We start from the raw sequence: 57671 nt of genomic DNA, 5'->3' as shown, positions 1-57671 counted from the left end.
ATCAGGATTACAAGAAAAAAAGAAAGTTGAGAGAAAAAGAATCAGAAAAACATATAAAATAGACTTCATAGAGTAGATAGAATAGATTAGCTTTTAAAATTCAACTTTTTGTTTCCAAAATGGTTTTATGTAGTGTAAATTTTGGTGGTTGTAAAAGAACAAAAAAATTAATTTGAGATTAATTTCAAAAAAATTCTTCAAATAAAATCAAAATATCGACCTTTGTAAAAATACACAAACTATTGAAAAATAATATGAGATTGTGAGAATGTAGAGGGAATAATGTGGAGAGATTTCTCGTTTATTAAATAGCTATCTATCCATGCCAAAACTAAAATCAACAAAAAAAACGAATATAAGTAAGGGAAAGAAAAATAATATCGTACTTTTGCAACCCTTTTCGTTTCACAGTTTGTTGTTACACTATTCATTTACTTTTTAAAGACCAAAAGTCTAATTAAAATCTGATAAACGTTTTTTAAACAAATACAGGGCTGTTTTTTGCGCCCTTTTATATAAATATCAAAATCATTTTCTATGTCAAATACACCATCTAAAGAACTTTTACACGAACCTTTACTTGCAGAAAATCCAAATCGTTTTGTCCTCTTTCCTATCAAACACGACGATATTTGGCAAATGTACAAACAAGCTGAGGCAAGTTTCTGGACTGCTGAAGAAATAGATCTTTCCAACGACATGAAAGATTGGGAAAATATGAGCGACAACGAACGTCATTTTGTAAAACATGTCCTTGCATTTTTTGCTGCTTCTGACGGAATTGTAAATGAAAACTTAGTAGTTAATTTTATGAAGGAAGTACAGCTTCCAGAAGCTCGTTGTTTTTATGGTTTCCAAGTAATGATGGAAAATATCCATGCTGAAACCTATTCACTTCTTATTGATACCTATATAAAAGGTACAAAAGAAAAAGATTATTTATTCAATGCACTAGAAAACTTAGATTGTGTTGCCAAAAAAGGAGACTGGGCATTGAAATGGATTGAAAGCGATAATTTTGCAGAGCGTTTGGTTGCTTTTGCTGCTGTGGAAGGTATCTTTTTTAGTGGTTCTTTTTGCTCTATTTTTTGGCTCAAAAAGCGTGGCTTAATGCCTGGATTGAGTTTTTCGAATGAGCTTATTTCTCGTGATGAAGGTTTGCACTGTGATTTTGCGTGTCTGCTTTACAACAATTACATTGAAAATAAACTTCCAAAAGAACGTATCATCGAAATTATTACAGATGCTGTAAAAATTGAACAAGAGTTTGTAACAGATGCCATTCCTGTAAGTTTAATCGGAATGAATGCCGATTTGATGAATCAGTATATTGAGTTTGTAGCAGATAGATTATTAGGCGAACTAAATTGTGAAAAACAATATGGCAGCCATAACCCATTCCCTTTTATGGAAATGATTAGTTTGCAAGGAAAGACAAATTTCTTTGAAAAACGTGTTGCAGAATATCAAAAAGCAGGTGTCATGAACTCAAATGACGATTCTCCTAAGTTCTCTTTAGATGAAGATTTTTAATAGCTATCAGTTATCTAAAAACAGATAAAAGTATAAAAAAAGCCTTTCAAAAAATAAATTTTGAAAGGCTTTTTGTTTTATATAAATTCAGAATTAACCTACTGTTTCAGTAGTTTCTTCATCTTTTTCTAAGGCTTCTAAACGCATACGGTTTATTTGTGCTTCAGTACGAGTAGACTGTACATTCTCATCAGCTAACGAATTTTCAAGTTTGTCATACGTTTTCTCATCATAAACAATAAGATCTTCGTATTTACGCAAACCTGTACCTGCAGGAATAAGGTGTCCTACAATTACATTTTCTTTCAAGCCCATCAAATCATCAGATTTACCACGTATAGAGGCTTCACTCAATACTTTTGTAGTCTCTTGGAAAGAGGCTGCTGACATGAAGCTCTTCGTACCCAAAGATGCCTGTGTAATACCACGTAATGTAGGTTTAGAAACTGCTGGCTGTGCTTCACGCACTTTAGCAACTTTCATATCTCTACGACGCAGACTAGAATTTTCATCTCTAAGTTCACGAGCTGTCAGAATCATTCCTACTTTAAGTTTGGTAGATTCTCCTACATCAGTAACGATTTTCTTGTCCATAAATGAATCATTTTCTGCACGAACTTCAAATTTATCTACAATTTGGTTCGGTAAGAAATATGTATCACCTGGATCGATAATCTCTACTTTTTGCATCATTTGGCGAACGATTACCTCAATATGCTTATCATTGATTTTTACACCTTGTAAGCGATATACATCTTGGATTTCATTAGTCAAATACTCTTGAACAGCCGTAGGGCCTTTGATAGCTAAAATATCTGCTGGAGTAATTGCACCATCTGAAAGTGGCATACCTGCTTTTACAAAGTCATTTTCCTGCACAAGAATGTGCTTAGAAAGCTGAACCATGTATTTTTTAATAATACCGTCTTTCTTAGATTCTACAAAAATCTCTCTGTTACCACGCTTGATTCCACCATAACTTACAATACCATCAATTTCTGATACTACTGCTGGGTTAGAAGGATTACGTGCTTCAAAAAGTTCGGTTACACGTGGAAGACCACCCGTAATATCTCTACTCTTAGAAACTGAACGAGGAATTTTTACCAAAATCTGACCAGCTCTAACTTGCTGACCTTCTTCAATAGAGAGATAAGCACCAGCAGGAACGTTACTACTTGCTCCTTCTCCTTTTGCATTTACAACAGTAAGAGTTGGATTTCGTGTTTTGTCTCTACTTTCAATAATTACTTTCTGACGGTAACCCGTTTGCTCATCTGACTCTTCTTTATAAGTAATACCTTCTTCAATACCTTCAAATTGAACTGTTCCATCTTGTTGAGAAAGGATAACAGCATTAAAAGGATCAAAGCTATATAAAGCATCGTCTTTTTTGACTAATTGTCCATCTTTTACAGTCAAGAATGAACCGTAAGGAACATTGATAGAAGCTAAAGTTTTAGAAGGATTATCAACATCGATGATACGAAGTTCACCAGTACGTGACATAACTACTTTTGCTTTCTTGCCATCTTCATCAAGTGTATCTATTGTTTTTATTTCTTCTAAAACAACTTTACCGTCTTTTTTCGCCTTAATAACTGGTTCTGCTGCAATGTTAGAAGCAGTACCACCTACGTGGAAAGTACGAAGAGTAAGCTGTGTACCTGGTTCTCCAATAGATTGTGCAGCAATTACACCAACTGATTCTCCCTGCTGTACTAATTTTCCAGAAGCAAGATTTCGTCCGTAACACTTAGCACAAACACCAATGCGAGTTTCACAAGTAAGTACAGAGCGTATTTCTACAGCTTCTACACCTGCTTCTTCAGCACGCTTGGCAGAAACTTCATCTATAAGTTCGCCAGATTCAATAAGAATTTGTTCTTCATTTTCAGGATGGAAAACATCATGCAATGATATTCTACCCAAAATACGGTCAGAAATTGATTCGATAATCTCTTCTTGTTCTTTGAGAGCTGTTACTGTCAATCCACGTAAAGTTCCACAATCAGTTTCGTTTACAATAATATCTTGAGCAACATCTACCAAACGACGAGTAAGGTAACCAGCATCGGCAGTTTTAAGTGCTGTATCTGCAAGACCTTTACGAGCACCGTGAGTAGAGATAAAGTATTCCAAAACGTCTAGTCCTTCTTTAAAGTTAGAAAGAATAGGGTTTTCAATGATTTCACCTACTGAACCTTGTAAGTTCTTTTGAGGTTTCGCCATCAGACCACGCATACCACCTAACTGACGGATTTGCTCACGAGAACCACGTGCGCCTGAGTGCATCATCATGTAGATAGAGTTGAATCCTTGTTCGTCAGTTTCTAACTGCAACATCAATTCATCTGTAATTCTACGGTTTACTTTTGTCCAAATATCAATTACTTGATTGTAACGTTCGTTATCAGTAATCAGACCCATGTAGTAGTTTTGCGTAATTGCTGCTACTTCATCTTTAGCTTCTGCTACTAAACGCTCTTTATTTTCTGGAACTGGAATATTATTGATACCAATAGAAAGACCACCTCGGTAAGCTTGATCAAAACCTAAGAATTTAATCTCGTCTAAGAATTCGGCAGTACGAGCCATACCGACTTGCTTAACAATTTTAGAGATTACCTTTTGAAGTGTTTTTTTACTTAATAATTCATCAATATAACCAGATTCTTCAGGAACACATTTGTTAAATAAAACACGTCCTGCTACTGTTTCAATAGTTTTATATTCTAACTCTCCTGTATCCTCATTCAATACTTTTGTACGAACGAAAATATAGGCATGTTTAGATATAGCTTTATGATTGAGAGCCATTACAACTTCCTCTTCTGAGTAAAAGCGCATGCCTTCTCCTTCAATTTTCAATTCTGGAATACTTCTTCTTCCTTTTGTCAAGAAATATAGACCCAAAACCATATCTTGTGAAGGTACAGTAATCGGACTACCACTTGCAGGAGAAAGAATATTATGAGAAGCAAGCATTAGTAGAGAGGCTTCCAAAACAGCTTCTTGTCCCAAAGGAACGTGAACAGCCATTTGGTCACCGTCAAAATCGGCGTTAAATGCCGTACAAACTAACGGGTGCAACTGAATTGCTTTTCCTTCAATAAGTTTTGGTTGGAATGCTTGAATACCCAAACGGTGCAATGTAGGAGCACGGTTAAGGAGCACTGGATGTCCTTTCAATACATTTTCCAAAATATCCCAAATAACTGGGTCTTTTCTATCAACAATTTTCTTAGCTGATTTTACTGTCTTTACAATACCACGCTCAATAAGTTTGCGAATTACAAACGGCTTAAATAGCTCGGCAGCCATATTTTTAGGAAGACCACACTCATGAAGTTTGAGTTCTGGACCTACCACGATTACCGAACGACCCGAGTAATCAACACGCTTACCCAAAAGGTTTTGACGGAAACGTCCTTGTTTACCTTTGAGCATGTCTGAAAGTGATTTTAACGCACGGTTTCCATCACCACGAACAGCATTAACTTTACGAGAGTTATCGAAAAGAGAATCTACTGCTTCTTGAAGCATACGTTTTTCATTACGTAAAATTACTTCAGGAGCTTTTATATCTATCAATCTTTTCAGACGATTGTTACGAATAATAACACGACGATACAAGTCATTCAAATCCGAAGTTGCGAAACGTCCACCATCAAGTGGAACTAAAGGACGCAATTCAGGTGGAATAACAGGTACCATTTTGATAACCATCCAAGATGGCTCATTCGGAACATTTCTAGATTTGGCATCACGGAATGCTTCCACTACACGCAAACGCTTCAAGGCTTCAGCCTTACGTTGTTGTGAAGTTTCGTTCATTGCAGCAGCACGCAAATCATACGAAAGTTGATCTAAATCTAAACGGATTGGGTCAAGAAGCATAACAATTGCTTCTGCTCCCATTCTTGCGATGAATTTTGTTGGATCACTATCATCTTTTTGCTGATTTTCACGAGGTAATTTGTCCATAATGTCCAAATATTCGTCTTCAGTCAAGAAGTCTAAACGTTGCAATCCTTCATCTTCTAATGGACCAGGTTGTACTACAGCATAACGCTCATAGTAAATAATTTGGTCTAATTTTTTGGTTGGCAGACCGAGCAAGTAACCTATTTTATTAGGCAATGAACGGAAATACCAGATATGCGCCACAGGAACAACAAGTTGAATGTGTCCCATGCGCTCACGACGGACTTTCTTTTCCGTTACTTCTACGCCACAACGGTCGCAGATAATTCCTTTATAGCGAATTCGCTTGTACTTTCCACAATGACACTCCCAATCTTTAACAGGTCCGAAGATACGCTCACAGAAAAGACCTCCCATTTCGGGTTTGTAGGTACGATAATTAATCGTTTCTGGTTGAGTAACTTCTCCGAACGAACTATTAAGAATAGATTCTGGAGATGCCAAGCTGATAGTAATTCGCTTGAAATCGTTTTTTAACTTTCTGTTCTTTTGGAACGACATGGGCGATGCAGGTTTGGATTTGGAGTAACAATCAACAAAGGTAGGAAAATATTTTGAAAAATCCTTTTTTTATAAGAAATATTTTTGTAGTTAGGATGATTTTTGGATTCCTTGAGAAGAATTTAGTTTTTTTTTAGAAAATCAATTCTACTTATTGCTTTCTAATTGGAAATAAGAGGGTTAGCTTTGAACTAGATGTGGGGAATAATAGAAAACTAAGTTTTAAATTTTATGCGATGACATTAACAACAAAAGTCACGAATATCTACTATACCACATTTATTTTGTAAAAAAATACAGATTACTTTTTATTTAAACATAACCATTTCACAAAAGATATTTAGAATGGACAAAAAACTATTTCGTTTTTTGTTCGTAAATTTGCAAAATATTATTCTCACTTCAGATTTTATTTGGTTTTACTTCTAACTTCTGAAATCTAAAATCTAACTTTATTATTATGGCAGTTATAGACATAGACGACTCAAACGTAAAAGAAAATTTGAACCAAAACGAAAAAGTAATTGTAAAATATTATGCAGGTTGGTGTGGTTCGTGCAGACTTATTAAACCTAAGTACAAACGTCTTTCTAATGATGAGCGTTTTGAAGGTATTGCTTTTTTAGATACTGATGCAGAACACAATCCAGAAGCTAGAGGTTTAGCAGGAGTTCAGAGCCTTCCTTATTTTGCTATTTTCAAAAATGGAGAATTGGTAGAAGGTCTTTCTACAAGTAAAGAAGAGAGTATAATTGAGCTTTTGGAGAAATTATAATATTTTGTATAATTATGAATATTACAAAAAACTTAGAAAAAGCTAATGCAACTCTTCCTTCTGTTTCAACTCCTGGTGGTTCTTATGTTTCTGTAAATGTAAGAGCGAATATTGCCTACATTGCTATTCAATTTCCAATCTTAGATGGAGAATATAAGTTTCAAGGTAGATTAGGAGATGAAATTTCCACAGAACAAGGATATGAAGCAATGAAGTTATGTGCTTTAAATGTTTTAGCTCAAATCAATTCGAAAATAGGTTTTGAAAATAGTATAGGTCTAAATCATATAGATGCTTACTTTCAATCCAATGAAACATGGGATGATTCTCCGAAAGTTGTAAATGGAGCTTCTGATTTATTTTTAGAAATATTAGAAGATAAAGGCATTCATTCAAGAGCTATTTTTGGAGTTCATAAATTACCTAGAAATTTCTCTGTTGGATTAACAGCTACTTTTACTATCAAATAAAATTATTGAACTAATATTATGAAATTACCAGTTATAAAACAATTAGTCGAAAATCACTCATTAGAAGAACTCAAAAAAGCTGAAGCTGTAATGGAAGAAGGCGAAATGCCAGCCTTCGAAGTAAAAGGGGAAGACGAAGGCGAACAATTTACACACGTAATTGCAGCCGTTTGGGTAAAAGAAAAAATGGCAACAGATGGCATTGATGCTCGTTCTGCTATGCGTGAATATACGCAGAAAGTAAGAAATTCAATTTCTTAATTGTACGACAGGCTTCTAGCCTGTTTAGTTTTAACTATTTTTTCACAGACTAGGAAGTCTGTGATACATGTTTTTAGTGGACTTTGAATCCACTTCAAAAAACAATACTATGAATATAACTACAAAAAATCCAGACAATCCAAATTCGAAAGGAAGAGTTTTGGTCGCCATGAGTGGTGGAATTGATAGTTCGCTCGCAGCCGTTTTGTTGCACGAACAAGGCTATGAAGTCATCGGAATGACGATGAAAACATGGGATTATGCTGCTTCAGGTGGCAATATGAAAAAAGAAACAGGCTGTTGTAGCTTGGATTCTATCAATGATGCACGTTCTATTTCGGTTGATTTGGGATTCCCTCATTATATTTTGGATATTCGTTCCGAATTTGGCGATTACGTCATCGATTATTTTACAGAAGAATATATGGAAGGCAGAACGCCAAATCCGTGTGTGCTTTGCAATACGCATATCAAATGGGATGCACTTTTAAGGCGTGCCGACAATTTGGGTTGTCAGTATATTGCGACAGGTCATTATGCCAATATTAGAGAAGAAAACGGACGTTTTGTAGTTTCGAAAGGTGTCGACACCAAAAAAGACCAATCCTATGTTTTGTGGGGCGTTTCTCAAGAAAGTTTGAGTAGAACGATGCTTCCTTTGGGTAATCTTACAAAAGCACAAATTCGTCAAATGGCATTGGATAGAGGTTTTGATGAGCTTGTCAAAAAATCAGAATCGTATGAAATCTGTTTTATTCCAGATAATGATTACCGTAGTTTCTTGAAAAGAAGAGTTCCTAATTTGGAGGAAACAGTCGGACAAGGAAATTTTGTCATGACGACTGGAGAAATAGTTGGACAACATGAAGGTTATCCGTTTTATACCGTCGGACAACGCAAAGGATTAGGAATTGCACTTGGCGAACCTGCTTATGTAGTTGAGATTAAAAAAGATACCAATGAGGTTATTTTAGGTTTCAAAGATAATTTGTATAGAGATGGAATGATTGTCAAAAAATTAAATCTTCAAAAATATGCAAACATTGAAGGCGATTTGCTGACTACTACAAAAGTTCGTGTACACCACGCAGGCGCACCAGCAACCATCACACAAAGCGAAGACGGACAAGAACTTACCGTTCTTTTTCACGAACCTGTCGATGCCATTGCCCCTGGACAATCTGCCGTTTTTTATGATGGCGACGATGTAATCGGTGGAGGTTGGATAGTTTCTTCCTTCCAACAAATTGGAAACGAACGTATAGAGAAAAATTTGTTTCCTACGGAGGTTTATAAGCCTAAGACGGTTTAGTTTTAAATTACCGAACGGTTTGCTTTGAGTGAACTGTTCGGTATTTTTTCGTATTTTAGATTAAAGCAATTTTATAATTTAAAAAAAGAGCTAATTATGGCGAAAATAGACTTGCTATTAAAAGACCTTGAAAACCTAAATCGTGATGAACTTTGGGTGGTTTGGGAGTTTTTACAACAAAAAATAAAATCTTTTATTCTAAATCCTGCTCAATCCGTAGAAAAAGAAGAAACAAAAACACTAAATTTTAATGATTTTTCATTTGGACGAACTAGAGAAATTTTGAAAGGAAAAAATCTGAATTTGAGTGATGCTGTTATTGAAGAAAGGAGAGTGTAATTAAAGTCATTTTTTATTCCAACAAATCGGAAACAAACGAATAAAGAAAAATTTGTTTCCTACGGAGGTTTATAAGCCGAAGACAGTTTAATTTTAAATTACCGAACGGTTTGCTTTGAGTGAACTGTTCGGTATTTTTTTGTATTTTGTTGAAAATATTTTCAACTAAAATACTGTTATGAAAAAATTAGGAATTATTCTCTTATTGCTTTTTTACTCAAATGTTGTTTTGGGACAAATAGATAGTTTAAAGTTATCCAATGTGGAAAAGTTAGCTAATGATTTGGAAGCTAAAATAGAGAAATTAGAATCTAGCAAAGTAGATAAAGAGATTTTGGAAAAAGTCTATGATAAGGAAAAAGAACTGCTGAAAAAATCTTATGATGCAGAAAATAATACTTTAAAAGAAACTTATTCCAGTAATTATTCATATATACAAATTATAATAACACTAATATTTGGACTATTTACTGTACTTAGTTATTTTGGATTTAGAAGTGTAAGTAATTTAAAAAAAGAGTATAAAGATAAACTAAAGGATTTAGAAACTCAGAAAAATAGTTTTGAAAATGACTATAAAGCTAAATTAGATGAACTTAAAGCCCTAAAAACGAACTTTGATAATGACTATGATGATTTTAATACAAAGAGAATAGAAATCGATGAAAGAATAGAAAAAGTTGAGTTGGAGAGTTCAGAAAGAAATAAGAAACTTGAAATACTAGAATTGACAGAAAAAGTTCTTCACTTTGAACAAATACCAAACTATTATTTAGCTATAAGTTATGCTGAAATTGGATTAGAACTTGAACCTAACGATTTCTTATTATTGCATTATCATTCAAAGTTAAATATTCTTCTTAGAGAATATAAAAAAGCAAAAGAAAGCCTAAATAATATCTTAAACTATTACCCAAAAAAGAACAACGTAGCTACAATATACAACCTTGCAGAAATATATTTACTTACTGATGATATTGAAGGCTATGAAAAACATAGAGATAAGTACCGAGATGCAATACTACATAAAGCAGACTTGAGAGCAATATTTATTAGAAGCTTTTATTTTTATACTCAAGACAACGAAAAAGGATTAATTATGCAAATAGGCAACTTTTTTAAATTTGGAGGAGAAAGTAGAAGACATAATCTAAAAGGTATTCAATGGGAATTTCCAGAAGTGAAAGGATATATTTACGAAAAGGGTAGAAAAAATCAAACTGAGAAAATATTTGAAACATTTGTAAAATATTTAGATATGGATTCAAGTGTTGATAAACAAACATTGATAGATTTGACTAAAGATACACCTGCATAAAACAAATTGACATTTTTTGATATATTAAAAATATTTCGCTGTTTGAGCATAACAACACCAATAAAAAAACTTCATTAAAAATGAGAAAAGTAGCAAACCTACCAAACCCCACAAATGATATTGTTCGTTTAATGATTTATGAGAGTGAAGACGGAATTTATCTTTTTGGTTATAAAAAAGTAGAAGATTGTGGAGGAGAATGGGACGAAATGTATCGTTCAGTAGAAGATTGTATATACTCTTGTGAATCTCAATACGGTGTCAAAGCAGAAGATTGGTTTAACATATCAGACCCAAAACCATATTGTCAGCATGATTGGATAAATCCTGTACGAGTAAAAGGTCGTGAGATTGGAAAACCTCAATTTGGAACGTTAGAAAAATTAATCAATGGTAAGTGGGTTGAATTTAACCCTAAAAATTAAAATTATGGATTCAGACTACGAAGAAAAGCTAGTAAACATAGAAAATAATGTTCAAGATGAAACCTCTTTAGCTTGGAAAAAATTATGTGAGTATGTTGAAAAAGTAGCAGAAGAAGAAAGTGAAGAATTTTCTCCTTATGAATACTTGGGAAAAGAATTATATTCTCAAATTTATACGCTACCAAAAACGATTGCCAAACTCAAAAAGGTAAAGAAAATTATGTTGTATGGCAGTAAGTTAAAACGCATTCCACCAGAAATAGGAGAAATGGAATCTCTTGAAGATTTTGATCCTTATACTTCTTATGATTTGCATTGGTTTCCCTATGAAATTACAAATTGTAAAAATCTAAAAGATAGCCGAGTGAGTACAAGAGCTTTGTATGGAAACTATAAGCATAGAAAACCTTTTCCAGATTTAACTCATAATCCTGTTTGTTATACTCAAAACGAAATAAAATGTAGTGTCTGTAAAAAGGAAGTTACCCAAGAGCAAACGAATCAATTATGGATTACTCTGAAAGTTGGAACTGATTTTTTGCCTTTGTTAGTTAATTCTTGTTCAGAAGAATGTGAAAGAAAATTACCTCAACCTCCTAAAGCTTTTGTACCATTTCCACACAAAGGAGGAGAAAATTTAGAACAGCCAACGACAGAAGAATATGAAGATGAATATATAACTACAATATATTGGGAAGAAGTAAAAGAACAAATGACACAGGGAGGAAAAAATGAAATAAACCCAACACATAAAGATTCACCTATTATAAAGATAAAATTTGGAAGAAAGAAATAATATGAAACTAAGCCATTCATTCAGCAGCACATTAAGAACATTTGCTTATTTTATGGCGAGTGGAACGCATCACAATTTAAAAGGAATAAATTATTTGAGTTTGTATGGAGAAGAACCTAGCACAATAGAAAAAGTATTTGCTATTTTTGCTAATGTAATTGAAATGGATGAAGAAGGAACTGTTTTGAATGCAAAATATGCAGAAAAAAGAGCTACTGATTATATTCGTTCTTATTGTGATTCTAGCTTTGAGGTTGTCCCTCCTTATGAAGACTGGGAAACTGATTTGTATTAATTTTTAAAAAAACACAACTATGCCACTAACAAGAAAAGAAATTAAAGAAATTATTGAAAATGAAATCATTGTAGATTGTTATACTGACGAAGAAGCAGAAACAGGTTGGGCAACTTATATGGAGGATAATCTCAACTTTCCATTTGAAGCCGAATATTTGGTAAGAAAAGCATCTAAACCAAATGAATGGAAAAAAGTCAAGATTATAGAGAATTATACAAATTCTTCAAATTATGAAGGAGGAGATTTTTATTTATCAGCTTTGCTTGAAGATGTGGATATGATTATTCCAGTAGAAATTGGTGAACTAAGAAATGTAGAAGCAGATGAACAAACACTGGATACTTTACAAATATGGAAAAGCAAGGATAAATATTAATTCAAAAACTATCACTTAAAAACAAAAAAAACAATGTTTTCAGAAAAATATCCAAATTTAGAATATTGGGTCGATGCACAAGGTTGGATTGAACTCGGTTCAGATGAAAATAGTGATTCTTGGATTAGAATTATGGACACAGGAGGATTATGTTATGAAGATGAAGATTCAAGCTCGTTAGATGAAGCCTTAGAAAAGGCTGAAACTTGGGCTGCTGAAGAGAACGAAAATTAGTTTTGAAATATTCCACCTAAAAATATAACGAAGAATAAACGAAATCAACACCCTATGAACAACTACACAAAAACCCTACTTTCATTATCCTTCTTTATCTTTTTTACTAATTCAGTTTTTGCTCAAACAAAAACCACAATGTTTTATGATTCTTGTTTAGTAGGAAAGGAGATAAAAGAGCTTAGAGGTGTGATGGACACTACAAAAGTAGCTATTTTATATTTTGGTAGAAACCCTCAAAATCGCAAAGAGAAACGAGAAATAAAAAAACTATCTAGAAAAGGAATAAATTCTATGGATATAGCAAACTTGGCTACCAAAAATAAACGTTTGAACATGTTATATATCAAAAATTTATATGTACTTAATGAAAAAGAAAAAAATAAACTTTATAGTATAATTACAAGCAAAACAGGAGATAAAGAAAGTGTAACGACTACTGCTTTTTGTTATGTACCTAACCATGCAATCGTTTTTTTAGATAAAAATGAAGAAATAAAATTTGAAATAGAGATATGTTTTAAATGTTTAAAAGCAGAAGTTTTATCTGATTTTCCACTAGAAAACTTTTGTAGAGAAAGCTGGGACAACTTAGAAAAATTTATTTTAGAAAGAAGTCCAGTAGCTAAATAAAAAAACGAACAGCTCACTAAAAGCAAACCATTCGTAATTTTTAATCCGTAATCCGTAATTTGCCATTGTCGGTGTTTTAGCGTAGCGATACCGACAACAAAATACTTTTTATTCTCTCAATAAAGAAACCCAACCTTTCAAAATCAAAACTTCATCAGTTGGGTTTAAGCGATTGAAAGTTACTTTTACTTGGAAATAATACATTCCAGAAGGCATTTCTTTTCCGTTGTTATTTTCTCCATTCCAATCAATAAAGACATTATTATCTTCATCACTTGTAGTTTCAAAAACCAAATCTTCCCAACGGCTATAAATTTTGGTTTCTACATTTTTGACAAAAGCAGGACAATCTAAAGCTCTAAATGTATCATTTATTCCGTCGCCATTTGGTGTAAATACATTTGGTAGCGCATAATTTGGACAATTATCATTACAAACTTGATTGCTAAACGTACTCTCATTTCCAGAAGCGTCCACAGCCGTAACTACATAACAACCAGCCACAGAACGGACTTGCTCATGTGTATAAGTCGTGTCAGTAGTATTAATCAAAAGCTGCAACGAATCATTAATTTGAGCTTTGAAGTATAAATTATAGCTACTCACTTCCAAATCACAATCAGGCGAATAATCATTTTGCCATCTCAAATTATTTCTAAAAAGAGAATCACTACAATAAATTGGATCTTCAAAATTAATGGTTTCACAAATCAAAGAGTCTAAAAACAAGGTTGTAGGCGAACAAGGAGGCGTTTCGTCAAGAGGGACAATACATACTTTTTGAGACTTGTTCAAAAGTGGTTCTGGCAAACCTTCTTTATTGTAACTTCCTTGTGTCGTAACAAAATAACAATATTCTACCTTGTCTAAAAGCTCTGTATCAGTATAAGAAAACGAGCCACTAAAGACATTTATACTATCCAAAAGAACAAAATCAGTTCCATCAGCAGCCGTTTGACGATAAATATAATGTTGTGGAAAACGTGAATCAGTATTGTTCCAAGGCACTTCTGCACGCCAACTTAAAGTCGCTGCATTTACTAAAGGAGTTGCATTCAAACGAACAGAACTTGCCACAGCCGAAGAATCTACCAAATTATCATTTGAATAAAAAAGAACTCTATAATTATAAACTTCTTCTTCAGTATTCAGATTTGTATCTCTAAAAGTAGTGTCATTTTCAGCAAAACGTTCTCCTAATTGCGTATAATTCTGAGTTCCAGAGAAACCATCTGCACGGAAAAGTTCGTATTCATAAGGTCTTGGAAAGTCTTCTTCTATGAGGTCTTGGGGTTTTGTCCATTCCACTTGCATTTCTCCATTTTCGGTGTCTGTTTCTTCTACACTTACTTTTGTGATATAAGGCGCATTTGTAGGGATAATTACACAAACTTCTTCAGAAACATAACTTTCTCCTCCTCCTGGATTTGGGAATCTTGCAAAAATACGGTAGCAATACGTTTTTCCTCGTTCTAATCCTTCTCCATTATTATCATCTAAATAGAAAAGATTACCTATTTCATTTGTTCCAATTTGTGTATAACCTGTATAAGCAGGCAAACCCGTTTCACATGTATCAGGGTTAAACTCAAAAGAACCAACTCTCCTCCAAATGGTCATTTCACTAGCATTCGGACACTGATAAGAAAACCAACTCAATGAAATACTATTATCAACTGTATTGACATCAGCAATGAGCGTATCAGGTTTTGGACCTACGACTCGGATTTGCCACGTTTTTAAATCTACTAATTTGTTGCTGCTGGGTTGAGGTTGGTCTTCTGCTTTAAAAGTCACAGCATAAGGTTGCAAACGTACATCTTCACAGACTGTTTGCCAATCAAAAACCCCCTTTTCTTCTCCATTTGGAGGCTGAATATTTAAAACATTAAAATTCGCATAATTTCTTGGTGGAACAGATTGTAATACATTTGCCTCTCTAAATAATGCACTATATCCAAAAAGTTTTACAAAATCATTATCTGGGTCTGTTCCTGTAATTGTATCTCTCAAAAAAGCTCCTGCTGTAACACATGTATCTCTAGGAATTTCTAAAATTGGACGCTTATTTGGATTATCTCTTACAATAATTTGCATATCACGGTTTACTTGTCCAATCAAAACACCTTCACGCCATTCTTGAACAATAAAAGCAACATTAAATTGTCCTGTACGCCCAGGAGTATTCCAAATTAAATCTCCTGTAATTGGATCAAGAGTTGCTGTAGCTATTCCTCCATCTTCACTTTCGCCTCCAAAAGCAGGGTCATCTAAAAGTCTGAAACCTTCAACAGGAGTATTTACAGCACGCTTAGGGGTAACAAAAATATAAGCCAAACTATCTCCATCAGCATCATACGCACCTGGATTATGAATAAACTTTTCACCAACACGAGCAAAATCAATTGGTGGAACAAGCAAAACAGGTGAGCGATTCAGACCCAAAAATGGATTTATCAAAAATGTAGATTGGATATGAAAAGCTGTATTAACAGAATTTGGAATATTGACTATATTATCATTTCTGTTTCGAATAGCCACCCCCACGTTATATTCTCCAGCTCCAGGAAAAGTATAAGTAGTGGTATATGTATTACGAGTAGTTGCATTTCCAATACTAACTCCTGAAAGGCGAGTTACCATACGAGTTTCGCCAGTTCCAAAATTAAATTCAATTTCTGCGTCTGGTTGTACTCCTCCATCATCTGTATAAATGATAGCAGTAATTCGATAAGTAAGACTAATATCCGAAATACGTTCGGCTGTCAAATCTCCTGCTCTTACGTGAGTAGCGTAGGAATTTTGAGTAAGAAAAGATAAAAAGAAAAAACAGAAAAAAACACTATAAATCAATTTAGAAGACATAAAAAAATTTGATTTAATAGGTTTTATATTTTTAAAAAAATAGAAAAAATCCTTATTCATTGGTTTATATTTATTTTATCGAAGTAATATCGAAATAACTGTATTTTTAAAGGAGGGTTTTATAAGTCTCCAATTAATTTATTAGAAGGGAATTTTATGTTCAATATAATTTCTGATTTATAATTGCACTTTTCAGAAGGTAAATATAAAGATAAGGCAGTCAATTGCAAATACAAAATTTTGTGTTGCATTAAAATAGTATTACTTACTCTAGCAAAATTATATCTAAATTCTTCACACAACTTTGATTATAAAATCATAAATGAAAAATTTATTACTGTTATTCTGAAAGAATTATATTATTTTTGAAAAATGAATACTTCAAATACACCTTCTACTCGCTCTATTCCAAAAATTGATTCTTCCAAAGGTACTCGTTATGCCATTTCGGACATACACGGTTGCCTTCAAACATTTAAAGCTCTCATCAAGAAAATAAATCTTTCTACCGATGACCAACTTTTTTTGTTGGGAGATTATATCAATAAAGGACCTGATAGCAAAGGTGTTTTAGATTATATTATAGAACTTCAAAAAACGTATTCTGTTTTCTGCTTGCGAGGAAATCATGAAGAACTTCTCATTAGAGCGCACCAACGAGCAGGAGGAGATAAATCTATTCGTTTAGTACCTGTTTTGCATCGTGGCAGAGGATTAGTAGATGAAAATCGCCGTATTTTACCTGAATATTTACCTTTTTTGGAAAGTTTATGTTATTATTTTGAATTAGAAGATTATTATTTAGTTCATGCAGGTTTTGATTTTGAAGCTCCAGACCCTTTTTCTGAAGTTGAAAAAATGCTTTGGTTACGTCATTTTGAAGTGGATACAAGTGTAGTAGGAGAAAAAAGAATTATTCATGGACATGTTCCAGAGTATTTACAGTTTATTCAAGAAGAGATTGATTATGGTTGTCCTTCTATTTGTATCGATAATGGCTGTGTATATAAAACACGCAGAAAAGCAGGTTTGGGGCAGCTTTTAGCCCTGAATTTGGATAGTTTAGAAATAATTTTACAAGAAAATATAGAAACAGAACGCTCTTCTTCAAGAAGTCATTTTTTATAAAAAATCAATGCTTTTAATATCATTACATTTTCAATTATCCATTCTCAATACAGGGTAACATAATAAACGTTATCAAGGTTATTTACAGGTTTGATAATCAACTTAATTATAAAAACTATACCTTTGCTTATTTTTCCTTAGTGGTAGGTTTGCAAACCTACCACTAAGGAAAAATGAACTTTACAAAATTAACCGTGATAACGTTTAAGTTTTGCGATTTTTTAAAAATATTTTTGATGAGAAGTTTTATCAATAAAACTAACTGTCAGACACTTCTGAACGGCTTTAACCCTCAACGAAGTTAAAGTGTCTGATAGGAATAAAACAATCTCAAAATATAAATAAACTTTTGAAACAGTATACTCAACTATCAATTAATACGCTGCTCTTCTCAAACGGTCATTGATTGCTCTTCCTAATTCTTTTTCAGGTAGAAGTTCTGCTAATATAATTTTGATATTGAGTTTGTCTAATTCCCTCATATAAGAAAAAAGATTTTGAGCTGCTTCTGAAAAACTTCCTTCTTCTGATAAAATAAATTGATTTTTTAGAGGAATTTGCTTATATTTTTTATTGAATGATAAAATCCCCACTTCATTAATTTCATATTCTTTCAACATTTGCTCAATATTTCCCAAACGCATTTTTATTTTAGGTGCATAATGACTCAAAAGCATTCCAGAAGAAGCTACTTTTGTGATTTCTTCTTTTTTATTTTTGTCTTGAGCTTTATCAGAATGAGGATTTGAATTTGAATGTTCTTTCACAATCAGTTTTCCCACTACTTTCTCTAGTTCTTCTATTGCTATTCCTCCTTTTCTAAAAACTGTCAGTTGTCCATTTTCTTCGCCTACAATAGTAGATTCTACACCTATTTTACAGTTTCCTCCATCTAAAATGTAACTTACTTTTTTGCCTAATTGCTCAAAAACATGATTTGCAGTTGTGGGACTGATATAACCAAACGGATTTGCACTAGGTGCAGCTAGTGGAAAATCAAGACTTTTGAGAAGCTCTAAAGTAAGACTATGGTTTGGAATACGAACAGCAACATGTGGAAGTCCACTCGTTACAAGGTCTGGAATAATTGATTTTCTAGGTAAAAGAAGCGTCAAAGCACCTGCCCAAAAATGTTTTCCTAGTTCTTCTGCCCAACTTGGAAAATCAGTTGTCCAGCTTTTAATTTTATCGATATTGTCTGTATGGACAATCAGAGGGTCAAAAGTAGGACGGTTTTTGGCTTCAAAAATTTTGGCAACAGCCTTTATATCAAAAGCATTGGCTGCCAAACCATAAACTGTTTCAGTAGGAATAGCAACTAAATTTCCTTTTTCTAAATTTTCTTTCGCAATTTTTATATTGCTTCCAATAATTGATTTTTGATTCAAAATGTAATCTAGTTTTTCTAAAATGAATGAAAGATTATGTATTAATGTTATGTGTCGTTGGTGAGACACCAACAACAGCAAAAATTATATTACTTGTCTTGTAGAGGATGTCCTATACTAAAAAAAAATGTTCGTAATTTATCAAATATTGTACAATCTGTTTTTATGTTATCTTGAGAATCATTTTCTATTCTATCACAAGACAAACAAACATTTAATAAAGATATTATATTATGATTACTATCATAAAATACAATCATTTCTCTAAAAACTGGCGCACACATCCAATCATATTGTTGCCTAAAATCTGTACTTAAAATTTGCTGTAAAACTTCATATTCGGTACTATTTTTTATAAAAACACCAGTTTCTTTTGCTGTTGGATGAGGAAGACCTGTTTTTACTAACAGTTCTTTTGTTCCCCTAATCATTAGGCTTAATACTTTACTTCTTTCTATTTCATCTATTATATTTTTTAGTTTGACATTCAACTCCTCATTATAACTTCTACTTTCTTCTAATCTAAGAAGAGAATAGGTTTTGAAATATGAAAAGTTTAAATTTTCAATAAATTCTTTTGTAGTCATAATTATTTTTATACCCTAAGATTCTTCAAAGACTCTTAGGGTTTGAGTTTAATCTATTTTCCTTCCAAATAATCTCTCAAATACTCAAATTCTGCTGTCAAATCTTTGTCTTTGGTAAGATTTGCTCTAGCAATTCGGTTTCCATCTGTAAAATTATGCTCTTTCAAATAAGAAGGATTATCTTCAAATAATAAATACGGCAAAACTTGATCTATAAGTTCTCTACCAAAATCTCTTGAGGCATCTCTAGGAAGTTCACAAGGCAAATTATCAACTGCCATAACTGTTATATTTTTTTCATCAGAAAATGGTTTTTCTTCACTTTCTGTTTCTACATTATAATCATAAAATGGCTCTGCAATAGTAGAAGGACGACTTGTAGAAGGAATAGAACCTTCAATATCACACGTAATATCTGCTATCACTTTGATTTTAAAATCATTTTGTTTCATTTCTTCTTTAGTAAACAAAACAGGCGATTTTGGATTCCAATAGGCAGCAGCAATCAGTAAATCAGTCTTTTTAGTAAAGTCTGAAAAATGACTATTGTAGTCTGTGGCATTATTATAAAAATCTTTCAAGTCAAAATCTTTATTTTCTTTTGTTTGTCCTTTTTTGAAATGATAATCCTGTGAGCGAAGACGAGTAAAAACAGCTTCATCAAATTCTTTATTCAAATAATCTTCTGGACTGACTTCCTTTATTTTCATTCCTTCCAAAACTTCTACCGAACCTTTTGCAACTCTTCCACCTCCTGTAACGGCAATTTTGATAGTTGGAAGTTTTACTTTCTCAAATTCGCTCCACATTTCATCCATATCAAAACATTCATTGGCAGGTTTCAAATCAAACAAATCAAAACGCTTTCCATACGTTAGGATTCCATTATATGCTCCTACAATTCCTGCATAACGACCAAAAGCAATCACTCTTTGTCCTGCTGCATTTGTCAGAACCTCATAATCTATAAGACGAATATTTTTTTCTATAATTTTTTCTAATAAATCTCTATTATATGGCTGTTTTTTGATGGTATGAGAAAAAAACAAATAGGTTTTATTCGGAATAAGCTGAGGTTTTGGAACTTCTTTTACACCTAAGAGAATACTGGCTTCGTTTATATCTTCTGTAATTCTGCAACCTGCTTCTTTGTATTCTTCATCCGAAAAACAACGAATAGGACTAGGCTGAACCAAAATTTCGAAATCTTTATCCGTTAATTTATATTTATCTAAAACTTCTTTGCATTGAGTAGGAGTAAGGGCGACACGACGGTCAGGTGGCGTTTTGCCTTCACGAATAAGAGCTATTTTTTGCATAAAAAAGAAAAGGTGTTTTTGTGTGTTAAATTCAATTTTGATGCAAATTACAAAAAAATATTCCTTCTTTTACTCCTCTGTTTACTCATCGTCTAAAGTTTGTAAAAAAGCAATTACATCTTTAATTTCTTGTTGTGAAATGTTTTTACCTTTCTTTGTCATTTAAAAGATAGAGATTTATAGCTCCAATAGGTTCAGTAATTTTAAAGTTTCTATCATTTATTTGTACCAAAAGTAATAATTTTTTTCCGTGAGCAAATTTTTGTCTGCCTTGCTCTGCAAAAACATCCAAAAGCATTGTTATACTCCATTTATCTAAGTGGTTCAAGTGTCTGAAAACTATTAATGTACCTTCATCACTTACCTCATAATCACGTAAGAGCCTGTTCGAGTTTAGATACATAAAAAAGAACATCAGATTTTTTTATTAGTTAAGTTATTGATTTTCAGTTACTAATTAAAATATCAATGACTATGTTTACTAATGAATATTTATCTGATGCTCTTTGGCAATATATGAAAAAATTTATACCTTTTTCGTACTTGGAAAGAAAACGCAAACACAGTTTGTATAATATCTTTTCAGGACTATTTTACATCACTCGTTCTGGCAGTAGTTGGCGTTTACTTCCCAGTAGTTATGGTATTCCTTGGAGTAGTTTGTATGACTACTTTAGCAAATGGCAGAAGATGGGTTGGTACAAAAAACTTTTGGACAAGTTGGTCACAAGAGAACGGTTGGCTCAAGGTAGAAATGCTAAACCCTCTTTGGGTTCTATAGACTCTCAAAGTGTACAAAGTGTATATGGAGGGGAAGCTATAGGTGTAGATGGTTACAAGCTCAAAAAAGGACGTAAACGGCATATACTGGTAGATACGCAAGGAAATTTACTAGAATTAGAGATTAGTCCAGCCAATGAAGCTGACGTGAATCAACTTGCTTATCTAGCTTATTTAGCTCAATTTAGAGGAAGAAAATTCTTTAAAATTCTTGCTGATGCAGGCTATAGAAGTGCTAGTTTGGCTGCTGAAATATTTAGTCAAACAGGAGTACAAATTGAGATTGTCAATAGTCCAAGAAGAGAAAAAAAAGAGGATAAAGCATTTGTACCTCAACCCAAAAGGTGGGTAGTAGAAAGAACTTTTGCTTGGCTTAATCAAAACAGAAGACTAAAAGTAGATTATGAGAAAACTGTAGATTCTGCTAAAGCATTTGTGTATTTAGCTATGATTTTAAACCTCATAAATAAAGGGGCTAGAAGAAAGAAAAAATAAAAACTCGAACAGGCTCTAAACAATCATTGAGAGCATCAAAGTTTTTACCATAATAATCTGGGAAGTTTAATTTATGTTGAAGGTCATAGTGCAACTCTGCTTTATTTGATAAAAAATCTCCTTCAAACTCTATTATCTCATAATTTTTATCTTTCAATAATTCAATATCATAGTCCATGATACTTTCTTTATGGTATAATCTTACACAACCATTACTTATTATGTTTAAATCTATATTCTTATCTCGTATCTGTTGCCATTTTTTGGCTTTTTCTTCGTAGGTTTCCATTTAAAAAAATTAAAAAGTATACAACTTAAGTTTATGCAAATTACAAAAAAATATTCCTTCTTTTACTCCTCTGTTTACTCATCGTCTAAAGTTTGTAAAAAAGCAATTACATCTTTGATTTCTTGTTCTGATAGATTCAAAGGTTCGGCTGGTAGAGTTTGATATTCTAAATCAATTCCGATTCCTGCGCCTCCACCACGGTTATAAAAATCCATTACTTGTTCTAGTGTTTGATAAACACCATTGTGCATATAAGGAGCTGTTTTTGAGATATTTCGAAGTGTTGGCGTTTTGAAAAAATGCTTTCTTTCTTCCGTTTTGAAAATGGCATATCTTCCAAAATCAGTATCAATTTTTGCATTGAGAGTATCGTTTTTTGAAGGGACTCCAATAAGCTCAATTTCAGATTCTCTAAACGAAGGAGGAACAGTTCCATTGAAAAGAGGTGCAAAATGACAGGTCGCACAGGCAGCTTTTCCCATAAAAAGATTGAAACCATTGATTTCATTTTGTGTAAAAGAATTTTCTGTTCCTTTCATATTTCTGTCTAATTTAGAAGAAAACGGTGAAAGACTTCGGATATAATCTGCCATTGCTGTTCTGATATTTTGTTCTGTCAAACTATCTGAATAAAGTTTTGAAAACTGCTGAACATAAATAGGATTTTCTTTGACAGCTTTTAATAAAATTTCTGCATTTGTATGAAATTCTGTTTCATTGTTGATAACTGATACAATTTGCCCTTCCAAGCTTCCTGCTCTATTATCATAAAAAAAACCTTTTTGAAGTGCTGCATAAGTTAGTGTTGGACTATTTCTTTTTTGTCCTTCAGGAATTTTCTTTCCATCTGTAAATGCTCGGCTTTGCTGATGACAGGTTGCACAACTCATTTTTTTGTTGCTAGAAAGATTTACATCATTAAAAAGCTGTTTTCCCAAAACGATTTTGTCTTTGGAAATTTGTCCTAATTTTTGGTCAGAAAAGAAATTTAGATTGAATGTAGAATCTGAAAAAAGCGAAGTTGCATCGTTTTGAAAAGCAAGTTCTAAAGGAAAATCTATTTTCCAATCTTTTACTGTTTTGTTCCAAAGCCTAATTTGTGCTTCTGTGTGATTTTTTATGAATGAATATCTATCAAAATTTTCAAAATTGGTTTTGTCATCTTCATTCAGAAACTGAACACTTTTCTTTAATGATTCTTTCCATTTTTGATAGAGTTGCTGGTCTTCAAATTGAGTTTTAAAAAAAGACAAATAGTTTTCTAACTCTTGATAAACGATTTTATTGTCATAAAGAGAAATTCCAGAAGGCGAGTCAAAACCTGTAACTCCTGTCAAGGCAACTCTAAAAATAGCATCTCTAAAAAGCCACAAAAAATGATAATTTTTATACACAGAAAGATTTGTATTCCTTTCAATCAATCGAAGACGTTGAAGCGTTTTGTCAGCATTTTTTTGAATTTTTTTGACTATTTCTTTTTCTATATTTCCAGTTGGATTGATTTCTAAAAACAAAAGCTCTTCCAATACTTGAAAACCAAAAGGCTCATTTATTTTGATATTGGTAGCATCTTCTTCTTCTACTTTCAAAAGATTTGGAGAGATAAGTGTTTTGTAATTATTTGCATCCACAAAAGATAAAATCGGTTCTATTTTCTTAAAATTATTTCTAGCTTCTCTATAATGTTCTTGACTTTTTTGGATATGAATTTTATTATAAGCTGTGTCTTTATCGATAAAATTGAGTGCTTTTTTGGTAGCTTCTAAATTATTGATACAGTTTTCTATATTGGATAAATAGACTGTTTCTATTTCTTTGAATGGATTTTTAGTTTCTTGAAGATTATTTTTTTGAGAAGTTTCTTTTTGAGAATCTGTACAAGAAACGGCTATAAAGAAAACAATAGAAATTAAAGTGAGGAGAGAAATTGGGAATTTCATTTGAGGTAATTAAAAAATCCTCGTTGACGGTTCAGACCTCAACGACGGTTAGTATTTGTAATATAAATTATCAAAAACCCTAAGAAAAAATTGAATAATTCAATAGTTTCTTAGGGCTGTTTTAGTAAATAAGAATAGAAAAATTATCTTCCTAAACCATTTACAATAAATAACATACTTCCTTCTTTTGTACTTGCATCCACATCTGAAACAGCATTTGGATCTGTAAAAGGAGTTCCGTCAGCACTTTCCCAACCGTGATTTTGAGTAATTACTAAGAATGTTTCATCAACTCCTACAATATCAGAAACATCAATCATTCCTGTAATTTCCCAAACTCCATTTTCTGTTCCATACCCTTGTGCTGCTGCTGTAACTTGGTCACATTCCAAAACTACTTTTAATGCTCCTGTTCTCAAATCATATTGATATAAACGTGCGTAATGTGTTTTGTCTTCTGTATCAAAGTAGCCATTTGGATCTTCTTGAATATAAGCATAATTTTCAGTTACTAGGATATTATCTGGGCTATGAAATGCTTTTGCTTTTCCATCTAATTTGTCACCATCTAATACACAAGTGATTTTACCTGCCTTAGTTGGATCTTCTGGATTCATTTCTAGTTTATAAACACGTCCATAAAAAGTTCCTTTTCCTTCTAAACCATCTTTTTTACGACCTGTAACACAAAAATAAACTTCTCTGTTGTTGTTTGCAGAACCTCTTCTCCAGTCAATATCTTCTACTCTTGAGAATCCCATTGTACCTTTTTGTTTGGCTTCTGCATCTAACAAATCAATATTTGTTTCATTGAGTTCTACGAATTCCATGTCATAAGAAGTCCCTTCTTTCATATCCATTTCATAATTGATACCATTTGAAGTTACTTTTAGTCCGTAAAGCTTTCCACCTTCTAAATCACCTCTATCACCAACATACATTCCTAATTGTCCTGATGGTATAGCATCATCTGAATGATCATCACCAATAAAAACAACTGTTTTGTTAGCATAAGCATCTTTTCCAATTGGAACAGCATTTTCTGTCGACCATTGTCCCATTGCAGTAAGCATACGAGGCGAAGAAGCCGAAGTTGCACTTTTGAAAGGGTCAGTAGCAAAAACACCTTTAGATGCGCCTCCCCATTCTCCACCAGACAAATACAAAGGACCAAAACCATGTTCTTGAGGAGTAATAAGAGTTCCCGAACATTGAGCTGTTGAAGCTGTTGCTTGTGCGTTGAGGATATACTCGCCTTTTACAGGTTTGAATGTTTTATCAAGCGTAATTCTAGCAATAGAATAATCAGATTCAATATTATTGATGAGTGTAAAAGTTCCATCAGCATTTTTCAACAAGCCAGCACCATCAGCCATTGAGCCATAAACGAAATTAGGACTTTCGCTTAATTTGTCTTCTGAAGTAAGCAAAGGCATCACTTTTACACTAGAAAATTCAGAAGAAAGTTTTAAAAATGAAGGTGTAATAGAATGAGCAGCCAATTCTACATCTGTAGTGATTACATCAGGTGTATCATTATCGTCGTCTTTACAAGCTGTTGTTAGATTTAAACCTACAAAAGCAAGGGTCAATAAAGTAAATTTTGAAGTTTTCATTTTGATAATATTGAAATAGTAAATTTTTGAATGAGCATTTAGTGTTTTTTTTGATGCTGCAAACTTACTACTCGTGCCTTACCTACTGATTAACTCCTTACTAAGAAATTGCACTTTTTTGATATACTTTGTTTGGTTTTACTTAACAAAAAATTTATCCTTTACATAAAAAGAATTCATTAAAATCGGGTTCTTCGCTGATTTCTAGCTTAATATCTCCTACTTGAATAAGTTCTAAGATTGCCAAAAAGTTAAAAACGACCAAAACACGGTTTCCACTTTCTTTCAAGACTTCCAAAAAATTTACTCTTTCATTATTCAAAACCTTCTGAATCAAATAGGCTCTTTGATTATTTACGCTATATGGATAAGGTTTTATATTACTCAGTTTTGGCTGTGAAAGCTCATGCAATTCCATTACATTTTGGAAGGCTTTCAATAATTTATACAAATCTACATCTTCCAAATCTACATCTTCTGGACGTACTTTTGAAAGGGTTTTGAGTTCTGAAATAATATTTCCTCTCGTTTCTCTAGCCAAAGAATCATCTTCTAAATTAGAAAGCTGCTGAATAACAGGGCGATAACGCTTGTATTCTAAAAGCTGTTGGATAAGTTCTTTTCTTGGGTCAATGACATTTCCTTCTTCATCTACCTGCTCACGAGGAAGTAACATTTTTGCTTTTATCTGCATCAGCGTTGCAGCTACTACAATAAATTCGCTTGCCAGTTCAATATTCATTTTTTCTAGCGCACGAATGTACTCCAAAAAATCAGTCGTTACTTTGGTAATCGGAATATCATAAATATCTAATTCGTCCCTCTCAATAAAGAAAAGTAACAAATCAAATGCGCCTTCAAAAACGGGTATTTTTATTTCGTACATGGATGCAAAGTTAGAAGTATGAAGTTAAATTTTAGAAGTTATTTGATAGGTGTAATAAAAAAATAAGTCTAATTAAATTTCTGTTATGTAGATTTTACTTCATAATATCGATTAATTGCCTTATTAATTACTAATAATAGATCATTTCCATGGTATTGAATTGTGCCTTCTATAGATTTTACCCTACTAATTACAACTGTAATTGTATCTTTTTCTCTCGCTCCATCAAGTTTAACCAGAACAATATTACTCTCTTCTTTTATTTTTTCTAATTGCTCAAAGGCTTCTTCTAGGTTATACTTCATTGTTTTTTAGTTAAAAAAAGTAATTAAATTTATGACTTCTTTCTATTCTCAATAAATAATTTTTCTCGTTCTAATTCTGCTTTTAGTTCTTCTTCGGTAGGGAGATAAAGCATGTATTTTAGAATTCGTGACGCAGTGTGTCACAAATTGACAAAAGAGAATAGAATCAGAATTTATCTAATTTCTACTCTCTCTTTTTTCAATCTTTAAAGAAATATTAAAACTCCAAATCGTCATCATCAAATTCTAATTTTTCGTCGCATTCAAAACAAAAGAGTTCGATTGCACTGTCATCTTCTACCAACATCGATTCTTGAAAGATAAGTTTTCCATCTTCTGCCGAAAACACATCAAAATGATTGGGTTTGGTTACAAACTCGTTGCTACCACAAGATTCACAAATATATTTTTCTGTTGCCATATTTTTTAATAAACTGGTTTTTTAGTTCTTTTTCCAAACGCTAAAGTGTATGGTACATTTTTGCACATTAAAAATGTACGCTACATATCGATACATTTTTTTTCAAATTTACACACAAAAAAGCGTATTATAGTAAAATACAATATGCTTTTTTTATAAAAATCTGTGTTATGTAATTTTTTAATTTTCAATAACAAGTTTGCGTTCGATAATCTGATTTCCAACTCTAATTTTGAGTGTATAAATTCCATTTTTTAAGAAATCAGTTTGGTATTTGATTGTTTGTTTTCCTGCTTCGTATTCTCCTTTTACAACTTCATAACTCTCTAAAGTTTGAAGGTTATATATTTGGATTTCTACTTCTGATTTTTCTTTTATATCTAAAGCAATATTTACAAAATCTGATGTAGGATTAGGAAAAATATTTATTGCAATTTCTTCTACTAATTTTTCTATTTTCTCTTCTTTGATTTCTTTCTTTCTCAGTGTAATTAAAATTACGCCATTTGCTCCTCTAGAACCCCAAATAGCCGTTGCTGCTGCGCCTTTTAAAACTGTAATTGATTCAATATTATTTGGAGAAAGATTTTTAAAAGTAGAATCATTTTCAGAAAGTGGAATACCATCTATCACATATAAAGGTTGGGTATTACCAGTAAGAGATGGGGAACAACCTCTTATTCTGATTATTTTTTGATTTGTACTATCTGTCTTAACAGAACAGAGGGAAATATTACCAAAAAGAGACTTTATATTTTCTAGTTGTGATTGTGTTTCAATCTGTCCAAAAACTAAATTTTCCTGTTCTCCAATAAAAAATAAAACAAAAATTATAAAAATGATTTGATAGATTTTTTTCATAGCAGTAGATTAATTTTAAGATAATTTGTATTTCATTCTTAAATCATACGCACAAAAAAAGCGAATTGCAGCAAGGCAATTCGCTTTTTTTGTGATTTATAAATTAATCGGCTAATAAATGATTATTAAATTCGTAATTTTTAATTCGTAATTCGTAATTGTTCCTTATCTTCTAGTTTTGATATTTGCAATTGAATCAATTCTTTCTTGAGCAATCTGAATGGCTACATCTTGAGCATTTTTGTTTTCAGAAACAGAAGTATTGATTACTTCCAAACACATATCGTATAAACGCTCTGTTTTCTGAACAACCCACTCACGAGGAAGAGAAGCAAATTCAGAATAAACATTGATTACGCCACCTGAATTAATCAAAAAGTCGGGAACATAAATAATTCCACGCTCTAAACACGCATTTCCGTGAATCGTTTCGTCTTTAAGCTGATTGTTTGCACAACCTGCAATAATTTGACATTTCAAACGGCTCAAAGTCTCATCATTTACAGTTGCTCCCAATGCACATGGAGAATAAATATCAACATCTAAATCATAAATTTCTTCTAGACCTACAATTTCTACTTTGTATTTTTTTGCAATATCCATTAATCGGTCTTCATAAACATCAGTAACATAAATTTTTGCACCTTCTTTTGATAAATGTTCGATGATATATTCGCCTACGTGTCCTGCACCTTGAATAGACACTTTTTTGCCTTCTAAGCTATCACTTCCATACATTTTTTTGGCTGCTGCTTTCATTCCCATATACGTTCCAAGAGCAGTAAATGGAGAAGGGTCGCCCGAACCACCACGATTTTCGTCTAAACCAGTTACATGTTTGGTTTCCATAGCAATATAACTCATATCAACTGTTGTCATTCCTACATCTTCGGCTGTGATGTATTTTCCGTTAAGGCTTTCTACGAATTTACCAAAACGACGCAATAAAGCTTCATTTTTTTGAGTACGTGCATCGCCAATAATAACAGCTTTTCCACCACCTAGATTAAGTCCAGCGATAGAATTTTTATAAGACATACCACGAGAAAGACGAAGTGCATCAGTTACAGCTTCATTGCTAGTAGCATAATTCCACATTCTAGTTCCACCCAAGGCAGGTCCTAAAACGGTAGAGTGAATACCAATAATTGCACGAAGACCAGAATGCTCATCTTGACAAAAAACGAGATTTTCGTGTCCCATTTTTTGCATGATTTCCATTACAGAATCATTTGTCGGAGTTGTGAGTGTTTGTACCATAATATAAGAGGAAAAAGTAGGTGTGTGTTTAGCTTCGCTGAGGGCTAAAGCCGTTGAGTATTTTTTATTGGAAAAGATTAAGTTTTATTTTTTCTATTATTTTGATAAAGTAATTTCAGAAATTAATCACTATCAGTACACCTTTAAGGGGTCAGATAGTTTTTGTTAGAACTGTACTGACACTTTTGATGTGTCTGACAGCTTACTTTACGATAGTTGTCTATACAACTAGTGATTAAAAGAATTAAATAACGTGGTTTATATAATTTATTACACCAAACCAAATATAATTTTGAAGTCTGTTTTTTAATAGAATTTTATTTGTAAAGACACGTTTAGTAACTCTTAGTTCACAAAAATATAATAATTATTGAATAAATCGCTATTTCATTGATAATCAGTTAGTAATAAAAGCATTTTTTACAAAAACTCTATTCTGCAAAATCTATTTATCACAAAATAATAATCTATTAACAAGGAACATAACATTGTTAATAAATTGTTAATTAAACCGAACACAATAATAAATTTTTTTTTGATTTTTTATAAAAAATTTCGTTTTTTTTGTGCAGATTAATCTTTATGATGAATTTTGCGTTAGTTTGTCTTTATTATCCACTCAAAAATGCTATGAAATATATTCAGAAATTATTGAATCCACTAAACCCTATCTTACCAGCTTTCCTTTTGTTGATTGCTTTTCTGTGGTTTGGATATTCTAATTTTGTAAAAGAAAAATACACCGAAGAGGAGAAAATAATTTTTGAGGAGGGAATTAAATTTACTGACGAGCTTTCTGACTTATATAAAAAGGAAACAAGGCTTCCAAGAAATTACCTAAAAGAATATATTATTGAAGAAGATTATACAAGTGAGTTTTGTTTGGAACAGCATTATTTAGAATTATATGTAACAGATAAAAAATTAGATAGCCTAACTCAAGTTCTGATTAAAAATAACTTTGATAAAATAGATTTTTCGACAGGAAAAGATATTTCAATTACCTCAACTTTTGAAAAGTATATTAGTGAAGCCCAAAATATAGCTCCACTTCTCCAAAAACGCTATGAGAATTTTGATTTAGAAAATGACTTGAATAATTTTCAACTTAATCAACTTTATTTTTCTAGGGATAGTTTGGAGAGTAAGTATCATCTTGTTCGTTTTAAAACCCAACTACTAGAAATGTATCATAATGACATTCAATTTTTGAGAAAAGAAACTATTACGAATAAAGTTGAGGTAATACTTTCAAATTATGCTATACAGCCATTTATTTGTAGTGATGGATGTGGTTATCCAAATCAATATTCATTAGAACTTACTCTTTTTATTCCATTTGATACAGCAAATACAAGAATTATTACTCCCAAAAACGTAGAAACTCATTTTAATAAAAAAGGATTTTTAATTATTCCTCCTTCTCTTCGAAATGATAAGAAAGAAAAACTAGCTGTTGGTAGAATTTGTGGTTCAGATACCACCACAATGATAAAATTATGAAACAAGTCAAAAAATATATAGCCATATCACTTTGGGCAATTCTATGTCTATTTTTGATACATCAATATCGTTCAAACTCTTTGGTAAAATCAGAAGAACAAAAAGCTATTTTTATCACAAATCAGAAAATCAAAGAAAGTACTCAAAAAATACATCAAAGTAAACTAAAAAAGGCAAATTTTGATATTGAAGAACGAGGAAATAATTATAGAGATAGAGCATTTTTTAATAAAATAAAAAATGCTTATTTTGATATTGAAAACCTTTATGAAACAGATAAGATTAATCTTCAAAGTTTAAAATCTTCTCTTACAGATAGTGCTTCCAAATATATTACTACACACCCTCCTAACCCTGTAAATAATAACTCTAAAACTCTGAAAGAAATTTATAAAACTAACTTATATCAAAATGCTTATAATTTGCTAAATCAAGAGTATAGTATGCTTTATGGAATATATTGTGGTTTTAACAAAAGTGTTATACTAAATTCTAGTGATACAACTTTAGGTTTATATTCTACTTATAACATAAATAGATATATTGAAATTCCAAAGACAACTATTCAATTCATTAATCAAACAGATAATACAAAGTCAGATTGGAAATTACAATTTGACAAAAATTTCACAGAACCTATCATTTTTCAAGTCAATACGCATACAAAAACAGGAATTATTGCAAAACGCTATCAAATCAAACCTAAAAAAAATCAAAAATTACAGCCTTTTGATTATGAAGAAATAAAATAAAAATTTATGTCAGAATATATTGTATCAAAATCATATCAAAACGAGGATTTTACAGAAAATGAGTTGCCAAAAGGAGAATATGAAGAATGTACTTTTCTGAATTGTATCTTTTCTCATAGCAATTTATCACATAATACATTTATTAATTGTAGCTTTGAAAACTGTGATTTGAGTAGTGCAAAACTAGGAAATACCTCTTTTCAAGAAACAAAGTTCAAAAACTCTAAACTCTTAGGTCTTCAATTTTCAGATTGCAATCCTTTTTTATTGGTTTTACATTTTGAAAACTGTTTGATTGATTTTTCTTCCTTTTATCAACTCAACCTCAAAGATGCTACGTTCAAAAACTCAACACTAAAAGAAGTAGATTTTACAGAATGTAATCTCAAAAATATAGCTTTTCAAGACTGTGAACTAGCAGGAGCAGTTTTCGAAAATACAATTTTAGAAGGAACAGACTTTAGAAACGCAACTAATTATTCTATTAACCTAGCCAAAAATAAAGTCAAAAAAGCTAAGTTTTCAAGTTATGGAATAAAAGGACTTTTGGATAGCTATGATATTTTGATTGAATAATTGATGTTACGCAAGAATAAAACTTTTATAAATTACTTTCATAAATAAACGAAACGCACGATTTTAATCGTGATAAAACAGGTAGAGAAAGGTAGAAAACAGCACGCTTTGTTTTGTTTTACCATAACTAAAGTTATGGGTTTCATTTTGGCTGCGTAATATCATTGAATAGTTTTTAAAACTAAAAAAGTCCTTTCCCATTTTAAAAACAGAAAAGGACTTTATCTTTTTATAAAAATAGCTCTGTTTACTTTACCAAATGAGGATCTACCATTGAGCGAAGACCTGCAAGAGGCATCATACCCGACTGACGAGCCACTGCTTCTCCGTTCTTGAAAACGATAAAAGTAGGAATTCCACGCACATTAAATGTAGAAGCAACAGCAGGATTGGTATCTACATTTATCTTAATTACTTTTACTTTTTCTCCCATCTCAGAAGAAAAGTCAGTAATCACAGGTGTCATTGCCTGACAAGGACCACACCAGTCTGCATAAAAATCTACTAAAACAGGTGTTTCTGATTGAATAATATCTTGAAATGATGGTTTAACGTCCATAATATTGAATTTTTTGATGTTTTATAATTGAGTTGAAAAAATGAGTTGAGAAATTTGATGCTCCTAACTTAATTCAAATTAAGTTATACAAACATATCAACATTCTTTCATATATACGTTTTTTATCATAAAAGGTTTTATTGGGCTAAACTATTTCTCTCTTCAGATTATTAAAGTAATATAAAAAATCTACTCCTGAACTGATAAGCTCTATTTATTCAAAATCCGTTAAATCTTATTAAAAGCCTTCAAAAATTGTTTTTATTCTATTTGCTTGAGTGAAATATGAGTTATCTTAGGAAGAATTACGAATTAAAAATCACGAATTGTGAATTTAAATCTCTGTTTATCAACAAATTAAAAATAGCAATTTACTTAATTTCTATTGCTCAGTAACATCATCAGATTTTTTATTAAAATAATTTTCTATATAAAATTGTTTTTCAACAACTTTACTTAATTTTGTTTGATTAAGAAGAAGTTAACTTATAAAGATAAATCAGTAAATCAATTTAAGAATCAATCATTATCTAATTTATAGTATAGTTTTATGTCAGAAAGTAATTCAGAGTCTTCTAATGAGCGTCTTATCTACACACGTAGTACGCCTAAAGAAAATAAAGCAAAAACAAAGTCAGATACTTCTATTTCAGCAGCTCAAATCAAATTACCAATTTTTACAGCCATTGCTTTAGGAGTAGGATTAATTTTTGGCGCACGTTTTTTTGGTAGTCAAGACAACTCATTTACAACTTCCTTAATTGGTCTACAAACAGAAGAAAGTGCATCTGACCAAGCCAAAAAAATGCGTCAAGTGCTTTCTTATATTGAAGATTATTATGTAGATACTGTCAATTTAACAGATATTACAGACCACGGAATAAAAGAAATGCTATCCAAACTTGATCCTCATACCAGTTATATTCCTGCAAAAGATGTAGAAATAATGAACTCTCAATTAGAAGGAGATTTTGAAGGAATAGGTGTTGAGTTTGTGCTTTTTGAAGATACAATTCAAGTGATTATGCCAATTCCGAATAGTCCATCTTCACGAGCAGGAATAGAAGCAGGAGACAGAATTATAAAGGTAGATGATACGCCAGTTGCCAATGTAAAGATTGATAATAGAAAAGTTTTTGATTTGCTACGTGGAAAGAAGAATTCAAAAGTAAACTTGACTGTTTTTCGTCCTTATCAAAATAAAGAACTTGTTCTGACTGTTGAGCGTGGCACAATTCCTACCCATACAGTAGAAGTAGGTTATATGCTTACTCCAAAAACAGGTTATATAAAAGTTTCTCGTTTTGGCATGAATACTTTTAAGGAATTTGAAACACAACTAAACAAGCTTCTTCGTGAAGGAATGAAAGATTTAGTTTTAGATTTGCGTGGAAATCCAGGTGGTTATATGGATCAAGCTGTCAGAATGGTTGATGAGCTTTTGGCAGGAACAGAAATGATTGTTTATACTGATGGAAAAAAAGACCGTTTTGATAGTGAAGAAAAAGCACATCGAAAAGGAAATTTTGAAGAAAATGCTGTGATAGTTTTATTAGATGAAGGAAGTGCTTCTGCTTCTGAAATTGTAGCTGGTGCTTTACAAGACAATGATAGAGCTTTGATTGTTGGAAGGCGTTCGTTTGGCAAAGGGTTGGTTCAGAAACCAATTACACTTCGTGATGGCTCAGAACTTCGTCTTACTATTTCAAGATATTATACACCAAGTGGTCGTAGCATTCAAAAGCCATATAGCGACACAACAGATTATAGTTTGGAGATTATGGAACGTTATACCAATGGCGAATTATATCAAGCTGATAGTTCAAAAATGAATACAGAGAAAAAATATAAGACGCTTCATGGAAGAACTGTTTATGGAAGTGGTGGAATAATGCCTGATATTTTTGTGTCAAGAGATACTTCTTATTTTACGCCTTATGTCGATTCACTTTACTCTAAAAGTGTGGTAAGAAACTGGACAAGTACCTACTATAATCTCAATAAAGAGAAATTTAAAGCGATGAAAGTAGATGAATTTATTTCTAACTTTACTATTGATAAAAAACTAGAAAACGACTTTTTAAATTTTGCCAAAAATCAAAAAGTAATTTTTAATGATGCTCAATATCAAATTTCAAGAAGTTTTATTTTGAATCAAATAAAAGCAAGTTTAGCAAAACTAAATTGGCAATATGAAGGATATTATCCTGTTTTAAATCAAGAAGACAAAGAAATTAAAGTTGCTTTGGAAAATCTTAAAAAAGCAGAAGAGCTCAAAAAATATTATTTGATAAAGGAATAAAGGTTCTCTGACAATTTTTGTACTATGTCGTTGGGGGGACACCAACAACGGCAGGTTATAGCCGTTGTCGGTGCCCCCACCGACGACTATCAATATTCAAAATTCGAATAAAATCAATAAGGTGCAAAAATTGTCAAACAACTGGAATAAATATGGTTTTAGAAAATAGTTTGAATTTTCTTTTTTAACAAAAAACCTTCTTAATTATAAAATTGAGAAGGTTTTTTGTTTTTTAGTATGCTCTTTTTAGTGGAAATTAATCTTAAATGCTATTTATTTTAAAAAGGAGGTTCATCATCAAAATCTACTGATTTTTTATTCTTCAAATCATCAGCAATTGGATTCATATTATTTCCTTTGCTTTGAAGTGTTGTAAATCCGTCGTCTATTGGAGGCATATTTGAAAGATTGTCATTTGCATTCGGAAAGCCACTATCATAGCCCGTATTTCCTGCTGAAAAACTTCCCTCATCCAAATCTTGAAATTTTGTATATTTTCCTACAAACTGTAAAGTAACCGTTTCCAAACTACCATGACGATTTTTTGCAATTATTACTTCGGCTGTTCCCTGTGTAGGATTTCCCATTTCATCTTGTGTAATTTCATAATATTCTGGACGGTAAAGGAAAATTACCATATCTGCATCTTGCTCAATAGAATTATGAACGATTATATCATTTGCTACAAAATTATGAACTTCTGGTACGGTTGCATCAAAAACATGTTCCTCTTGCAAAGGAATAATTTGAGTTATTTCGTCCCAAAAAATATCAGAATTACTTAACAAATCCAATTCTTCACACTCTAAAGCAACAGCGACACAATTCAATTTCTCTCTTGAAATTGCTTTTGAATACATATTAGACCCTGAATAACTAATTCCTACTTTTGCAGCTACATTTCGCCAAGATAAGCCTAGCTTTTCTTTGCTGTTTTTTATGTTATTTTGCCAAATTTCTACAGGAACTGTATCTACATTCGTATTCGGACTAATTTCCTTCAAAAAAGATAATAATGAAGGAATAATTTCACCTCTCTCTCCATAACAACCAATTTCTTCAAGAAACTGAATCATATTTGGAGTTCCTTCTATCCAAACATTATACATTTCTTTTGATTTTCTGATAATGGAATGGATGCCACAACGTAAAAGTAAAGAATGCACTTGTGAAGATAGAATTTCACTACTAGAAGCATAATAAATAGCAGCAGAATTTTTACGTCCATTTTTGGCTTTTACTAAACTAATATTTCCATCTGTTGCCCATAAATGACTAAGAAATACACAAATATCTTCTTTTGTTGATTGAAATACTTTTTCTGAAATACGTTTATGTTTTGAACGAACTCTCTCTATTCCTAAACTCTCATACCAACTTGTAATAGGATGTTTTTTTCCATGAGTTAAATGATAAGGACATTTTAAATAAAGATGCCACCAATTTTCTTGTTTTACTTCTTTTGAATCAATATCAAATAATTCTTTTGCTGCTTTAGCTACAATCTCAATATTTTCTCTATCTGCACTCGTATAGTGATAAGGTTGTTTATGTAAAATACAGCCATCTCCTAATAAATGAGCTAACAAAATTAATTCATTTTTGGAAAGTACAGTATTTTTTGTTTCCACATTAGTATTCCTTGGAACTCCAATTCTATCTCCTACTTTCAAATTTTCTAGTGCTGTCCAGCCTTCTAATTTTAAAAATGGATGATTTGCACTTGCTTTTATTGATTTTCCAGAACGAGTAATTAATTGATAGGGCTGTTTTATTCCAGAATAAAACACTTTTGACATCAAATAAGGTCTGATTTTTTTATCATCTCCTAAAGCCAAACAGTAAAAAGGAGTTTGTTCTTCTCGGTCTGCTAGTTCTTTTATCGTAAATAACTTTCCTGTATGCGCTTCTGTAATTTGTGTATCTCCAGTCAAACAACCCGATTCCCTCAAATCTGAAAGCATTGGTTTTTTATCTCCACCACGAGTTTCTACGGCACGAGAAAGCTGAGAAAGTGCCATTACAGGAACGTCAAGCTCTTTTGCAAGTTGTTTTAAAGCTCTTGAAATACCTGCAATTTCTTGCTCACGATTTCCTCCTCCTTTTCCAGAATCGCCAGACATAAGTTGCAAATAATCAATGACAATCATATCCAAATTATGCTGAGATTTTAATCTTCTCGCCTTTGCACGAAGTTCTAACATCGTGATAGCTGGGGTGTCATCAATAAAAATCTTGGATGCTGAAAGTTGAGTAGTTCGGTGGACAAGTTGCGCCCATTCGTGGTCTGCAATACTTCCATTACGCAATTTCTGACTTTCTACTTCTGCTTCTGAGGACATCATACGAGTCAAAAGCTGTTCGGCTGACATCTCCAATGAGAAAATAGCAACACAATGGTCATATTTTACAGCTGCATTTGCCAAAGCTGAAAGAACGAAAGCTGTATTATGTGTAAGTGTAAAATCATCAGTTACATACAAACTATCAGCACTATCAATTTTGATACAGGCAGCTTCTTTTTTTCCAACAAAATCTATTTTGGTAATGTACTTAAAGAGTGGCGAGAGGCTATTACTAGTAGTCGTTTGTGCGCCTATTTCCAAATCTAAAAGATTAGCAGGAAGTTCAAACTCTAAATAAAAATAATTCTCTCCTTTTTCATTTTTCTTTTCTGCAACAAGAACCATTCCTCCCAAAGAGCGAATCAAAAAAACAAAATCATCTTTAATTCTGATTGAATCTGTCTTATATTTTCCTTTTGAATCATTATCCAAACGCCCTGAAAAAGCCAACATTCCTTCTAAAAGTTCGGTTCGTTGTCGCACACTTGACCATAAATATTCTTTAGGAATAAAAGGATCTTCTGAAAAATTGACCATTTGGTCACCAAAGGCATTTTGTAGCTTTTCGTATGTTTCAGCCATTCTTTCGCTGGTCTTAAATGCTTCTTTATTGGCTAAAAGACTCGTTTGACTTTGATTGGCTACAAAAAGACCTACTAAATAACTACTCAAAGGCAACTTTTTTTCTTCCCATTGAATGGGCATAACCATCGGAATATAATGATTTGGTTTGCCTGAGCCTGTCAGAAGTGTATTTTTGATTTGAGATAAAGAACGAACAGCTAGTTTATTTTCAGACTGTTGAAAAGTTATCCATAAATGTTCGTCACAACATTCAGTACTTGTATTATCTTCAAAAGTTACCTTATAAATTGATTTTTTACCTTGTGGAAAAACGTCTTTTACTTTATGGAATTTGCCATCACTTCCTGCCAAAACATCATCTTTTTTTACTTCTCCCATCGTCTTCCAACCATTTTGAGAGAGAAGTTTTGCATCCACAGGTTGTGCCTTTCCCATACCGGGGCGAGCTGCCAAGATAATCAAATCCGAACGCTGCCAACCTGCTGTTATTCTATCCAAAGCTGTAAATCCACTCTGAATTCCTGTAATACCTGTTTTATTTTTTCGCTTTTCTTCTAAATCTTTGAGTGTGTTTAAGTACACGGAAGCCATATCAGAGGTTCTTTTTCTGACGTTATCTTCTGTTATTTCGAAAAGTTCACTCTGAGTTTCATCTAAAAGCTCAAAAGCATCTTTTGTATCTTCGAAGGCATTTTGGCGAACTGTCGAAGCGACACCAATCATTTTTCTTTTGATAGCACGTTCCACCACTTCATGCGCATGATAGACTACGTTTGCAGACGAACTTACTTCTGTTGTCAATCGAACAAGCGCATACGCACCTCCAACAATTTCTAAATTTCCATTTTTTTCTAATTGTGTTCTGACTGTCAGAAGGTCAATTGGAGAACCTTTTGCAGAAAGTTCTAGCATCGCTTGATAAATAAGCTGATGGGCATCTTTATAAAAACTATCTGCCTTCAAAATATCGACTACATCTTCAAAAGCCTTTCTTTCTAATAAAAGCGCACCCAAAATAGCCTCTTCCAAAGGAATTGATTGAGGTGGAAGTTTACCCATTTCATTGGATAAATCGTTCGCAAAACCATTTTGCTTTTTTTTATTGAAAGAACCTTTTTTAGAAAAATTATTGGTTTTATTATCCATTTTTTTGAAGATGTATTTATATAAAACTATTTTGACTATTCTAACGCTTAAATCTACGTCACAACTATTTATTTTTTTGGAAGCGTTTTTAATACAAATTTACTAAAAATAATAGCATAAACTAAAAATTTTTGGGTTTTAATTTGTAGTTTCTCTCATGATTCTAAAGTATCTGTAGATATAAAAATAGAGCTTCATTTTTAGATTTAAAATATGTATTACAGTCAGATTGGCAAAATATTATTGATGGTTTGAAGATATACATGCCTCTTGATATTCCCATTTTTCTGCTAACTCGCCTCTATCTAAATATTTTTTTATTATAGAATAATCCGTATTAGGAGGTATATCTAAGGCAATCAAATTAGATAGATTACTTAACTCAGAATCACATCCCATTTCTTTTAACTCTCTTCTAATCTGTTTAACTTCATTATCATCTTTGAAAAGTATGTTTATAGTAGAATGCCCTCCTTCCTCTAAAAGACCTGTTACATATAAATCACCATCTTTTTCTTTAACAGAAACTATATCGTTCCAAGAATAATTTTTAGTGTAAAAAAGTATGTTTTCTAAACGATAACCTCCATCAATCTCTACACCCCAAGCACTTTCTATACTATCTGTATTAAAAGCCGTATGAATGAATAGTATTTTTTTATAATTACTCATCTTTAATTTTTATATGCTTTAAAAGCTTTTTTTGAGAAAATAAACAACATAAAACTAAAAACTTGTGCGTAAATTTGTTGTATCATTATTTCCCTAAACTACATAAAATAATTCATAGACTAAAGTCTATGGTACGTTTTCGCACTCTAAAGAGTACGCTACATTTTATTATGAAAAAATTATCTTATTCTCTACTTGTAACTTTCTTATTTCTAATTTCCTTCAAAAGTCATTCTCAAAATATTGGTCTTGGTTTTTTGTTTCGTCCTAACATTACACTCGGAACGGCTATTGTTCCTACCCAAAACGTAGAAGATAGTTTGAAATTTGGAATCAATCGTTTTTATGCCAATTTAGTTGTTCCTTTGAGTGGAAAATTGAAGTTAGATTTAAAAAATATCAATGCTTCTTTTACGCAGCATTTTCTGACAGTCAATACAGGTTTGAGATTGCCACAAGGAAATTTAGTAGAAGATAATACTAAAATTTATAATTTTTCGGCAGGAATTACAGGTGTTCATGCTAATATTCGTAGTGGTGTTTGGTTTTATACAGTTAATGGTGGAATTGTACAAGATATTCAGAAACTCAATGAGTCTAGTCCATTTTTTACGGCTGCTGGTGCGTATATTCGGGTAAAAGGAATTTATAAACATAATATTTACGGAGTAGCTTTACTTTATCAATACGAACGTTTTTTCCCTGTTCCTATTTTGGGAATTAATCGTAGATACAATAAAAAATGGTTTTTGGAGCTGCTTTTACCTGCACAAGGTGCAATGCGTTATCAGTTTAGCAAAAATTTTAAAGCTGGTGTTTTGGTCGGTTTGGGGAGTTTTCGTGCTGGTGTAAATAGTTCTACAAGTATTACTTTACCAAGTTTAACTTCAGGAGGAAAAGGAAATTTGAATCTTAATTATACTGAACTTAAAATTACTTCAGTATCTGAATTGAAAATCAAAAATGGAATCTTTTTAAGTAGTGAAATAGGCGTTTCGACAGCTCGTTCTCTTTCTTTCTTACGTACTTCTGACAATGAAATTAGTTTTGGAGCTTCTACTGTTCCTTATGGTGCAATAAATCTGCATATTGATTTACAAAAATCTAAAACCAGTCCGATTAGTTCTCGTCTTTTTGGGAATGATTTTTAAGTAAACTACATTTTATTTTTTTTCGTATATTTATAAAAAGCTAAACGATTTAAAATTATGAAAATAGAATTAAACTTAGATTTTACGCAGTTACTCCTTATTATTGAACAATTACCAAGTTCCCAAAAAGAAAAATTAATTGATTTGCTCACTAAAAATAAAACAGAAGATGAGATAAACACATCGAATCCTTCTAAAAAAAGAAAATTAGGAGGATATGAAATTTATATGAGTGATGATTTTGATGAACCTTTAAGCGAATTTGATGAATACAGTAAGTAAATACTTGATAGATACACATATTTTTCTGTGGATTTTGTCCGATTACAAAAAACTCTCTACCAAAGCATTAGAGATTATAGAAAATACAGATAATATACTTTTTTTGAGTAGCATAAGTTTTTGGGAAATAGCCATTAAATCTAGTATTGGAAAGCTAAATATTCCTATTTCTTTGAATGATTTGGAAAAAGAAGCTCAAAGCCGAAATATAATTACCTTAAATATAACAACTAAACATTTTTTGAATGTTGCTAATTTACCTTTTCATCATCAAGACCCTTTTGATAGAGTTATTATTAGTCAATCTCATTTAGAAAATATTCCTCTTATTTCTGCTGATGGAAAATTTCAAGATTATGAAGAAATAAATTGTATTTGGTAATCTAAGATAAAATTACCCAAACATAAATTAAAAAACTCTCTTTCCTCGGTTTTTCAAGGCTTATATCTAAAAAAATAAGAACCCTAGCTATTTCTAGCTAGGGTATAAATTTGATAATCCGTTTAATTTGCGCTTTTGGGTTTTTTATTCTTTTTCTTCCTCTTCCTTTTCTTTTTGCGCTTTTTAGGCTTATTTTTATATTTCTGAGAGCCTAATTTCTTTCTATTTTTATTATCTACCTTACTATTAAGACCTTTTAATAAAAATTTAAAAGACTTAGGTAATAATATATTTATTTGCTTTTTTATAAATTTAAAAACCTTTTTTACTGTATATTTATAAACTGCAAATAATTTACAACTAAATACTAAGTATTCTTGATTTGATACAAGTAACTTCGTAATTGAGTCGACAAACTCCATCTATAAAACTAAGTTGTTATAGTTTTAGAAGTTGTCAATCTTTGATTTTGTTTCATTCTTTTATGGTTTTATATGATGTGATATAACCGATATAATGTTTATACCACGTTTAAATATTAGAAATAAATATTTCTAAACACAAGAAATCTTTTGTGCAGTAACCACTATAACAAACACCATTCTAAAGAAACAATATATGACATAAAGTCATAAAACCAGAATTATAGTCTTAATATATTCAAATAAACAGTATATTATTTCGCTACTTCTCCACCACAGCAAAGAAATCAAAACATTTATCAGCATCATCAGAGATAAAATAATCGTCCATTGTAACCGAACCGACTAACGAATTATCTTGTTCTTGCAATTTTTTACGGTTCATTCTATTCAAAATATCATACGGAATTTGAAGAATTTGTCTAGGCAAATTTTGTTCTAAATTAAAAATGTCTAGCTTTTTATATTTAGCAACTGATGCCTTGTTTTGATTGTAATATTCCCAAACTTTTTCATTTCCTGTAATTCCTTTTACATCTACTTTTGAGAAATATTTCTTCAATAGTGTTTCTAATTCCTGTGCTGTATATTCTCTTGTGTGCCAAGGATTGCGAGTAAGCGAAAGTTTGATATTTGGCGTTGTCAAAATCATTTTTCCACCCTTTTTCAAAACTCGTTGAATTTCTTTTAGGTAAAAATTATCATCTTCGATATGCTCAATGACCTGTTGTGTAACAACGGTATCAAAACTTTCATCTGCTTGATTTGCAAACGGAGGAATATTTTGATTCAGAAAAGTAAATTCTGGATGCTGTTTTTGTAAGTGATTGATGAGTTCTTGGTTTTTGTCAAGAGCTGTATAATGCGTACAATGAGGTTTGAAAAGCTCTGCACCTTTCCCTACACCACAACCCGTTTCCAAAATGCTTCCACTTACATGTTTGACAGTTTGGTGATAAGCAAAAAGCAAACGCTGATGAATTACGTTATCGCTAGGAATGGTATAAGCTGTTATTTCTGTTGTTTTGAACATATATGTAGTTGACAGTTTAGCTTCGCTGATTTACAATTCCAAACTGTCGTTTTTTTGAAAGATTATTAATTTCGAACACTTAAAAAGTATTCGCTACTTATTACAAAGGTCTTAATTTTTCTTGTAAAAACGCTATAAAATGGCTTGATAAAATCTCAAATTCACATTTTATAGATTTTTTGACTACATTTTAATAGAAATTGATGAAAAATTTAAAATTTATTTATGCAAATTTCTAATTTCTTGCATCTGCTTAGTATAAAAACAGAAAAATTACGAATCACAATCAAACAACTATCAGAAACCTTAAAAACTTTAATTATGAAAACTACTTTGAAATTTTCGCTTTATGTTTGGATACTTTTTATTCCATTTTTGAGTGCTTGTGGTCAGTCAGGTTCTTCTTATAAAACAGAATCTACTGCTGATTATGCTGCCACAGAAGAAGCCACAATGGCTACATTTGTAAATCAACAAGACGGAACAGAAGGAGGTACTTCTAATGAACCTATTGTACAAGGTTTACATGTCATCAAGACTGGCAATATGCAGATTCAAGTACAGGATTTGGATAAAGCAAAAGAAATAGTCTTGCAGAAAGTAAAAGCAAATAAAGGATTTACATCAGCAGCTAATTATAATGATTATAGCTATCAAAAAACACAAAATATAACAATTCGTGTCGCTTCAAGTAACTTTGAAAACTTAATGAAAGAGCTTGCTAATATTGGTTTTGTAGAAAACCAGTCACAGAATTCACAAGATGTAAGTGAAGAATTTGTAGATATTGAAGCTCGTTTAAAAACAAAAAAAGAAGTAGAAAATCGTTATACTCAGCTTTTAAAAGATGCCAAAACTATTTCTGAAATTTTGGAAATTGAAGACAAACTACGTGTCATTCGTGAAGAAATAGAAGCAAAAGAAGGGCGTTTGCGTTATCTGAAAGACCAAGTTTCATTAAGTACAATTAATCTAACACTTACTCAAAAATTAGAGAATTATTCAAAACCACCAGAACGTTCATTTTTTAGTCGTCTCTTCGAAAACATGGGTGAAGGTTGGGATGATTTCTTGATGTTTGTAGTTGGAGTAATGCGTCTGTGGGTATTTTGGATTGTCTTGGCAGGAATTATTTTTATTATTGCAAAATGGAGAAAGGCTAGGAGGAAATAAATTTTGATTCTGCTAACTCTTTAGCGAAACACTGTGTTTTCAGTTGAGGTTCGCTGAGGACTACGTCATTCTCAGCCTAAGAAATACTAGAATCATGATGTAGCTTGAATTAAGTTGCGCTTAAGTCACTGTAAAAACATCTTGTTCTATTTTTTTAACTACTTGTCTAGTTATAAAAAAAGCCTTCATGTCATAAATGAAGGCTTTTTTGTACTTATTTATAAGTTATGCTATAAATTAGTTTCTAACAACTCTGAGAACTTTAGTTTGTTTGTTAGAAATAACTTCTATAAAATAGACACCTACTTTTTGATTTTGTAAATTAAAGGTAGTTTCTAAATTTGCACCTTCTTTATTTTGCTCTTGTACTTCAATAACTCTACCCAATACATCCATCAGACGAAGAGTTACTGCTCCTTTAACTTCTTGGTTTGTCCAAGCTACAGTTACTTTTCCGTTACTTGGATTTGGATAAGCTGTTAATTTTTCATTCAAATCTACTTGATTTTGATTAGCTACTTTAGATGCTATTCTACCAGAAGTTTCACAAAAAGATGTTTGTACCTGACCTGTATTTCCTGATGCTGAATAAATAGCTACATCAGCTACTAAGGTTTCGCTCTCATCAATAGCATATTCTTGCACAACAACTCCATTTTTATAAAATTTCATTTGGCTACCTTCTCTTGCTACCGTAAATACATCTCCTTTTTGATAAGGAACTGGTGTACCACTTTGGTAATTATAACTTGGAACAGCACTTGAATTAGCTACAAAATACCACGCATAATTAATAGATGTATAAGATGCTACTGTATTAGGAGTTGCTAACCCTACCATATAGTAAGTTTTGTTATCAACAATAGTATTACTTACCCATCCATCATTGTTACTTGCAATCTCTTGTGTTGAAGTAGCTCCACTTGTCCAACTTGAAGTAGCACTTACTTTAGTGAAGATATTATTTGATAAACCTATATCTACTGCATTGTCAATACCAATAGAGTAACCAATAGCCACATATTTGGTACGAGAGCCATATGTTCCAGAAGCTGTAACAGAGTAAATACCTGTATTCTTATTTGAAACATTAGGAGTAGTTTCTGCTCCTACTCCTGACCATAAATAACTAGTAATACCTGTCTCACCCAATAAAGTTGTTGTTGCAGCACCCATTCCATCAGTAGGACAATTATTAGAAGTAATAGAACTAACTTCTAAAGTTATAGGACAAGTTATAAATTGTATTTGAGGAATAATAGTACCACTAGTATATGCTGAAACATCCACTATTAAATCGCCTGTTGTGACTCCAGGAACTGTTCTAAATGCCACTCCATTTTTAGAGTAAACAAGAGTTGTTCCTGTACGCTCTATGCTGAAAATATCTCCTATATCATAAGTACCAAAAGAACCATCACCACCATATAAAAGTCCATTTTCATAAACTACAAAACTTCCCGCATTAGTAAGGTAAATAGCAAAACGAATCTGATTAAAACCTACTCTTCCCTTATTATAGGAAAGCCCAACCATATAGTTATATGATTCAGAATCTGATGCAGTAAATGCTATACCTCCGTTACCTGTAACCTTTTCTTCTGAAAATGCTTTACTTGTCCAACCTGTAGTTGCTGATTTAACAAGCTCTTTATTTGCATTTACAGTAAATTGGGTTAAGTCTGATGCATTCCAAGTTAAATCATATCCTACTTCATAAGTAGCTGTATAGTCAACACCATTATCAGTAATAGTAACTGTATATTCTCCTGCTGAAAGTCCAGAAATAGTTGATGTAGTAGCTCCTCCTGGAGACCATGAATAAGTTGCACTACCACTGCCTCCTGTCACTACTAGTTCTATCTCACCAGTAGATGTTCCTGCACAACTTGCTCCAGTTATTCTAGCAAAATAAGTTGGAGGAGTTACTATAACTGGACAAGTAAATTCTATTTTTGGAAGAGTAGCAGGATCATAAGATGATACATCAGCTATCAAACCACCAGTAGGTACACCAGTAGTAACAGTTCTAAATACAACTCCATTTTTAGAATACTCAACTGTAGTTCCAATACGTTCTACCTTGAAAATATCTCCAATTTGAAAAGAGCCAAATGAACCTTTACTTGACCCAGACTCATATACTTCAGCTTGACCACTACCTAAATAAAGAGCATAGTCGATACTAGCAAAACCTGTTGCTCCTTGATCAGGTGAAAGTCCCATCATATACCTTTTGTTAGTAGCAGTTGCTGTCAAGACAATACCACCATCACCTGTGATTTGCTCATTGGAAAATGCCTTAGTATTCCATGCTGTAGTACCAGCTTTAACTAATTGATTATTTCCATTGACAGTAAAACCTACCTCTCCAGTCCAAGTTAATGTAGCACCTACAAAATAGCTACTTGTATAATCGATACCTAAATCTGTAATAGTAACTTCATACTCTCCTACTGTCAAATTAGAGATATCTTTATTAGTAGATATTTCTCCATCTGATGGTACTCTAGTCCATGAATACGTTTGTGCTCCACTAAAGTCATTTAAAGTTAAAGTAATTGCTCCTGTACTAGCACCACAGCTTGTACCAGTTATGTTGGCAGAATAAGTTGGAGGAATAACTGGAGGAGTAGTTGAACAAGTAAACTGTACTTGAGGAAGGGTAGCAGGATCATAAGATGATACATCAGCTATCAAACCACCAGTAGGTACACCAGTAGTAACAGTTCTAAATACAACTCCATTTTTAGAATACTCAACTGTAGTTCCAATACGTTCTACCTTGAAAATATCTCCAATTTGAAAAGAGCCAAATGAACCTTTACTTGACCCAGACTCATATACTTCGGCTTGACCACTACCTAAATAAAGAGCATAGTCGATACTAGCAAAACCTGTTGCTCCTTGATCAGGTGAAAGTCCCATCATATACCTTTTGTTAGTAGCAGTTACTGTCAAGACAATACCACCATTACCTGTGATTTGCTCATTGGAAAATGCCTTAGTATTCCATGCTGTAGTACCAGCTTTAACTAATTGATTATTTCCATTGACAGTAAAACCTACCTCTCCAGTCCAAGTTAATGTAGATCCTACAGCATATCTAGCAGTATAATCAGTGCCTGCATCTGTAATAGTAACTTCATACTCTCCTACTTCTAAGCTAGAAATATCTTGATTAGTAGATATTTCTGAAGTTGTTGGTACTGTGTTCCATGAGTATGTGGTAGGTCCAGTTAACCCTGTTACTACCAAATCAATAGCTCCTGTAGATCCTCCTGCACAAGAAGTACTTGTTATATTAGCAGAATAATTTACTTGAGCAAAACTTGTTGAGGTAGTTATGAGTAAAAATAAAGTCAAAATCCAATATCTTTTACAAGATAAATAACTAGAAAAGTAATTCATAAAAAGGTGTTTTAAAGTAGACAAATAAAAAAACGTTTCAAAAAAATCGTATAACTTATGAACTAGGAGTTAGTATAGTATTCTTACACTTTTAATTACTTTTAAATTTAGGAACAAAAATTTAGTATTTAGCTAAGTTTGAGTAAAGTATTATAATGTTTATAAACCTAGCACTATTTTCTCAAACAAATATATCAAAACTAAATTCATTATTTAAACTTAAAAGGTTATTATTTACATAATAAGTTTATATTAAAATTGAAATATAACTTTTCTAATTTTTTTTCTAAAGTAAATCATAGTTACAAAAATTTCATAAAACCTGTTTGTAAATTACCTCATTTTTAATTAAAAAACAAGCCTATCGACTAAGTATTATCATATATATATTGTAGATAATTATTATGTCTTTAGTTTCTAAAAATGAGCATTCATACTCAAGGTTTTGAGGTAAAATATTTATTTTTTTCTGATTAGAGTACAGCTGAAAAATATAGACTAAGAATTTAATTATGGTACATTTTCATTAAATCCTTTTCTTTAGTGAGATTAATGCTAGGTCAAAAAAGACACAACTTTCACATTAAAACTTATTGTCTCTATCGCTAGATACCAATATATGTATTACACACTCTAAATTTTAAAGTCTAGCCGTTACTTTCGATTTATCAAACTTTCCTTTAATATCATAAATCACTGTCTTTTCATGTTTTAGATTTTCAAAATCTAATGATTCAAACTCTTTGTGAGAAACAGCCAAAACGATAGCATCATAATTATTAGTAGGTTCTTTTATCAGATCAAGATTATATTCATGTTTTACTTCGATTGCATCTGCCCAAGGATCATGAACTTCTACATTTGCACCAAAATCTTGAAATTCTCTGATTACATCAATTACTCTTGAGTTTCTAATATCAGGACAATTTTCCTTAAAAGTAATTCCTAAAACTAAAATTCGTGCCCCTTTTACACTACTACTTCGTTGAATCATTAGCTTTACCACTTTTGCAGCTACAAAAACGCCCATAGTATCATTGATTCTTCTTCCTGCCAAAATCACTTCTGGATGATACCCTAAACTTTCAGCTTTGTAAGTCAAATAATAAGGATCTACTCCTATACAATGTCCACCTACTAACCCAGGTCTAAAGGGTAAGAAATTCCATTTTGTACCTGCAGCTTCCAAAACCTCTAGTGTGTCAATGTCCATTTTATCAAAAATAAGTGCTAGTTCATTGACAAAAGCAATATTCAAATCTCGTTGTGCATTTTCTATAACTTTTGATGCTTCGGCTACTTTGATGGAAGAGGCAAGATGTGTTCCTGCTGTGATAATTGAGCCATAAAGTATATTGAGTTCTTGAGCAATTTTTGGAGTGCTCCCACTCACTACTTTTTTGATTTTAGAAATTGTATGTTCTTTGTCACCAGGGTTGATGCGCTCAGGAGAATATCCACAAAAGAAATCTTTATTAAACTTAAGTCCACTTTCTTTCTCTAAAATAGGCACACAATCTTCTTCTGTACATCCAGGATAGACTGTTGATTCATAGACTACAATGTCACCCTTTTTAAGAACCTTTCCTACTGTTTTTGAAGCTGAAAGAATAGGTTTTAAATCAGGCTTTTTATACAAATCAACAGGTGTGGGAACAGTTACAATATAAATTGTAGCTTCTTTGAGCTTTTCAACACTAGCAGTAAAAGAAAGTTGGTGGGACTCTTTTAATTCCTCAGTATTTACTTCAAGAGTTCGGTCATATCCTTTTTTGAGTTCGTCAATACGTTTTTTATTAATATCAAAACCAATAGTAGTATATTTTTTACCAAACTCAACCGCCAAAGGCAATCCTACATAACCCAAACCAATAATTGCTAATTTATATGTCATAAAAAGAGGACTTTGTTTTATCTCTTAAATCAAGGGAAGAATTGAAAACAAATTATATGTGTTTTCAATCTACAAAGTAGCTAATTTTTACTTATATAAAAAAATGAGTAAAAAATTATTTAATTATCCCTGTTGAGATTTTTTCAACTCCTCTATTTGTTTTAGTATTTGGTCAGCTTCAGCAGTCTTGAGGTCACTGGCTTTTCTGTCTGAACGAGAAAGTTTGAAGGCTTCTTCTATGTTTTTTTTATATATTTCTGTTAATTTATCAATTTTTGCTTGAATTGGGTCTTTTTTCTTAAATAAGCCAAACATATTTTTAGTTAGTTAATGGTTTTATATAATGATTTCATTCTTGATGTTCTGCTAACGGCTTGTATATCTTTTTGTTTTAATGCTTTCTAAGCCCACAAAAAAAGTCACCAACAAAATAATTTTGCTAATGACTTTTACATAAACATACTAAAATCTATATTTATACTGTTTAGAAGCGAAGTTCTACTAATTCCCAAAACTCTTTTACTTCATCATTCTGAAAATTCCAATCATATTTCATAATATAATTATTTTTCAAGAACATAATTGCCTCTTTATGTGTAGCACAACGATCAATTCCTGTAAGTGCATCTTCTAACTCATCTTGATTATTACCAAATAATTTCTTAGTAAAAAGAAATTTTTGATTAAGTGTAATGAGTTCCTTTATCGTCTTTCCAGAAGGAGCAAAACGCTCTGCAAAAGTAGGTGCATCAGCATCAGCACCTGTAGTATATTTATCAGCAAAAGTAGTAGCTTTAGCTTCCTCAATTGGTTTAGAAATTACATTTGTAGCTGTTACTGGTCTAGTATTTTTGTTCTCTTCGCTCATAAAATAGGGTGCAGCATAACTATTTTTTTCTTCAGCTACTTCCTCACGTTTATAGGATTTGAACAATGGAGCATCTTCCTTTGGACTTTCTTGTATTTTTCTCTCTACTGGCTCTACTGACTTTTCTATTTTCTTTTCTATATGCATTACTTCAGAGGGAGCAAAGTTATTACTCTTTTCGGTTTCTTCTTCAAAGGAAGTATCAAAAAAACTTTTAGCTTCTTCCTTTTGAATATTTTTTTCAATAACAGGTTCAGGAGCTTTTTCTTCTACTTTTTCAGGTTGCTTTGCTTGGTCAGTAAATGTTACAAACTCTTGAATTTTAAGAGGTACAATATCTCCTAATTGACGCAAAACAGTCTTTGGATCATCATATTCTACATTATTATCTACAATATTTCCAATTGTATCAATTGCTTTTGTGACCGAAATCATTCCAGCATCACTTTTTTCTTCTAGTCCTTTTACAATCTGCTCAAACAAAACTTTATGTGTTTTGACATATTTTAAAGCAGGTTTGAATTCTTCATTAATACGGATTGTAGCACCATTTTTTGCTAATTTCTGAACTTCTTGCTCATAAAAAACATAAGGAGCTAAAAGTAATTGAATGGTATCAGCAACAGATTGTGTAACTAATTTTTCGAAAGTGGACTCATCAATAGAAATATTTCTAGAAAGCATATTCATAAGTTTCTCTAAGAGAGCCTTAATTTCTGGATTTTCATAATCAAAAAATGGACTTTTGATTTTAGAATTATCAGCTTGCCAGTTTTCGAAAAGTATTTTGATAATAAATAAATTTACCTGTTTGATTCCACAAAAATCTGTAAGTTGAGAACCTGTTATGCGCTGATGTTTTGCAAAAAACTCCGAACAAACGGCTTTAGCAAATGATTCAGCATAAGCCAGAACAGCGTTATTATTTAATTTACTTGCCATAATTTTATTAGTAATTGGGTTTGGATATTATTTTTTGATGGATTGAATTCTATTTTTTGAGTTTTAGATATATTAACTTTTTACTTTAAATTGCAAGTTCGTAAAAATGATAATTAATACCTTATTTTGATGTATTTTTCAAAGACTTTTTTTAAATAATTTCTTTAAAAACTTTAGTTTTATAATTTTTGAGAGTTAAATCTAAAATTTTATCTAAAAATACAAAAACAATTTGAACTCTATTTCATTTTAATAGGCTAAATAATGAAGCTACCTAGAGCTATTATTTTTCAAATAGTATACAAAACATTTTTTTCTTATTCTGTTTTTAAATTTAGTTTCTTAATTTCCAAAATATTGCCAACAATGCCAAAAATTACAATTCAGAACATGAACGCCGTAGAATTTTCGGCAGACACAAAAAAAAGTTTGTTACAAAACATTTTAGATGAGCAAATAGACTGGCTGCACTCTTGTGGAGGAAAAGGAAAATGCACAACTTGCAAAATGATTATTAAAGAAGGTGGCGAAAATCTTACACCAAAAGGTAGTGTAGAAAAGAACTTTTTTGCATTAGAAAAGCTAAAAGAAAATGAGCGTTTGGCGTGTCAATGTAGCTTTAAAAATAAGGTAGAACAAGACACAAAATTAGTAATTTGTGTAGGTAATAAAAACAAACTACCCCATATTGAATATTCAGCTTGCTAGAAATATAACACACTGAAAATAAAAAGATTATCGTTAGTTCAAAAAGCCACATTCTATTTTAAGAATATGGCTTTTTGTTTTCGAACAGACTGTTAAGACTCTCACCTATTACTTTGCAAAGAGTTGGTCTATATTTTTAAAGGCTTTAAACTCTAAAGCATTATTTTCTGGATCTAAAAAAAACATAGTTGCTTGTTCGCCTACTTTTCCTTCAAAACGCAAATAAGGTTCAATAACAAACTTTATATTTTGAGATTTTAATTTTGCAGAAAGTTCTTCCCAAGTATCCCACTCCAAGACCACTCCAAAATGAGGAACAGGCACATCATGTCCATCCACAGGATTCGAAGCTGTTTTTTCTGCTACAAATTCACTTTGTGGTTTTTGATGAATAACAAGCTGATGACCAAAAAAATTAAAGTCTACCCAATGTGTATCACTTCGTCCTTCCGAACATCCCAAGACATCTCTATAAAATTGACGGCATTTTTCTAAATCAATGACAGGAATAGCTAAATGAAAAGGTTGCATAGAAATGGTAAATTATTAATGGTAAATGAATACAAACAACTAACTAAACTTTTAATTAAAAAGTTGTGTAGTTTATTTATTTCTCATTCCATAGGAGTAATTATGAATTAAAGTATTAGAAATTATTTTTTAATAAATTTCTTTGTCAAAACCTCTCCTGTCTGTACATTAGAAACTCTCAAGATATATAATCCTTTCGAAAAGTTAGATAGGTTTTGATTAAAATTCTGAATTCCTTTTTGATAACTTTCAGTAGTTGCAACAACAGACTTTCCATTGCTATCAAAAATTTCTATTTGAAGTTCTGAATTAGAAGAAGGAACTGCAAAAACAAAATTAATTGAGTTTTGAGCAGGATTTGGATACATCTTTTGAATCTCAAAACTTGTAATTATACCTTGATTATCAATGGCTATTGTTTTGGTATAAGTAAATGTTCCATCCAAATCTACTTGTTTCAATCTATAATAGTTTATTCCTATCTGTGGTTCAGCATCCCAATACTGATAGAGTTGATTTTCCATTTTTTTATTTCCAGACTTCAATTCTCCAATTTTGATAAAATCCATTGCATCACTACTTCTTTCTATTTCAAAATGAGAAGTATTAAACTCTCTAGCTGTTGCCCAATGCAATAAGTTTTGTTCTTTTACTTTTTCGCCTCCAAATTCGGTTAGTTCTAAAGGTAAGACAACACAATCTAAGCCTGCTGTTCCTGAAAAACCAATGTCAAAACCAATACCTGTGGCACTAAAGTTATTAATTACAATATAATATCTTTCTCCAGCAATTACATTCAAATCACTGTTAAAAGGATTTCCTGGACCAGGTGGTTGAGAGTTATTTGTTCCTCCGTTTGCTGTACTTATACCTGTTGTTCCTCCTGCTCCAGTACTAGAACTAGCATTACAAGACACACTATTTCCTCCAACTACATCTGCACAAGTATTAGCACGAAAAAGATTAAAATCATAGTCATCTCCTCCTGGATTTTGAGAATCTATTATTAATCCTAGAGTTCCAGTAGTTTGAATCTCAAAATTTAGCCAAATAGATTGTAATTCTGTTTCGTCAACCCCTCCTGTAAAACAATTTCCAATATTGCTATCTACTGCACCAGGACCAAAACTATTTGTATTAAAAGAAGAACTGCTACATAAAGGAAAACTGACATCACAATCTGAATATTGGTTTTGAACACAAATATTCATTGTTCCTTCTCCACCATTTTTTCTCCAAACTCTCAAATAATAGGTATTTCCACCTACTAATCCATATTCTAATATTTGAGACATATTTCCTGTTCCACTATTGTCATCACAAGCGACAAAAGTAAGTGTACCACAAGTTCCATCTGTTGAACGATACAATTCCATTCCACTATCTGTAATAGAGCCAGCTTGTGTATTTATAACAGCTTGACCTCCAGCAGGAGCAATAAATTTATACCACACATCTTGAGAACCCGTTCCTCCTCCACAAGTAGGATTTGGCAAACCACTATAAGTAGCATTTACATTGGTGATTGAAGAAAATGTACACTCAAATTGCCCCACAGGTAAATCAAAAGCACCTGTACATTCGTCATTGGCTGGTGGTGGTGGTGGTGGATCTCCAAAAACACACATATTCCCAGTCATATTTCCACTACTACCATCATTAAAACGTATTATTCTTATCAAATAAGTTACTCCTACTACAGTAGTTATCACCATTGACTCTGTTCCTCCATTACCGAAAGCATCTGCACAAGCACCTGCTATCTGTGTACCTCCACAACCACCTTGATAAACAGCTATGGCAACGTCTCTAGCACTAGCTGCTGCTACAGTTGTCGAAGTAGAATTTGCTACAAAAGAGACCCAACCGTCTTCTCTAATATTACCATTAGTGACACATGATGTGTTTGCAACAGTATTATCCCTTGTGAAACTTCCAGGAACAGAAAATGGAATAGCTACACAAGTAGTTGAAGGGGAAATGGAAGTAGCAGTAGCACAAGTATTAGACTGTGCATTTGTATTTGTAGTGAAAAAGCAAAACAGTAAAGTAATTGCTAAGTAATAAAATAAGTAGTTTCTATTTTTCATATTTTTCTAATAATTAAGCGACCTCATGATATAAAATAACGTAGAGCTAGTAATAGGTATTGCACTATGCCTGAACAAATTACACTTTTTAGTAGCTTCAAAAAAAATTATTTTTTAACGAATTTCTCTGTCAAAACTTGTCCTGTTTTTAGATTTGAAATTCTCAAAATATATAATCCTTTTACAAAAGAAGATAGATTTTGATTAAAGTTCTGAATTCCTTTTTGATAATTTTCAGTAGTTGCAACAACAGACTCTCCATTGTTATCAAAAATTTCTATTTGAAGTTCTGAATTAGAAGCAGGAACTGCAAAAACAAAATTAATTGCATTTTGAGCAGGGTTTGGATATATTTTATGAATCTCAAAATTTGTAATTATGCCTTGATTATCAATGGATATGGTCTTGGTATAGGTAAAAGTGCCATCCAAATCTACTTGCTTTAGTCTATAATAATTGATTCCTATTTGTGGTTCTTTATCCCAATACTGATAAATTTGATTTTCATTTTTTTTATTTCCACATTTTAGCTCTCCAATGTTTATAAAATCCATTGCATCATTACTTCTTTCAATTTCAAAATGAGAGGTATTGAATTCTCTAGCTGTTGCCCAATGCAATAGATTTTGATCTTTTATTTTTTCTCCTCTAAATTCGGTAAGTTCTAAAGGCAAGACAACACAATCTAGTCCTGCTGTTCCTGTAAAATCAAGATCAAATCCTGAACTAGAATTTTCAAAGTTATTGATTAATAGAAAATAACGTTCTCCTGCTAATACAGGAATATCTGCATTAATATTTGTTCCTCCTGCATTTTGTGAATTAGAACTACCTCCATTTGCTCCTGTATCTCCTGGGCTTACATCATCTGAATAGTTACAAGATACTACTGTACCATTTGCATTGATATTCGTACAAAAAGAACCTTCATCTCTATATAAAATAAAATCATAATCATCCGAATCTACTTGTGGAGAAATAATAAATTGCAAATCACCAGAAGTTTGTATCTCAAAATTTACCCATACAGATTGTCTTTCTGTATTATCACTTCCTGTGAAACAATTCCCTACATTAGTATCTGTATTACCTTCGCCAAAACTATTTGTATTAAATGAGGAACTACTACATAAAGGCAAACTTACATCACAGTCTGAATATTGATTTTGAACACAAATGTCCAATGTTCCTTCTCCTCCTCCAAACTCCCACACACGTAAATAATATGTATCTCCTCCTGTTAAATTATATTCTAATATCCTTGGCATTGTTCCAGCTCCCCCATCATCATCACAATCTACTGAGGCAAGTGAGCCACAAGTTCCATCAGGAGCGTGATAAAGTTCCATTACAGCGTCTGTAATAGAGCCTGCTTGTGTATCAATAACAACCTGCCCTCCAGCAGGAGCTACAAATTTGTACCAAACATCTTGAGCACCTGCTGCAGTACATGAAGGGTCACCACCAAAAGTATTACTATATGTACCTCCTGTATTTGTTATTTCTCCAAAAGTACATTCAAACTGTCCTACATTTAAATCAAAAGCTCCTGTACATTCATCGTTGGCTGGAGGAGATGACAGACAAATATTTCCATCCATTGAATTTGTAGCTGCAAGATTATTTCCTCTACGTGTGAGTCGGACAAAATAAATATCTCCATTTATGGTAGGAACAGTTAATATTTCTGTTTGATTATTTCCTCCTCCTGCATTTGTACAATTTTCTTCTACTAAAGCCCCACAAGCTCCTGAATAAACTGCTAAGACTAAATTTCTATTAGTTGTTGCTTCAATTGTAACATCATTTCCATTTCCTTGAAAAGAAAACCAACCATCTCTCACTGTGTTAGTTGCATCTAATCCTCCACAACTTATAGTTTCTCCACTAGGAGTAAATGCTGGAAAAGTTATTGAATACGAAGGATTAGCACAATTTGGCAAAACATCAAGCAATGGAGCTCCTGCACAAGTATTTGATTGTGCATATATATTTGAATTGAAAAAGCAAGGCAGTAAAATAATTATTAAAAATTCAAGTAAGTATTTCTTGTTTCTCATAAGTAGTTAAGTGTTTTAATTTATGTTTTTGCTAAAAATAATCATAAATTTTATTTTTAGAGTAACTTTATCATAAAAAACACTAATTTACTAAAAAAAGAATCAAACAATCACAATATCAATCAGTTACGCTGAGTTATTTTGAAGCCAACACGAGGAATATTCTCTATTTGGATAGTATCATCTTCTTTCAAATATTTGCGAAGTCTTGAAATAAAAACATCCAAACTCCTTCCCAAAAAATAATCATCATCACCCCAAAGTTTGTTTAGAATAAATTCTCTTCTCAAAACTTGTTCTTTATTCTGACAAAACAGATTTAATAATTCGGCTTCTCTTGAAGTAAGGGTATATTTTTTTTGAGAAGGAGAAAGTAAAGACAAATTTTTCACATCAAAAAGATAACTTCCTAATTCTATAGTAGAATTTTCTGAAATAAAATTTTGAGCAGAATTAGCTTGAGAGCCAACTGAACGCCTTAAAAATATTTCTATTTTCAAAACTAACTCTTCTATGCTAAAAGGCTTTGTAAGGTAATCATCAGCACCAATTCGGAGTGCATGCAGACGGTCTTCTTGAAGAGATTTGGCAGTCAGAAAAAGAATAGGAATGTCTTTATTTTTTGCTCTTACTTTTTTGGCTAACTCAAAACCATCTAGTTTTGGAAGCATAACATCAAAAATACATAAGTCAAAATTATTTTCTACAAAAATTTCAAAGGCTGTTTGTCCATCTTTTATCCATTCAATTTGGTAACCTTCTAAACTCAAGTGGTCTTTTACTACAAAACCTAATGTAGCATCGTCTTCTACAAATAATATTTTTTTTTGACTTTGTATGTTCATTTTATAGATAATATTTATTTCAAATGAGTACGAATAAAGGC

The 57671-nt window shown here is 32.0% G+C and carries 53 protein-coding genes (2 of these 53 only partly in view); 24 read left to right on the top strand and 29 right to left on the bottom strand.

Annotated features, from left to right (window positions below):
* Positions 1–69, bottom strand: partial view of a hypothetical protein gene (locus V9L05_RS12440; RefSeq protein ID WP_338792928.1) — the start only. Its footprint begins 507 nt before the window's first position; the window shows 69 of its 576 coding nt (coding positions 1–69); the start codon lies at positions 67–69; its stop codon lies off the left edge, out of view.
* 468 nt (positions 70–537) lie between these two features.
* Between V9L05_RS12440 and V9L05_RS12435 the strand changes: the two genes are divergently transcribed.
* Positions 538–1533, top strand: a complete 996-nt coding sequence (locus V9L05_RS12435; protein WP_338792929.1) for a ribonucleoside-diphosphate reductase small subunit — start codon at positions 538–540, stop codon at positions 1531–1533.
* 93 nt (positions 1534–1626) lie between these two features.
* Here the strand turns inward: V9L05_RS12435 and rpoC are convergent, their stop codons facing one another.
* Positions 1627–6021 carry a DNA-directed RNA polymerase subunit beta' gene (gene rpoC, locus V9L05_RS12430; RefSeq protein ID WP_338812209.1) on the bottom strand — a complete coding sequence of 1465 codons (4395 nt, stop codon included), beginning with the start codon at positions 6019–6021 and terminating at the stop codon, positions 1627–1629.
* A gap of 460 nt (positions 6022–6481) precedes the next feature.
* On the opposite strand from rpoC, the gene V9L05_RS12425 reads away from it, so the two are divergent.
* From V9L05_RS12425 to V9L05_RS12370, 12 genes are all read left to right on the top strand, one after another.
* Complete coding sequence (locus V9L05_RS12425; RefSeq protein ID WP_338792932.1) at positions 6482–6796, top strand: thioredoxin family protein; 315 nt, start codon at positions 6482–6484, stop codon at positions 6794–6796.
* 14 nt (positions 6797–6810) lie between these two features.
* Positions 6811–7266, top strand: coding sequence for a RidA family protein (locus V9L05_RS12420; protein ID WP_338812207.1), 456 nt, complete (start codon positions 6811–6813; stop codon positions 7264–7266).
* A gap of 18 nt (positions 7267–7284) precedes the next feature.
* Entirely contained in the window at positions 7285–7527 is a 243-nt protein-coding gene (locus V9L05_RS12415; protein ID WP_338812206.1) for a hypothetical protein, read from the top strand.
* A 109-nt stretch (positions 7528–7636) separates the two neighbouring features.
* On the top strand, positions 7637–8839 hold the full coding sequence (gene mnmA, locus V9L05_RS12410; RefSeq protein ID WP_338812205.1) for a tRNA 2-thiouridine(34) synthase MnmA: 1203 nt from the start codon (positions 7637–7639) through the stop codon (positions 8837–8839).
* Positions 8840–8935: 96 nt separating this feature from the next.
* A complete protein-coding gene (locus V9L05_RS12405; protein WP_338812204.1) occupies positions 8936–9178 on the top strand; it encodes a hypothetical protein in 243 nt (80 codons plus the stop codon).
* Between the two features lie 178 nt (positions 9179–9356).
* On the top strand, positions 9357–10496 hold the full coding sequence (locus tag V9L05_RS12400) for a hypothetical protein (RefSeq protein ID WP_338812203.1): 1140 nt from the start codon (positions 9357–9359) through the stop codon (positions 10494–10496).
* Between the two features lie 80 nt (positions 10497–10576).
* Positions 10577–10921: a hypothetical protein gene (locus V9L05_RS12395; protein ID WP_338812202.1), complete on the top strand. Its 345-nt coding sequence runs from the start codon at positions 10577–10579 to the stop codon at positions 10919–10921.
* A 4-nt stretch (positions 10922–10925) separates the two neighbouring features.
* Positions 10926–11717 (top strand): leucine-rich repeat domain-containing protein, encoded by a 792-nt coding sequence (locus tag V9L05_RS12390; RefSeq protein ID WP_338812201.1) that lies wholly within the window; start codon positions 10926–10928, stop codon positions 11715–11717.
* Between the two features lies 1 nt (position 11718).
* Positions 11719–12012 (top strand): hypothetical protein, encoded by a 294-nt coding sequence (locus tag V9L05_RS12385; RefSeq protein WP_338812200.1) that lies wholly within the window; start codon positions 11719–11721, stop codon positions 12010–12012.
* Positions 12013–12031: 19 nt separating this feature from the next.
* Positions 12032–12391 carry a calcium-binding protein gene (locus V9L05_RS12380; RefSeq protein WP_338812199.1) on the top strand — a complete coding sequence of 120 codons (360 nt, stop codon included), beginning with the start codon at positions 12032–12034 and terminating at the stop codon, positions 12389–12391.
* Between the two features lie 33 nt (positions 12392–12424).
* The gene (locus tag V9L05_RS12375; protein ID WP_338812198.1) at positions 12425–12625 is read left to right on the top strand and encodes a hypothetical protein; all 201 of its coding nucleotides are present in this window, start codon (positions 12425–12427) and stop codon (positions 12623–12625) included.
* Positions 12626–12679: 54 nt separating this feature from the next.
* Positions 12680–13258 carry a hypothetical protein gene (locus tag V9L05_RS12370; RefSeq protein WP_338812197.1) on the top strand — a complete coding sequence of 193 codons (579 nt, stop codon included), beginning with the start codon at positions 12680–12682 and terminating at the stop codon, positions 13256–13258.
* A 108-nt stretch (positions 13259–13366) separates the two neighbouring features.
* On the opposite strand, the gene V9L05_RS12365 is transcribed toward V9L05_RS12370, so the two are convergent.
* Positions 13367–16123: a gliding motility-associated C-terminal domain-containing protein gene (locus V9L05_RS12365; RefSeq protein WP_338812195.1), complete on the bottom strand. Its 2757-nt coding sequence runs from the start codon at positions 16121–16123 to the stop codon at positions 13367–13369.
* Between the two features lie 372 nt (positions 16124–16495).
* Here V9L05_RS12365 and V9L05_RS12360 point away from each other — a divergent pair, with 372 nt between their 5' ends.
* Positions 16496–17251 (top strand): metallophosphoesterase family protein, encoded by a 756-nt coding sequence (locus V9L05_RS12360; RefSeq protein ID WP_338812193.1) that lies wholly within the window; start codon positions 16496–16498, stop codon positions 17249–17251.
* A gap of 374 nt (positions 17252–17625) precedes the next feature.
* On the opposite strand, the gene V9L05_RS12355 is transcribed toward V9L05_RS12360, so the two are convergent.
* The 4 genes from V9L05_RS12355 to V9L05_RS12340 all read right to left on the bottom strand — a co-directional run bounded on the left by V9L05_RS12355 (position 17626) and on the right by V9L05_RS12340 (position 20948).
* The gene (locus V9L05_RS12355) at positions 17626–18639 is read right to left on the bottom strand and encodes an L-threonylcarbamoyladenylate synthase (RefSeq protein ID WP_338812191.1); all 1014 of its coding nucleotides are present in this window, start codon (positions 18637–18639) and stop codon (positions 17626–17628) included.
* A gap of 89 nt (positions 18640–18728) precedes the next feature.
* Complete coding sequence (locus tag V9L05_RS12350; protein ID WP_338812189.1) at positions 18729–19226, bottom strand: hypothetical protein; 498 nt, start codon at positions 19224–19226, stop codon at positions 18729–18731.
* Between the two features lie 53 nt (positions 19227–19279).
* Positions 19280–20545, bottom strand: a complete 1266-nt coding sequence (locus V9L05_RS12345) for an NAD(P)-dependent oxidoreductase (protein WP_338812188.1) — start codon at positions 20543–20545, stop codon at positions 19280–19282.
* Positions 20546–20690: 145 nt separating this feature from the next.
* A complete protein-coding gene (locus V9L05_RS12340; RefSeq protein ID WP_338812187.1) occupies positions 20691–20948 on the bottom strand; it encodes a hypothetical protein in 258 nt (85 codons plus the stop codon).
* Between the two features lie 71 nt (positions 20949–21019).
* Here V9L05_RS12340 and V9L05_RS12335 point away from each other — a divergent pair, with 71 nt between their 5' ends.
* Entirely contained in the window at positions 21020–21820 is an 801-nt protein-coding gene (locus V9L05_RS12335; protein ID WP_338811837.1) for an IS5 family transposase, read from the top strand.
* On the opposite strand, the gene V9L05_RS12330 is transcribed toward V9L05_RS12335, so the two are convergent.
* From V9L05_RS12330 to V9L05_RS12295, 8 genes are all read right to left on the bottom strand, one after another.
* Entirely contained in the window at positions 21801–22109 is a 309-nt protein-coding gene (locus V9L05_RS12330; protein WP_338812185.1) for a barstar family protein, read from the bottom strand. The two genes, V9L05_RS12335 and V9L05_RS12330, sit on opposite strands and share 20 nt — an antisense overlap.
* Positions 22110–22183: 74 nt before the next feature.
* Positions 22184–24049: a cytochrome c peroxidase gene (locus V9L05_RS12325; protein ID WP_338812184.1), complete on the bottom strand. Its 1866-nt coding sequence runs from the start codon at positions 24047–24049 to the stop codon at positions 22184–22186.
* Positions 24050–24192: 143 nt separating this feature from the next.
* The gene (locus V9L05_RS12320; protein WP_338812183.1) at positions 24193–25665 is read right to left on the bottom strand and encodes an alkaline phosphatase PhoX; all 1473 of its coding nucleotides are present in this window, start codon (positions 25663–25665) and stop codon (positions 24193–24195) included.
* Between the two features lie 154 nt (positions 25666–25819).
* The gene (locus V9L05_RS12315; protein ID WP_338812182.1) at positions 25820–26551 is read right to left on the bottom strand and encodes a segregation/condensation protein A; all 732 of its coding nucleotides are present in this window, start codon (positions 26549–26551) and stop codon (positions 25820–25822) included.
* An 83-nt stretch (positions 26552–26634) separates the two neighbouring features.
* Positions 26635–26856, bottom strand: a complete 222-nt coding sequence (locus tag V9L05_RS12310; protein WP_338792953.1) for a hypothetical protein — start codon at positions 26854–26856, stop codon at positions 26635–26637.
* Between the two features lie 217 nt (positions 26857–27073).
* On the bottom strand, positions 27074–27277 hold the full coding sequence (locus tag V9L05_RS12305) for a hypothetical protein (protein ID WP_338812181.1): 204 nt from the start codon (positions 27275–27277) through the stop codon (positions 27074–27076).
* Between the two features lie 180 nt (positions 27278–27457).
* A complete protein-coding gene (locus tag V9L05_RS12300; RefSeq protein ID WP_338812179.1) occupies positions 27458–28138 on the bottom strand; it encodes a TonB-dependent receptor plug domain-containing protein in 681 nt (226 codons plus the stop codon).
* Positions 28139–28303: 165 nt separating this feature from the next.
* Positions 28304–29398, bottom strand: a complete 1095-nt coding sequence (locus V9L05_RS12295; RefSeq protein WP_338812177.1) for a Glu/Leu/Phe/Val dehydrogenase — start codon at positions 29396–29398, stop codon at positions 28304–28306.
* 582 nt (positions 29399–29980) lie between these two features.
* On the opposite strand from V9L05_RS12295, the gene V9L05_RS12290 reads away from it, so the two are divergent.
* Genes V9L05_RS12290 through V9L05_RS12280 form a run of 3 tightly spaced genes read left to right on the top strand, consistent with a single transcriptional unit; the run spans position 29981 to position 32229 of the window.
* Positions 29981–30901, top strand: coding sequence for a hypothetical protein (locus V9L05_RS12290; protein ID WP_338812176.1), 921 nt, complete (start codon positions 29981–29983; stop codon positions 30899–30901).
* Positions 30898–31653, top strand: coding sequence for a hypothetical protein (locus V9L05_RS12285; protein WP_338812175.1), 756 nt, complete (start codon positions 30898–30900; stop codon positions 31651–31653). Before V9L05_RS12290 ends, V9L05_RS12285 begins: the two co-directional genes overlap by 4 nt.
* A 6-nt stretch (positions 31654–31659) precedes the next feature.
* The gene (locus V9L05_RS12280) at positions 31660–32229 is read left to right on the top strand and encodes a pentapeptide repeat-containing protein (RefSeq protein WP_338812174.1); all 570 of its coding nucleotides are present in this window, start codon (positions 31660–31662) and stop codon (positions 32227–32229) included.
* A gap of 247 nt (positions 32230–32476) precedes the next feature.
* Here V9L05_RS12280 and trxA read toward each other — a convergent pair whose 3' ends face one another.
* On the bottom strand, positions 32477–32788 hold the full coding sequence (trxA, locus tag V9L05_RS12275) for a thioredoxin (RefSeq protein ID WP_338792960.1): 312 nt from the start codon (positions 32786–32788) through the stop codon (positions 32477–32479).
* 550 nt (positions 32789–33338) lie between these two features.
* Here trxA and V9L05_RS12270 point away from each other — a divergent pair.
* Positions 33339–35090, top strand: coding sequence for a S41 family peptidase (locus V9L05_RS12270; protein ID WP_338812173.1), 1752 nt, complete (start codon positions 33339–33341; stop codon positions 35088–35090).
* Between the two features lie 278 nt (positions 35091–35368).
* Here the strand turns inward: V9L05_RS12270 and dnaB are convergent, their stop codons facing one another.
* Both dnaB and V9L05_RS12260 read right to left on the bottom strand, forming a co-directional pair.
* Entirely contained in the window at positions 35369–39166 is a 3798-nt protein-coding gene (gene dnaB, locus V9L05_RS12265; protein ID WP_338812172.1) for a replicative DNA helicase, read from the bottom strand.
* Positions 39167–39406: 240 nt separating this feature from the next.
* Positions 39407–39838, bottom strand: coding sequence for a DUF4265 domain-containing protein (locus V9L05_RS12260; RefSeq protein WP_338812171.1), 432 nt, complete (start codon positions 39836–39838; stop codon positions 39407–39409).
* Between the two features lie 170 nt (positions 39839–40008).
* Between V9L05_RS12260 and V9L05_RS12255 the strand changes: the two genes are divergently transcribed.
* Genes V9L05_RS12255 through V9L05_RS12245 form a run of 3 tightly spaced genes read left to right on the top strand, consistent with a single transcriptional unit; the run spans position 40009 to position 41653 of the window.
* Complete coding sequence (locus tag V9L05_RS12255) at positions 40009–40989, top strand: DUF6268 family outer membrane beta-barrel protein (protein ID WP_338812170.1); 981 nt, start codon at positions 40009–40011, stop codon at positions 40987–40989.
* 57 nt (positions 40990–41046) lie between these two features.
* Positions 41047–41271 carry a hypothetical protein gene (locus V9L05_RS12250; RefSeq protein ID WP_338812169.1) on the top strand — a complete coding sequence of 75 codons (225 nt, stop codon included), beginning with the start codon at positions 41047–41049 and terminating at the stop codon, positions 41269–41271.
* A complete protein-coding gene (locus tag V9L05_RS12245) occupies positions 41255–41653 on the top strand; it encodes a type II toxin-antitoxin system VapC family toxin (protein WP_338812168.1) in 399 nt (132 codons plus the stop codon). Before V9L05_RS12250 ends, V9L05_RS12245 begins: the two co-directional genes overlap by 17 nt.
* A gap of 122 nt (positions 41654–41775) precedes the next feature.
* Here the strand turns inward: V9L05_RS12245 and V9L05_RS12240 are convergent, their stop codons facing one another.
* The gene (locus V9L05_RS12240; RefSeq protein ID WP_338812167.1) at positions 41776–42075 is read right to left on the bottom strand and encodes a hypothetical protein; all 300 of its coding nucleotides are present in this window, start codon (positions 42073–42075) and stop codon (positions 41776–41778) included.
* 262 nt (positions 42076–42337) lie between these two features.
* Positions 42338–43108 (bottom strand): class I SAM-dependent methyltransferase, encoded by a 771-nt coding sequence (locus V9L05_RS12235; protein ID WP_338812166.1) that lies wholly within the window; start codon positions 43106–43108, stop codon positions 42338–42340.
* A 321-nt stretch (positions 43109–43429) separates the two neighbouring features.
* On the opposite strand from V9L05_RS12235, the gene V9L05_RS12230 reads away from it, so the two are divergent.
* The gene (locus tag V9L05_RS12230; protein ID WP_338812165.1) at positions 43430–44281 is read left to right on the top strand and encodes a DUF4349 domain-containing protein; all 852 of its coding nucleotides are present in this window, start codon (positions 43430–43432) and stop codon (positions 44279–44281) included.
* A gap of 237 nt (positions 44282–44518) precedes the next feature.
* Here the strand turns inward: V9L05_RS12230 and V9L05_RS12225 are convergent, their stop codons facing one another.
* The 4 genes from V9L05_RS12225 to V9L05_RS12210 form a co-directional block, all read right to left on the bottom strand.
* Positions 44519–47692: a T9SS type A sorting domain-containing protein gene (locus V9L05_RS12225; protein ID WP_338792969.1), complete on the bottom strand. Its 3174-nt coding sequence runs from the start codon at positions 47690–47692 to the stop codon at positions 44519–44521.
* Positions 47693–48332: 640 nt separating this feature from the next.
* The gene (locus V9L05_RS12220) at positions 48333–49586 is read right to left on the bottom strand and encodes a nucleotide sugar dehydrogenase (RefSeq protein ID WP_338792970.1); all 1254 of its coding nucleotides are present in this window, start codon (positions 49584–49586) and stop codon (positions 48333–48335) included.
* Positions 49587–49709: 123 nt separating this feature from the next.
* A complete protein-coding gene (locus tag V9L05_RS12215; RefSeq protein WP_338812164.1) occupies positions 49710–49901 on the bottom strand; it encodes a Lacal_2735 family protein in 192 nt (63 codons plus the stop codon).
* Between the two features lie 169 nt (positions 49902–50070).
* Entirely contained in the window at positions 50071–51396 is a 1326-nt protein-coding gene (locus V9L05_RS12210) for a hypothetical protein (protein WP_338812163.1), read from the bottom strand.
* A gap of 366 nt (positions 51397–51762) precedes the next feature.
* Between V9L05_RS12210 and V9L05_RS12205 the strand changes: the two genes are divergently transcribed.
* Entirely contained in the window at positions 51763–52104 is a 342-nt protein-coding gene (locus V9L05_RS12205; RefSeq protein WP_338812162.1) for a 2Fe-2S iron-sulfur cluster-binding protein, read from the top strand.
* A gap of 108 nt (positions 52105–52212) precedes the next feature.
* Here V9L05_RS12205 and V9L05_RS12200 read toward each other — a convergent pair whose 3' ends face one another.
* From V9L05_RS12200 to V9L05_RS12180, 5 genes are all read right to left on the bottom strand, one after another.
* Positions 52213–52635 carry a VOC family protein gene (locus tag V9L05_RS12200; RefSeq protein ID WP_338792974.1) on the bottom strand — a complete coding sequence of 141 codons (423 nt, stop codon included), beginning with the start codon at positions 52633–52635 and terminating at the stop codon, positions 52213–52215.
* Between the two features lie 122 nt (positions 52636–52757).
* On the bottom strand, positions 52758–54725 hold the full coding sequence (locus V9L05_RS12195) for a T9SS type A sorting domain-containing protein (RefSeq protein ID WP_338812161.1): 1968 nt from the start codon (positions 54723–54725) through the stop codon (positions 52758–52760).
* Between the two features lie 107 nt (positions 54726–54832).
* Complete coding sequence (locus tag V9L05_RS12190) at positions 54833–56785, bottom strand: T9SS type A sorting domain-containing protein (protein WP_338812160.1); 1953 nt, start codon at positions 56783–56785, stop codon at positions 54833–54835.
* 122 nt (positions 56786–56907) lie between these two features.
* The gene (locus V9L05_RS12185; protein ID WP_338812158.1) at positions 56908–57630 is read right to left on the bottom strand and encodes a response regulator transcription factor; all 723 of its coding nucleotides are present in this window, start codon (positions 57628–57630) and stop codon (positions 56908–56910) included.
* A 14-nt stretch (positions 57631–57644) separates the two neighbouring features.
* Positions 57645–57671, bottom strand: partial view of an alpha/beta hydrolase gene (locus V9L05_RS12180; protein WP_338812157.1) — the end only. Its footprint extends 849 nt past the window's final position; the window shows 27 of its 876 coding nt (coding positions 850–876); the start codon falls outside the window, past its right edge — the gene reads right to left on this strand; its stop codon occupies positions 57645–57647.

It is taken from the genome of Bernardetia sp. Wsw4-3y2 (assembly GCF_037126295.1).
In the GTDB taxonomy this organism is placed as follows: Bacteria; Bacteroidota; Bacteroidia; order Cytophagales; family Bernardetiaceae; genus Bernardetia.
The sequence above is the reverse complement of the archived record's forward strand: the minus strand, read 5'-3'. Positions and strand labels throughout refer to the sequence as shown.

Excerpts from the sequence above, each read along its gene's own strand:
- V9L05_RS12335 (WP_338811837.1), top strand. The coding sequence starts at position 21,020 with ATGTTTACTAATGAATATTTATCTGATGCTCTTTGGCAATATATGAAA.
- V9L05_RS12300 (WP_338812179.1), bottom strand. The coding sequence starts at position 28,138 with ATGAAAAAAATCTATCAAATCATTTTTATAATTTTTGTTTTATTTTTT.
- V9L05_RS12375 (WP_338812198.1), top strand. The coding sequence starts at position 12,425 with ATGTTTTCAGAAAAATATCCAAATTTAGAATATTGGGTCGATGCACAA.
- V9L05_RS12220 (WP_338792970.1), bottom strand. The coding sequence starts at position 49,586 with ATGACATATAAATTAGCAATTATTGGTTTGGGTTATGTAGGATTGCCT.
- V9L05_RS12255 (WP_338812170.1), top strand. The coding sequence starts at position 40,009 with ATGAAAAAATTATCTTATTCTCTACTTGTAACTTTCTTATTTCTAATT.
- V9L05_RS12240 (WP_338812167.1), bottom strand. The coding sequence starts at position 42,075 with ATGGAGTTTGTCGACTCAATTACGAAGTTACTTGTATCAAATCAAGAA.
- V9L05_RS12330 (WP_338812185.1), bottom strand. The coding sequence starts at position 22,109 with ATGGAAACCTACGAAGAAAAAGCCAAAAAATGGCAACAGATACGAGAT.
- V9L05_RS12390 (WP_338812201.1), top strand. The coding sequence starts at position 10,926 with ATGGATTCAGACTACGAAGAAAAGCTAGTAAACATAGAAAATAATGTT.
- V9L05_RS12385 (WP_338812200.1), top strand. The coding sequence starts at position 11,719 with ATGAAACTAAGCCATTCATTCAGCAGCACATTAAGAACATTTGCTTAT.
- V9L05_RS12315 (WP_338812182.1), bottom strand. The coding sequence starts at position 26,551 with ATGTACGAAATAAAAATACCCGTTTTTGAAGGCGCATTTGATTTGTTA.
- V9L05_RS12235 (WP_338812166.1), bottom strand. The coding sequence starts at position 43,108 with ATGTTCAAAACAACAGAAATAACAGCTTATACCATTCCTAGCGATAAC.
- mnmA (WP_338812205.1), top strand. The coding sequence starts at position 7,637 with ATGAATATAACTACAAAAAATCCAGACAATCCAAATTCGAAAGGAAGA.
- V9L05_RS12420 (WP_338812207.1), top strand. The coding sequence starts at position 6,811 with ATGAATATTACAAAAAACTTAGAAAAAGCTAATGCAACTCTTCCTTCT.
- V9L05_RS12195 (WP_338812161.1), bottom strand. The coding sequence starts at position 54,725 with ATGAAAAATAGAAACTACTTATTTTATTACTTAGCAATTACTTTACTG.
- V9L05_RS12185 (WP_338812158.1), bottom strand. The coding sequence starts at position 57,630 with ATGAACATACAAAGTCAAAAAAAAATATTATTTGTAGAAGACGATGCT.
- V9L05_RS12200 (WP_338792974.1), bottom strand. The coding sequence starts at position 52,635 with ATGCAACCTTTTCATTTAGCTATTCCTGTCATTGATTTAGAAAAATGC.
- V9L05_RS12435 (WP_338792929.1), top strand. The coding sequence starts at position 538 with ATGTCAAATACACCATCTAAAGAACTTTTACACGAACCTTTACTTGCA.
- V9L05_RS12285 (WP_338812175.1), top strand. The coding sequence starts at position 30,898 with ATGAAACAAGTCAAAAAATATATAGCCATATCACTTTGGGCAATTCTA.
- V9L05_RS12405 (WP_338812204.1), top strand. The coding sequence starts at position 8,936 with ATGGCGAAAATAGACTTGCTATTAAAAGACCTTGAAAACCTAAATCGT.
- V9L05_RS12325 (WP_338812184.1), bottom strand. The coding sequence starts at position 24,049 with ATGAAATTCCCAATTTCTCTCCTCACTTTAATTTCTATTGTTTTCTTT.
- dnaB (WP_338812172.1), bottom strand. The coding sequence starts at position 39,166 with ATGGATAATAAAACCAATAATTTTTCTAAAAAAGGTTCTTTCAATAAA.
- V9L05_RS12345 (WP_338812188.1), bottom strand. The coding sequence starts at position 20,545 with ATGCAAAAAATAGCTCTTATTCGTGAAGGCAAAACGCCACCTGACCGT.
- V9L05_RS12320 (WP_338812183.1), bottom strand. The coding sequence starts at position 25,665 with ATGAAAACTTCAAAATTTACTTTATTGACCCTTGCTTTTGTAGGTTTA.
- V9L05_RS12245 (WP_338812168.1), top strand. The coding sequence starts at position 41,255 with ATGAATACAGTAAGTAAATACTTGATAGATACACATATTTTTCTGTGG.
- V9L05_RS12305 (WP_338812181.1), bottom strand. The coding sequence starts at position 27,277 with ATGGCAACAGAAAAATATATTTGTGAATCTTGTGGTAGCAACGAGTTT.
- V9L05_RS12260 (WP_338812171.1), bottom strand. The coding sequence starts at position 39,838 with ATGAGTAATTATAAAAAAATACTATTCATTCATACGGCTTTTAATACA.
- V9L05_RS12360 (WP_338812193.1), top strand. The coding sequence starts at position 16,496 with ATGAATACTTCAAATACACCTTCTACTCGCTCTATTCCAAAAATTGAT.
- V9L05_RS12225 (WP_338792969.1), bottom strand. The coding sequence starts at position 47,692 with ATGAATTACTTTTCTAGTTATTTATCTTGTAAAAGATATTGGATTTTG.
- rpoC (WP_338812209.1), bottom strand. The coding sequence starts at position 6,021 with ATGTCGTTCCAAAAGAACAGAAAGTTAAAAAACGATTTCAAGCGAATT.
- V9L05_RS12190 (WP_338812160.1), bottom strand. The coding sequence starts at position 56,785 with ATGAGAAACAAGAAATACTTACTTGAATTTTTAATAATTATTTTACTG.
- V9L05_RS12340 (WP_338812187.1), bottom strand. The coding sequence starts at position 20,948 with ATGTATCTAAACTCGAACAGGCTCTTACGTGATTATGAGGTAAGTGAT.
- V9L05_RS12370 (WP_338812197.1), top strand. The coding sequence starts at position 12,680 with ATGAACAACTACACAAAAACCCTACTTTCATTATCCTTCTTTATCTTT.
- V9L05_RS12210 (WP_338812163.1), bottom strand. The coding sequence starts at position 51,396 with ATGGCAAGTAAATTAAATAATAACGCTGTTCTGGCTTATGCTGAATCA.
- trxA (WP_338792960.1), bottom strand. The coding sequence starts at position 32,788 with ATGGACGTTAAACCATCATTTCAAGATATTATTCAATCAGAAACACCT.
- V9L05_RS12250 (WP_338812169.1), top strand. The coding sequence starts at position 41,047 with ATGAAAATAGAATTAAACTTAGATTTTACGCAGTTACTCCTTATTATT.
- V9L05_RS12350 (WP_338812189.1), bottom strand. The coding sequence starts at position 19,226 with ATGACTACAAAAGAATTTATTGAAAATTTAAACTTTTCATATTTCAAA.
- V9L05_RS12230 (WP_338812165.1), top strand. The coding sequence starts at position 43,430 with ATGAAAACTACTTTGAAATTTTCGCTTTATGTTTGGATACTTTTTATT.
- V9L05_RS12215 (WP_338812164.1), bottom strand. The coding sequence starts at position 49,901 with ATGTTTGGCTTATTTAAGAAAAAAGACCCAATTCAAGCAAAAATTGAT.
- V9L05_RS12415 (WP_338812206.1), top strand. The coding sequence starts at position 7,285 with ATGAAATTACCAGTTATAAAACAATTAGTCGAAAATCACTCATTAGAA.
- V9L05_RS12280 (WP_338812174.1), top strand. The coding sequence starts at position 31,660 with ATGTCAGAATATATTGTATCAAAATCATATCAAAACGAGGATTTTACA.
- V9L05_RS12290 (WP_338812176.1), top strand. The coding sequence starts at position 29,981 with ATGATGAATTTTGCGTTAGTTTGTCTTTATTATCCACTCAAAAATGCT.
- V9L05_RS12395 (WP_338812202.1), top strand. The coding sequence starts at position 10,577 with ATGAGAAAAGTAGCAAACCTACCAAACCCCACAAATGATATTGTTCGT.
- V9L05_RS12365 (WP_338812195.1), bottom strand. The coding sequence starts at position 16,123 with ATGTCTTCTAAATTGATTTATAGTGTTTTTTTCTGTTTTTTCTTTTTA.
- V9L05_RS12400 (WP_338812203.1), top strand. The coding sequence starts at position 9,357 with ATGAAAAAATTAGGAATTATTCTCTTATTGCTTTTTTACTCAAATGTT.
- V9L05_RS12380 (WP_338812199.1), top strand. The coding sequence starts at position 12,032 with ATGCCACTAACAAGAAAAGAAATTAAAGAAATTATTGAAAATGAAATC.
- V9L05_RS12205 (WP_338812162.1), top strand. The coding sequence starts at position 51,763 with ATGCCAAAAATTACAATTCAGAACATGAACGCCGTAGAATTTTCGGCA.
- V9L05_RS12425 (WP_338792932.1), top strand. The coding sequence starts at position 6,482 with ATGGCAGTTATAGACATAGACGACTCAAACGTAAAAGAAAATTTGAAC.
- V9L05_RS12270 (WP_338812173.1), top strand. The coding sequence starts at position 33,339 with ATGTCAGAAAGTAATTCAGAGTCTTCTAATGAGCGTCTTATCTACACA.
- V9L05_RS12310 (WP_338792953.1), bottom strand. The coding sequence starts at position 26,856 with ATGAAGTATAACCTAGAAGAAGCCTTTGAGCAATTAGAAAAAATAAAA.
- V9L05_RS12295 (WP_338812177.1), bottom strand. The coding sequence starts at position 29,398 with ATGGTACAAACACTCACAACTCCGACAAATGATTCTGTAATGGAAATC.